We start from the raw sequence: 45,889 nt of genomic DNA, 5'->3' as shown, positions 1-45,889 counted from the left end.
TGGTTGAAAGCACCGGTCTTGAAAACCGGCATACGTTAATAGCGTATCTAGGGTTCAAATCCCTATCTCTCCGCCACTATTAAAGAAGCCCGCTAGTTATCTAGCGGGTTTTTTTCTATTTGTTACACAGAAAAGAGGAAGAACTATAGGAAGGGTTCATTGCAGTAAGGCTAAAAATGTTGGCAGGTAAAGGAGTTTAAGACAGCAGCCGAAGTTCGTGAGTCTGTTAGCCGTTAATCCCTACCTATTCGTGATTATTCCCATCCCAGCATGTTTATCAGTAGTATTGCTGGTAGATAGCTTCGGTTTCCCCACTTTCTTTCATCTGCAGTAAAACTTGCATCATTTTATATGCTAAAGAAGCTTCTTCGAGTTTAGTTGGGAAGTTATTTGGACTGAAGTTACCGTTCTGGTCAAAGTCTAAATTAGGCTGTTCTTTAAAGTGAACTGATTGGCGAGAAAAACCAAGGTAGATAGGCTCAACACCACCGCAACAATTAGGATGCACTTGAATGTCTTCGATGTGATGTGTTTTTAAGTAAAAAAGCAATGATGTACGATTGTAGATATAAAAATCGCCTCGTTTTTTTCTTAGAAAACCAATTGCTTTGGCAATGGACATATCAGGAACCGTGTATATCTTGACGTTTTCCAAGTTTCTTACGAAATCAGGAGAGCCTAAAGCTTGTAAGATAGTATACCCCTCTAGTTGTTTGAGAGCGGTGATCTGAGGAAGGTCTTGGCGAGATATACCGATCTCTCCACCAGGAAACCCATTTTCAATATAAAACGTATAATTGGCTCTGGCTTCATTGAAGTTGAATCCGGGGTAGAAGTCTATATCGCCATCTTGTAGCTGCTTTAAAATACGTTTCTTAGGGCCTCTTATTATGTTTAATTCACACCCTAGCTTTTCAGCAACTAATTGATAGAAATGCTTGTAGAGTCCGTTGTTGTTGGGTGCTGCTGCGATAAGGGGAGCACGATCGCTAGTGCGGTAACCCATTGTTAGCGTACAGCTGTAGGTGTAAAAAGGAACAAGAGAAGATATAAGTAACATACCCCAAAAAACCGCTTTAGCAGGCATTCTCAACTCTCCTAAGAAAATGAGATCTCTTACAGCTTAGTTGATGAAGTACTACTCTGTTTGGTTGATGGCGGTAATAAAAAAGCCGACAACGGTGTGTCGGCTAATCATGGTTGCTAGTGTCGCGTTATTTTCGATTCGCCACTTTTTCTCTTAGAGCTTGTTTTTCGGCTTCAGAAATAAAGGCCAGTTCTAAACCATTTATTTGTGCTTGACGTATTTGAGCTTGAGACAGCCCAGCTTGTGGGGCTGCAACTTCATATTCGAAAGGCAACTCGATTCCTTCTACTGCAGGATCATCCGTATTTAAACAAGCTAAAACACCGTGCTCTAGGAACTGTTTTAATGGATGATTTTCTAAAGACTCTACAGTGCTTGTTTGGAAGTTAGAAGTTAAGCAAGATTCAATACCAATACGGTTTTCTGCCAGATAATCCATTAGCTTTGGATCGTGGATTGCTTTGACGCCATGGCCAATACGTGTTGCACCAAGCTCTTGAATGGCTTGCCACATACTTTCAGCACCAGCGGCTTCACCGGCATGGACGGTAACACTTAGGCCAGCATCCTTGACTTGCTTGAAGTGAGTCACAAAGCGTTCGCCAGGTTGACCGAGTTCGTCACCCGCTAAGTCAACAGCTACAATCTTATCTTTTTGAGTCAGAATTGCATCAAGCTCTTGCTGACAAGCATCTGTACCAAACGTACGGCTCATAATACCGATAAGATTCGCTTTGATACCAAAATCACGCATACCCGCTTGTACGCCATCAACTACGGCTTCTACAACACCTTCGACAGGGAGGTTGTGTTTCATTGCCATGTAATAAGGTGAAAATCGAAGTTCAGCATAATCGATTTGCGCGTTAAGTGCGTCTTCCACGTTTTCATAAGCTACGCGGCGACATGCATCTAAATCTCCAAGAACCGCAACTCCCCAGTCTAATTTAGATAGAAATGCGACCAGCGATGGCTCAGCCTCTACGATTTGAACGTAAGGGGTTAAGGATTCAACATCGTAAGCAGGTAACGAGACACCAAACTTTTGGCCGAGTTCTAAAATAGTTTGAGTTCGAATGTTTCCGTCAAGGTGACGGTGAAGATCCGTTAGTGGCAAGTTTTTGGTTATCATTATAGTAATTCCATTATGTGACTTTCGCTAAGTATAAGAATCATAGACAAGAGTGTCAGTAGGATGAGCACAGAAAAACAGCAATCTATGATGATTTTGAATTCATGTTTACCAAATCTGTTGGCCATTCATCAAAAGGTACTGGACGACTATAAAGAAACCCTTGTCCTTGAGGACAATTGAGTTGTTTAAGCATTTGCGCTTGTTCTATGGTTTCTATACCTTCGGCAACCAGATCAACTTTTAAACTTTTAGTGATATTAATGATCGCGGCAACGATGGATGTATCGAGTGTTGCCTGCTCAAGTTTAGTGACAAATGTCCGATCGATTTTTAAACAGTCAAAAGGAAGTTTATGAAGGTAAGCGAGTGAGCTGTAACCCGTACCAAAATCGTCAATAGCAATATGGACGCCTAAATCTCGAATTAATTGCATATTACGAATGGTGATTTGATCGTTGTCGACGATGCGAGATTCGGTAATTTCAAGCGTTAGGTTTTTAGAGTGTAACCCTGTTTCAGCTAAGGTTTTTTGTAACATAGGAATGAAATCAGGTTGCGATAGCTGGTTTACTGACAGATTGACGTGAAGGTGAAAATCTTCCGACCATTTGCCTTCTCGGATCCCGCGTACGGTATCAAAACATGCTTGATATAGGATCTGCTCACCAATAGCACCAATCAACCCACTCTCTTCCGCGATAGGAATGAATTCTAATGGGGACACCAGCCCCGCATGGGGCGATATCCAGCGTGCTAGCGCTTCAGAACCGATGACTTCACCAGTATGCAGGTTGATTATGGGTTGATAAAACGGAACGAACTCTTTGAGTTCTAATGCGTCTTTAATTTTTGCCTGCATACGAGTGCGTTGGCGTGAAACATCCGCCATTTCTGGTTTGTAAAAACTGATTCCGGCTATATCTCGCTTGGCATTACTCAGTGCAATACTGCCATTGCGCAGCCATAACGTCATATTCGGAGCGCTATCTTCATAGACAATACCAATCGATACGCTCACAACAATGTTTTCTTTCTCCATATTAAATGGCGAAGCAAACATTTGTTTAATACGCCTTGCTGTGCCTGTTACTTCTTCATGAGGGGGGCACTTAGCAAGGTAAATGGCAAACTCATCACCGCCAATCCGTGCGATGTAACATTGGTCATTGAAGAGCTGTTTAAGGCGTTCGGAGATGATGATTAGAAGCTGATCCCCGCGATAGTGACCGAGGCTGTCGTTGATATCACGGAATTTGTTGATCCCGACTAACATGAGGCATCCGTTGAGAGAATCGAGACGATCACAGGTATCGATCATCCCTTCACGACTATATAGTGAGGTAAGGGAATCGTACAAAAGCTGAGAACGTAAAGCTTTAAATGATGCTTTCAGATTGTTGGCCATTTCATTAAAAGCAGACACGAGCATCGAAGTTTCATAGATATGTCCTGGCTTGGGCATATGGCTGTCCCAGTCCCCATTGGCTAAGTGTTTAGCTGCTGTGGCTGTCGAGGTGATCGGCGCAACAATACGGTTAAAAGCCAGTAATCCGATTAAAATTCCGATAAAGCCGGCAAAAGAACCTACGATCCAACTATTTCGCTGGCTTTCGGGAAGGGCTCCTAATAAATCTGCCTCGGAAATTGCCACACCAATATACCAAGTTAGGCCATATTCATCTTGGTATGGTGTGATGTGATGAAAGAAGCGTTCTCCATCGTGTTTTAGATTGAACCGATGAAGGGGGGCGGCTAAATCTAGCTGATTTTGCTCTATATAATATGCACTTTGCTGAATTATAGGGTGGGTACTTTCATTGGCGAGCAGTCGCTCTCCTTTTTGACTATGTGGTGTTCCCCAGGAGACAACGCTTCCATCGGTTGAATGCGCAACGAGACGTTTGTTTTTATCGAATAGATAAATCACAGCATGAGTTTGTTGCTGTTGCTTTCGAAGGAAGGCATTGAAGGTATCAATTTTGACGTCTGTGACGACAACCCCTTGAAACTTATCAGAGTAGAAAACGGGAGTTAGCGCTGAGAGTGTGATTTCCTGACGTTCATCAACGTTGGTGTAGATGGAAGACCACATCGGTTTCAGGCTTTGCGCTACAGGGGCGTACCATGGACGGATTCGTGGGTCATAGCCTTCCACCACCGAACGGATATCCTGACTGACTTCTCTTCCTCGATAGATAACCAACTTATTTTGGGTTCGGTCATCTTGTATCATTAAGGTATAGCCTTTGTTCGCTTCTTTTCTAAAGCCAATGTATTCCGTCCCTTCTCCACCGAAACCGACAACATCAAGCTGTGGGATCGTGCGATAGAGATCATCAAAGCTAGTTAAAAAATACGATTGGATGTCAGAGGTATCCCCCCGCTGATAGAGGCGGTTGAAACCGATACTATGGCTTAAAGCGAGGCTTGCGTTGAAAGGTTTGTCGAGGAAGGTATGCAATTCCAGTTCAACATTGTGGGTAAGGGCGCTGAGTTGTTTGGTACTGATATCTTGTACCATCTCCTCATAGCTGCTTTTTTGTACAGCAACAATAATCCCTATTGTGATCATGAAAATGAACACAAACGGTAAAATAACGGCTGTTCTCAGCGTAATTTTATTGGATGCTGACATGCTGTTTCTTAAAAATACCCACCATTATGGCTGGTCAAAATAGCTGACCAGCGTGAATTCCATTTATATAACTAATGCACGGCGGTTTACATCCGTGTATGAATGGGGGTTAGTAGAGCTCTTTGAGTTTTCTTGTGAGTGTATTTCGACCCCATCCTAGTACTTTAGCGGCATCTTGCTTGTGACCTTTAGTATGTTCTAGTGCCGCTTCCAAAAGTATACGTTCAAATTCAGGAAGTGCATAAGAGAGCAACTCAGAATCTCCTTTTGATAGTGACTGACGTGCCCAGGTTGCTAGTTGTTGTTGCCAGCTATCATCACCGCTTGCGTTCAGCGATGGCTTTTCCTGTAGGAGCTCAGGAGGTAAGTCTGCAGGAAGAACTTCACTGCCGCTTGCCATGACGGTTAGCCATCGACAGGTGTTCTCTAGCTGACGTACATTTCCGGGCCATTCAAGCTGCGTCAATGATTCAATGGTTGAAGGGTGGAGTGTTTTGATATCCACACCAAGCTCTTCTGCCGCTAAAGCTAAGAAGTGCAATGTAAGCTTTTCGATGTCTTGTCGTCTTTCGCGTAATGCTGGAATATGAATGCGTATCACATTGAGGCGATGAAAAAGATCTTCTCGAAAGTCTCCCTTATGGACCAGCTTTTCGAGGTTTTGGTGTGTGGCTGCGACAATTCGCACATCGACCTGAATAGGGGAATGGCCACCCACACGATAAAATTGTCCGTCAGCGAGAACTCTTAGCAGTCGAGTTTGAATATCCAGTGGCATGTCACCAATTTCATCGAGAAACAGCGTGCCACCATTGGCTTGTTCAAAGCGTCCTTGGCGAATACTGTTCGCTCCAGTAAATGCCCCTTTTTCATGACCAAACAGCTCAGATTCAATAAGATCTTTTGGAATTGCAGCCATATTAAGAGCAATAAATGGCTTCTGGGCTCGAGGACTATGACGGTGTAAGGCTTGCGCGACCAATTCTTTACCTGTGCCGGACTCACCATTGATTAATACGGAAATTGATGAGCGCGAAAGGCGGCCAATAGCACGGAAAACTTCTTGCATTGCTGGTGCTTCACCGATGATTTCCGGTGCGGAATAGCCATCGTCTTCGAGCTCATTATGGCTGCGTTTTTGTTCTTGATTATGAGCAATGGCTCGTTCTACTAGAGTAAGCGTCTCATCGACATCAAAAGGCTTAGGTAGGTATTCAAATGCTCCTTGCTGATAAGCATTCACGGCAGCATCCAAGTCTGAATGGGCTGTCATGATGATGACGGGAAGTTCGGGAGAGCGAGCGTGCACCTGACTCAATAATTCAATCCCATCGATACCAGGCATCCGAATATCTGATACCAAGACATCGGGTGTTTCGCGCTCAAGAGCCAACAGTACGCTTTCTGCGTCTGAGAACGTATCACACTTAATATCAGCTGAAGATAAGGTTTTCTCCATTACCCAGCGAATTGAACTGTCATCATCAACGACCCAAACGTATCCTTTGCTCATGACCTTATTTTCCTTCCAACGTTATTTGTTTTTATTTAATCGGGAGATAGATTGTAAATGTGGTTTTTCCCGGCCAGCTTTCCACATCGATTTTCCCCTGATGCTGGTCAATCAAGTTTTGTGCAATGGATAACCCAAGTCCGGTTCCACCTTCACGGCCACTGACCATGGGGTAAAATAGAGTGTCCTGAAGCTCTGTGGGGATACCGGGCCCGTTATCCGTGATCTCTATGCGTGCTGCAAGTTTGCAGCGTTGACCATGAATAACGGCCTGATGCACTGTTCTGGTGCGCACCGTTATTTGTCCTTGTTCTTGCTGTTGTAATATCTGTCCGGCATTGCTGACGATATTCAAAAGGGCTTGTTCAATTTGATCCACATCTATCAATAGCTCAGGCAGGCTAGGGTCGTAATCTCGTTCAATCAAAACGCGATGACCAACTTCCAATTCAACCAATTGACGGACTTTTTCAAGTATAAGGTGCAGGTTTTCTGGTTGCTTCTTACCTGGACGCTGGGGTCCAAGAAGCCGATCTACGAGTGAGCGCAAGCGATCAGCTTGTTCAATAATGATCTGGGTGTATTCGGTAAGGGAAGGGTCAGGTAGCATACGTTCAAGTAATTGCGCTGCGCCACGCAGGCCCCCTAACGGATTTTTGATTTCGTGGGCTAGCCCTCTAACCAGTAATTTTGCCGCTTGTTGCTGAGCGTGTTGATTCAGCTCTTGGGACAGTCGTCTTTGCTGGCCAATTTTTCTCATCTCAACCAACAACATCAGCTCTTTGTTCCATGAAATTGGGCTAACTGTAACTTCAAGCATCAGTGGTTTGCCATCAACCACAAAAGTGACATCACTGTCCGTGATACTTTGGCCGCTTTGTAGCGGCTGTGATAGCAATGCTAAATCCATTGAAGCATGCTGAATGAGGTTCGACAGAGGTTGGTCTACTATGCGTTTGACACTTTGGGAAAACAGCTGCTCTGCGGAAGGGTTGGCGTATTTAACTTGAAGAGGTTCATTCATGATCAGGATCGCAGTGACCTGATTGTCCAATATTATGCTGTTTAGATCGTTGCTCACCATCAGGCATCCCACTCGCTACTTAAATGAATTGCAGTGCACCAAAATGGTGCAAGTACAATTTAAGTATGGCGCATAGACTGAGCAAGCAAAAGCAATTCTTGATGTAAGTTAGCGCTTTTTCAGATAGGTATCGCTATTTCACGCTAGCTCGCTGCAGGTGCACCGTTATTGGAGAGGACGATGCAATAAGCTTGCCGTCTCTAATTACCTGAATAGCAAAGATATGGGTACCTCGATCGACATTTTTGAGCTCCCATGTCGGTTGGTTGATTGGCGCACCATATTTACGACCGTCCATGATCAGTTGAAGTTGTTCTCCGATAGCAAGCTTACGATTAATTTCACCATTAATCATTAGGCGGCCAGCGTTGCTGCGAATCGCACTATCGTGCTCAGGGGAGGCAATAGATACAGAGATTAGCTGAGTAGACTTCTCATTATTAACATGGCTATCTTCTGTACTTGGTTCTTGTACTGGCTCTGAGTGTTCAAACTCAGGTGCCGGTGCTGGGCTATCGTATTTTGGTAAGTTGAGGGCTTTGGCTTTCTGCGCTTGAGGAGAATCACTAAAATGTATCGTCCCGTTATCATCCACCCATGTATAAACCGTTTGAGCTTGAACAGCCGCGGTATAGATCAGCGTTAAGCCTAATAGAAAAGGGGGGAATTTCATTGCTGCAGTCCTCTTAGAAACAATGCCTAGTCTATATTAATCGTAGAGACGAGAGGACGATATATGAAAAAGGCCCGCCTGCGAGGCGAGCCTTATATTTATGTAACGTGTTAAACGTTGTACAACATCGATTCTTATACAGAGTAGTAAAGTTCGAACTCTAGTGGGTGAGTTGTCATGTTTACTTTCTCTACATCTTGAGACTTAAGGTCGATGTAAGAGTCAATGAAGTCATCAGAGAATACGCCACCAGCTGTTAGGAACTCACGGTCAGCGTCTAGGCACTCTAGTGCTTCTTTTAGTGAGTAAGCTACTGTTGGGATTTCTGCTGCTTCTTCTGCAGGTAGGTCGTACAGGTCTTTATCCATCGCCTCGCCAGGGTGGATCTTGTTCTTAATACCGTCAAGACCAGCCATTAGCATTGCTGCGAAACATAGGTATGGGTTCGCTGATGGGTCACCGAAACGTAGCTCGATACGACGTGCTTTCGGGCTTGGTACCACTGGAATACGGATAGAAGCGCTGCGGTTACGTGCAGAGTATGCAAGCATAACAGGCGCTTCGAAACCAGGTACAAGACGCTTGTACGAGTTCGTTGATGCGTTAGCAAATGCGTTGATTGCTTTAGCGTGCTTGATAACACCACCGATGTAGTAAAGTGCCATTTCAGATAGGCCGCCGTACTTGTCACCCGCGAATAGGTTAACACCGTCTTTCGCTAGAGATTGGTGAACGTGCATACCAGAACCGTTGTCGCCAACGAGTGGCTTAGGCATGAATGTCGCTGTTTTACCAAACGCGTGAGCAACGTTGTGTACTACGTATTTGTAAACCTGAATTTCATCCGCTTTAGCTGTTAGCGTGTTGAAACGAGTTGCGATTTCGTTCTGACCCGCAGTCGCTACTTCGTGGTGGTGCGCTTCTACAACTTGGCCCATCTCTTCAAGGATTAGACACATTGCAGAGCGGATGTCTTGAGAAGAGTCAACCGGTGCTACTGGGAAGTAACCGCCTTTAACGCCAGGACGGTGGCCTTTGTTACCACCTTCGTAGTCAGAACCTGTGTTCCAAGCTGCTTCTACGTCATCGATTTTGAAGAAAGAACCTGACATGTCAGTTGCGAACTTAACATCGTCAAATAGGAAGAACTCTGGCTCTGGACCAACAAGAACAGTATCTGCGATACCAGTTGCACGTAGGTAGTCTTCAGCACGTTTAGCGATTGAGCGAGGGTCACGGTCGTAGCCTTGCATTGTTGCAGGCTCAAGAATATCACAACGGATGTTTAGTGTTGCGTCTTCTGTGAATGGGTCAAGAACGGCAGATGCTGCGTCAGGCATCATTACCATGTCAGATTCGTTGATACCCTTCCAGCCAGCAACTGAAGAACCATCGAACATCTTACCTTCTTCAAAGAAGTCTGCGTCCACTTGGTGAGCAGGGATAGATACGTGCTGCTCTTTACCTTTTGTATCTGTAAAACGTAGGTCAACAAACTTAACTTCGTTTTCTTGGATCAGCGATAAAACGTTTTCTACTGACATCTTGGATAACCTCCAGTGTTATTAAAGCGGTTTTGCTTGATTTGATGGAATCTAGCATTGATTAAGTTGATTTCATTGATATTAATCGATGCTAAATTTACTTAAGCCAAAACCATGCCAAAAAATAAAATCCTTATAAATCATCTTGTTGTTTGTTTTTGTCAATAAAAACGATACTAATTTGCACCAAAATGATCTAGCTATGCACTGTTATGGTGCAAATGGCTTTGAGTGCACCATAATGAAACAGAAAGCGTATACCATTCAGCCTTGGATGTGTTGTGTTGTCAATCGCGATTTCTGACAAGTTGATCCGAGTTTGTCGTAAAATATGTTTACGGAAATACGAAAAAAGCACAGAAAAGCTCAGGGATAGATCACATATTTCTAGGTTTTTCGCTAAAATCTGGTACATTATTGGCCGTTTTTTTAATCAAAGTAAGTGTGGCCTTAAGCACTAATGCAGACAGGCGGCACTTCTCCTATCGAGTGAATCAAATCCATGGCTACTCCACAGATTGATAAATTAAGAAATATCGCGATTATCGCGCACGTTGACCACGGTAAAACAACATTGGTTGACAAGCTGCTTCAGCAATCAGGTACGCTTGAGTCTCGCGGTGAAGCGGAAGAGCGAGTCATGGACTCGAACGACATTGAAAAAGAGCGTGGTATTACCATTCTTGCTAAGAACACAGCAATTAACTGGAACGATTACCGCATCAACATCGTAGATACTCCGGGACACGCGGACTTCGGTGGTGAAGTTGAACGTATCATGTCGATGGTAGACTCTGTTCTGCTTATCGTTGACGCGGTTGACGGCCCAATGCCACAAACGCGTTTCGTAACGCAAAAAGCTTTTGCTCACGGCCTAAAGCCAATTGTTGTTATCAACAAGATTGACCGTCCAGGTGCTCGTCCTGACTGGGTTATGGATCAAGTGTTCGATCTATTTGATAACCTAGGTGCAACTGATGAACAGCTAGACTTTAAAGTGGTTTACGCTTCTGCACTAAACGGTTGGGCTTCTTTAGAAGAAGGTGAAACTGGCGAGAACATGGAACCATTGTTCCAGACAATCGTTGACCAAGTTGCAGCTCCTGAAGTTGACCTCGATGGTCCACTACAAATGCAAGTCTCTCAGCTAGACTACAGCTCTTACGTTGGTGTTATCGGTGTCGCTCGTGTGACTCGTGGTAGCGTTAAACCAAACCAACAAGTCACCATCATTGGTGCAGACGGTAAAACACGTAACGGTAAAGTCGGCACAGTGATGGGCTACCTTGGTCTTGAGCGCCACGATGTGGAACAAGCGACTGCTGGCGATATCATCGCGATCACTGGTCTTGGTGAGCTAAAAATCTCTGATACTATCTGTGCACAAAACGCTGTAGAAGCGCTACCTGCACTATCAGTAGATGAACCTACGGTAACAATGACCTTCCAAGTAAATACCTCTCCATTCGCGGGTAAAGAAGGTAAGTTCGTGACTTCACGTAACATCCTTGAGCGTCTAGAGAAAGAGCTGGTACACAACGTTGCCCTACGCGTAGAGCAAACGGACGATCCAGATAAATTCCGCGTATCAGGCCGTGGTGAACTTCACCTATCTATCCTGATCGAAAACATGCGTCGTGAAGGCTTCGAGCTTGCTGTATCTCGTCCAGAAGTAATCATCAAAGAAGAAGATGGTCAGCTAATGGAACCGTTTGAGACAGTAACTATCGACGTGATGGAAGAGCACCAAGGCGGCATCATGGAGAACATCGGTCTGCGTAAAGGTGAGCTGAAAGACATGGCACCAGACGGTAAAGGTCGTGTGCGTATGGACTTCGACATGCCTTCTCGTGGTTTGATCGGTTTCCAAACTGAATTTATGACGCTGACTTCTGGTTCTGGTCTTCTTTACCATACATTTGACCACTACGGCCCACACAAAGGCGGTGAAATTGGTCAACGTAATAACGGCGTTCTGATCTCTAACGGTGCTGGTAAAGCTCTGACAAACGCTCTGTTTAACTTGCAGGAGCGTGGTCGTCTATTCATCGGTCACGGTGTTGAAGTTTATGAAGGTATGGTGATCGGTATTCACAGTCGTGATAACGACCTAACGGTTAACCCGCTTAAAGGTAAGCAGCTAACTAACGTTCGTGCTTCTGGTACGGATGATGCGCAGGTTCTTACTCCGCCAATCATCATGACACTAGAGCAAGCGCTAGAATTCATTGATGACGACGAGCTAGTAGAAGTCACACCTGAAAGCATCCGTATTCGTAAGAAGTTCCTAACAGAGAACGATCGTAAACGTGCTTCACGCGGTAGCAAATAACTCAACTGAGTGAATTAAAAAGGCGAGAGGTCACCCCTCTCGCCTTTTGTTTATCTGGAGAAAAGTGATGCAGCCTGTGATTATTTCTGGTGGACCGGGTGCGGGGAAAACCACTTTGCTTGAAGCCCTTGCTAAACGTGGTTATCCGACATTTTCTGAAGTGCCAAGAATGCTGATTGAGCAGCAATCAAGCATAGAAGGTGGGATTTTACCTTGGCATGATCTGCCGGGTTTTGCTCATCTTTGTCTCGTCGCGATGGAGCAACAAAAGCAGTTAGCCAGTCAGCATACGCTCGCTTTTTTAGATCGGGCCGTACCGGATATCTGTGGTTATTTGTCTTTGGCTCAACATACAATTGATCCCGCTTACCTAGAAGCCAGTAAAGGGTACCATCCCGTGGTGTTCTTCTGTGCTCCAGAGCGAAGCATATATGTACAAGATGAGGTTCGCCCGTACCCTTTTGACCAAGCGATGGCGATCCACCATGCCTTAATACAGACTTACCAACAGCAGGGGTATGAGGTGTGTGAGGTGCCTTTTATGGCTGTAGCGGAGCGAGTGGCGTTTGTACTGTCACAGCTAGATCAAAAAAGCGCCTGATTAACAGGCGCTTTTATCGTGACTAAACCGAATTATTTTTGATTAAGCTTGTTAAGAAACTTATCGGATTCTGCAATCGCAGCGTTCATCTGAGTGATCGCGTGTTGAATATCACGCTCTAGTAGCGAAAACTCGCCTTTTAGCGAACCAATCGCGCTAGCGTTAAGGTTATGCTTTAAGAACAAGGTATTGTCACGCAGTGTATCCAGAACGGGTGTCATTTTCTTTTCTGCACGTTTCATGGCAGCCAGCATATTGTTGTATGACACTTTGGTTTCACGCAATTTTTGCTCGCTTGAACGACGAAGTTTTGCGTTTGAGTACATTTCGAGCTCGTCCTGCCATTCTTCAAACAGCGCTTCAGAGACATCTTCAATTGCAGCAATGCGATCGCGAACATCTTGTGCCGCTTTTTCACTGTCTTTGTATTGGCCATCGATCTTGTTGTAAACCGATTCCAGTTCACCACCTTGGAAGTTAGTCACTGCAGATAGCGCTTCCAAAGCACTTGAGAATTGTTCTTGTGCGTCTTGTTGTGACTCTTTGGCATCCTCTACACGATCAACCATAATGTCACGTTTGTGGTAACCAACTTGTTCCATAGCGGAATAGTAGGCCGACTGACAGCCTGTTAAAGTAAAAATAGATAAGGCAATGGCCAGTAAGTAAGGCATGTTGATTTCCTTTGCATTAATATAGTGCGGTTAGAATGGCTTAGATAATGGGGAGATACAAGTTGAAAAATGCAGCGATAACGAGACAAACCATGCAATTCTTTCGTTATTTATTGACCAGAATGAATCATGACCGCGTAAACGTTAATGCGGGTTATTTAGCCTATATTACGCTGCTTTCCATCGTACCGATGTTGACGGTATTACTGTCGGTACTTTCATCGTTTTCAATCTTTGCTAATGCGGGTGATGTGATCCAAGATTTTGTCATTACGCACTTTGTGCCTGCAGCGGGAGATGCTGTGAAAACTGCATTGGCTGAGTTTGTTGCCAATACAGGCAAAATGACGGCAGTTGGTGGTGGTTTCTTATTTGTTGCGGCGCTGATGCTGATTTCCAATATTGATAAGAACTTAAATTACATCTGGCGAGTTCAGCACAAACGTCGAGCCGTGTTTTCTTTTTCAATGTACTGGATGGTATTGACGCTTGGTCCCATTTTAGTGGGCACCAGTATTGCAGCAACGTCATACGTAACTTCTCTGCAGGTACTAAATAGTGAGGCGATATCTGGAGCGTACAATTTACTGTTGCGCTGGCTACCTTTAATTCTATCGTTGTTTGCATTTATGGGGTTGTACTTATTAGTACCAAACAAAAAGGTTCAGGTTTCGCATGCAGCGATTGGTGCATTGATTGCGGCACTGCTATTTGAGCTAAGTAAAAAAGGGTTTGCGGCTTACATTACTCAGTTCCCTTCATACCAGTTAATCTATGGTGCGTTGGCGGCGATCCCTATCTTGTTTGTTTGGGTATATCTGTGCTGGCTGATCGTTTTGGTTGGTGCGGAAGTCACGGCAGCACTTGGCGAACGTGAACACTGGAGTCCTAAGCCTGAAGTGATACACTCGGTGCCAGAAAGTATTGAAGTCAAAGAGGAAAGTAGTAGTGATAGCTTTGATCCAACGAGTAAGTGAGGCAGCGGTTCGTGTCGATGGTGAAGTGGTTGGCGAGATAGACAAAGGTCTACTTGTTTTACTCGGCGTTGAAAAAGACGATGATGAAGCCAAAGCGAAACGTTTAATGGAGCGCGTGACGACTTATCGAGTCTTTGAAGATGATGAAGGCAAGATGAACCTGAATGTTCAGCAAGTTGATGGGAAAGTGTTGGTTGTTTCTCAGTTCACATTGCCCGCAGACACAAAGAAAGGTACGCGTGCTGGATTCTCTCGTGGTGCGCACCCAGCGGATGCAGAACGTCTTTACAACTACTTTTCAGATCAATGTGAACAGGTGTTACCGACCCAGCGAGGTCAGTTTGCTGCGGATATGAAAGTGTCGTTGGTGAATGATGGCCCTGTGACTTTCTGGTTGCAGGTGTAAGAATTCCTCTAAGCTTATCAAGAGAGAAACATTTAAGGAGAGTCGTTAGCACTCAATGGTGCTGACGGACAGGGAAGAGAGTCATGTTTAAACTGATAACGCCTAAAACGGATAACCAGCTCAACAAGTATTACCACTTTCGATGGCAAATGCTTCGTGAGCCGTGGCGCATGCCTATTGGTTCTGAGCGCGATGAATATGATCCGATGAGCCACCACCGCATGATTGTGGATGGTCGTGGACGGCCGATAGCCATCGGTCGCCTATACATTACTCCTGATTGTGAAGGGCAAATCCGTTATATGGCTGTTAAAGGGACACGCCGTAGTAAAGGAATGGGATCATTAGTGCTGGTGGCACTTGAATCTTTAGCGCGGCAGGAAGGGGCAAAGCGCTTGGTGTGTAATGCACGGGAAGATGCGATCTCTTTTTACGAAAAAAATGGGTTTGATCGCCGTGGTGAGCTAACGGATGAGCGGGGACCGGTTCGTCATCAGCAGATGGTTAAACCATTAGATCCGATGGCGAATGTATTGCGCAACCCTGAGTGGTGTGCTGAGCTTCAGGAGCGGTGGGAGCATCAAATCCCAATCAGTGACAAGATGGGGATTAAAATTAACCAATACACAGGTTACCAGTTTGAATGTGGTGCTCAGCTTAATCCTAACCTGAATCCACACAACACTATGTTTGCTGGTTCAGCCTTTACGTTAGCGACACTAACAGGGTGGGGTATGACGTGGCTACTGATGAAAGAGCGCGGATTGAATGGCGATATTGTACTGGCAGACAGCCAGATCCGTTATCGACATCCAGTGACTCAAAACCCCGTCGCTTCAACCTCTTTAGATGGCATCAGTGGTGACTTAGATCGCTTGGCATCGGGGCGCAAAGCTCGAATTGCCATTCACGTCACTATCTATAGTGGTGATGTCGCAGCGGTTGAATTCATCGGTACGTATATGTTGTTACCCAACTATCAGGAAGTACTGGGAGATCCAGCCTCCGAGTGATCCTCACCTTTAGGAGCGGCTGGCGGATGAGTGGCTGCTTTTGGTGATGGTTTTATGGGAAGCGCCTTAATTATGGGCGCTTCTTTCATTTGAGCCGCGTCGGAGTGTTTCGTGGCTTCAGGAGTAACAATGTGGGTTGGTGGACGTTTTGATTGGCAAAGTGGCACATAATCAGTTTCACCGGTTAAAAGATTTGTGGTGAGCTTTTGACAGCGCCCTCTCGCTTTTATTTCTGCCTGTATCTGCTCTGGTTGGGCAAAATCGCCGTCAACATTAAACCTTACCGATTCGTCGCGATAATTGGGTTGTTTGAGCTCAAAACGTCCTCTGTCTAGCATCAATGCGACGGCATCGACAGCAAATTTTTCTGCAGGGTAGGTTTGATATTGCCACTGGCTATCGCGAAGGCTTAAGCGGGCAGATCCGGAGACTGAGTGAGCGAACATGGAATAATCACCTGCTAGCCCTTTCACATCGAGTTCTAATTCGCTCATGCCATTGAGTTGCAGGTCGGTATCTTTTATCAATTTTGGCAATAATGGTAGGCCATCAGCGTGTAAGGTGAGCTGCCACGGTGCGCTCGTCTTGCTGCGATCCCATTGCCCCGTTGCATCGATATACCCTTCTTGCAAAGGAACAAAGAAACGTTCGAGGGCCCATTTCCCATCATCGGCGTTCATCGTGATGACGGCTTGTGAACTGATCAAATTATCAATGCTGGCACTGTTTGCCGTTAGTTCAAACTGACCATGCCATAAGCCAAGGCGCCCATTTTGTATCATGGTTAAATCTGTACCTTCGGCATTGACGCCGGAGAGTTGCCAATGAGGTTGCTGTTCGAGGTTGATCCACTGACTGTTGTTGATGTCTAGTTTTGTGATTGAGAGTTGCTCAAGAGGTTGAATGGCACGACCTAGTTGATGCAAATCCTTTTCGGTGTTGTCCAACCATTTAATACCTGTCGCGACAAATTGATCGAGCAGCACTGCATTGGGCTTTAGCTTGCCAGCTAACTGAATACTGCCCTGATTAAAATCACTGTTAAACTCTTCAATCTCGATCTGATTCGGTGTTAGGGCTAACTTGCCACTGGCTTCGATCAGTTGCATCTCATGATAGCTGAGCGCATCAGCGTTAAAAGATAAGTAGCCTTGGTTTTGCTGCCACAATGGTTTTGTTAAATCGATATTCTCAAGCGAAAGGTCCATGTTTTCAGCTCGTAAGGCTTGGGTAGACAGATTGCCTCGTAAGACATCTAAGCTATTCACGTGCGTCACAGTAGGTGCATACTGACGCAATTTGTGCCATATCGATAACTGTTCAATCGGCTGAGTTAGGTCGAGTTGGTTTATCGTGACGTTAATCAAAGACCAGTCAGTGCCGAGCTGTTCGCCCTGTCCCGATACTTTCGCTCCTTGCCAAAGAAAAGAGGCACCATAAACCGTACTGTCACTTGCCTGATAATCGGCATCGATCAGAATCTGGTTCAGAGCTTCGCCATATAAGTACAATTGGGTAGCTGAGAACTGAATGTCACCATACGGTAACCACTGCGAGCGAGTTAACCAGACCGGTTTATTGATCTGGAGTTTGGCATTCGTAACTGACCATGACTTTGTCTCAACATTCAGGCGCTCAAAAGCGAGCTGGTGGATCAAGATGGAGTTTGGTGCTTTTAAGCGGAGCTGTTGTTCGCTAAGTGTTGTCCCTTCAATAAGTACAGAGTCTAAACTCAGTTTGTTTTGTTGCAGTGGCCGTTGGCTTACCCAAATCGTCACCCGGGGTAGCGTTATGGACGCTGAGCTCTGTTTAATCGTGACGTTATCTAAGGTGAGCTGCTGTGGGAATTGATAGGTTGCTTTCTCAGCAGAGACATTTGAGTAGCCACTGAATGATAGCGCCTGATTGACTGCTTGAGTCGCATAAGGGCTATGCATGACACCAAACAAGACGAGTATGGTAATGCATAGCAGGGCGAAAAGAAGAATAAGCAGTTGCAGCAGTTTTCTCATGATAAACGCAGTCGTCAGAAGGTGGGTAAATGACAGCAATAATGTTGGATAGAGTGAAACATTTTGCGTGCACTCGCAATAAAAAGCCCCTCAAATGAGGGGCTAAAGGTATTATTTACTAGTGAAGTCACTTAATCGAGCTGTGGACCCGCTGCGATTAACGACTTCCCTTCTGCATTGTCGGTGTACTTATCAAAGTTATTGATGAAGCGTTGCGCCAAGTCTTTCGCCTTACTCTCCCATTGAAGTGGATCAACATAAGTGTCGCGAGGGTCAAGAATGCTTGGGTCGACATCATGTAATGCAGTCGGCACTTCCAAATTAAAAATTGGAATGTGTTTGGTTTCAGCTTGCTCGATGGAACCATCTAGAATCGCATCAATAATCGCTCGCGTATCTTGAATTGAAATACGTTTGCCACTGCCATTCCAACCAGTATTCACCAAGTAAGCTTCTGCACCTGCAGCTTCCATACGTTTGACGAGAACTTCCGCATATTTGGTTGGGTGAAGCGTTAGGAACGCTGCCCCAAAACATGCAGAGAAGGTTGGTGTCGGCTCGGTAATACCACGTTCAGTACCTGCTAATTTTGCTGTGAAGCCGGATAAGAAATGGTATTTGGTTTGTTCAGGTGTCAGTTTAGACACAGGAGGTAAAACGCCAAATGCATCGGCTGATAGGAAGATCACTTTGTTTGCGTGACCACCTTTGGATACAGGTTTCACGATGTTGTCGATATGATGGAGCGGGTAAGACACGCGAGTGTTTTCTGTCTTAGAGCCGTCATCAAAGTCGATAGAACCATCGTTACGAACCGTGACGTTTTCTAGTAGCGCGTCACGACGAATAGCGTTGTAGATGTCAGGCTCTGCTTCTTTCGATAGCTTGATAGTCTTCGCGTAACAGCCGCCTTCGAAGTTGAATACACCATCATCATCCCAACCGTGCTCATCATCACCAATCAGTGCACGTTTAGGATCGGTAGATAGGGTGGTTTTACCTGTGCCAGAAAGGCCAAAGAAGATCGCCACATCACCATCTTTGCCCATGTTGGCACTACAGTGCATGGACGCGATTTCTTTGAGCGGTAGGAAGTAGTTCATCATCGCGAACATGCCTTTTTTCATTTCACCGCCGTACCAAGTACCGCCGATCAATTGCATGCGCTCTGTAAGGTTAAATACCGTGAAGTTTTCAGAGTTTAGGCCATGTTCTTCCCATTTCTGGTTAGTACATTTAGCGCCGTTCATTACCACAAAGTCAGGTTCGAAGGTTGCCAACTCTTCTTCGGTTGGGCGAATGAACATGTTTTTCACGAAATGTGCTTGCCAAGCCACTTCTGTGATCACTCTAATACTCAGGCGAGTGTCTGGGTTGGCACCACAATAACCATCAATCACAAACAAGCGTTTTCCTGAAAGTTGGCCTGTGACTAACTGTTTCAGATCACTCCAAACTTCTTGATTGATGGGTTTGTTATCATTTTTCACTGCATCTGATGTCCACCACATATGCTCTTGAGTCGTGGCATCTTTAACAATGTACTTATCTTTTGGTGAGCGTCCGGTAAAAATACCAGTATCAACAGCGACAGCGCCCAGCTCGGTTACTACGCCTTTTTCATAGCCTTCCAGATCAGCGCGAGTCTCTTCTTCGAACAGCATTTCGTAACTTGGGTTGCGTACAACCTCTTTTACGTTATGAAGCCCGTGTTTGGTAAGATCAATTGTTGCAGCCTTTGTATGTTCCATAACGGTCATAGGTGCTCCTTATAAGGATTTTTGTAGGGATTTTGTAATAATTTGTAATTTTTATCTGCTCACCATGCTAGCAACGGGTCTGAGAGAAAACAGGGATATAGCTCAAAAATTATCCATGATATTCGTGTGGTTTTAGGTAACCCGTCACATATTGGTTTAGTTATTTTATCGTGTGCGCAAAGCTTTGCGCTAGATCAATTGAATTATTAATTTTAAAAAATTAAGTATAGCGTACGGCTGGTTTGATGCCTTATTTCATCAGGCTTTGATCACAAAAAAAGCCAACACAAAGTTGGCTTTTTATTACTATTGATACGCTTGATAAGCTAGACGAATTAATGCAGCGTACTGTTACCAGAACCGGCTTGATTGTACAGCTCGCTCACTTCTGATTCGTCGAACGAATAATTCGTGCCGCAGTAATCACAATGTAAAGAAACGGATCCTTCGGTGCTTAAAATGTCATAAATTTCAGCACGGTCGACGGTTACAATGGCTGCACCACTGCGCTCGCGTGAGCAACCACAGAAAAATTCGACAGGTTGTGGGTCAAACAGTCGAACTTTTTCTTGGTTATATAAGCGGTAAAGTAGTTCGTTTGCTTCTAAGGCGAATAACTCTTCATTTTTTACCGTGTCTGTTAGTTGCTCAAGGTGTTCGAAATCATCTGGGGTACCAGTGCCGTCGGGCATCACTTGGATAAGCATGCCTGCCGCATGAGGTTTACCTTCGACTTCACCAGTACGAATCCATAGGCGAGTTTTCAATTGCTCAGAGTTAGCAAAATAGCTTTCTAGTACCTCAGCCAATGTGTCACCGTCTAAACCCACGACGCCTTGGTAGCGTTCGCCTTTTTGTGGTTGGATGGTGATGACCAAATGACCTTTCCCCATCATGTCATGTAAGCTGGCGCCATCTGCAATGTCGCCTTCCCAACGAGCCACTCCACGGATTTTTTGGTCGTGATCACCATTGATGACAGCAAGGGATACAGGGCCATCACCTTGCAGTTGCATAGTGATAGAGCCTTCAAATTTTAAGGTTGCTGTTAATAAAGTGGTTGAAACGAGTAGCTCACCCAATAGCTTTTGTAGTGCTGCTGGGTATTCCTTGCTGGAAATGATCTGTTGGTACGCTTCATCCAGTTGTACCAGCTCGCCACGAACAGACAGGTCTTCAAATAGGTAGCGATTTAACACATTGTTTGCCATGTTACTCTTTTCCTCGTAAGCAAATGTCTCGTATAAGCCAATACGCTTACTGATGTTTAAATTTAATAATGTCGCGACGCTGTTTTTTATCCGGGCGACGATCTGGGCTCGGGTTATGTGCGTGCAGTTTTCGTTGCAACGAATTCTGTTCACGTTTGGCGACACTTTCAGCGGTCTCGGAGTATAAAGTTTGTGCTTCAGGAGCACCACGTCTTTGGTCAGAAATTTTCTCGATTAATACGGTTTTTTCTTCGTGACCTTGCCTTAATGTAATTATGGCACCGAGTTCGACGATTTTGCTGGGTTTTGAACGTTGCCCATTGTAGTGCACTTTTCCGCCATCAATCATATTGCGAGCGAGCGAACGAGTTTTGTAGAAACGAGCTGCCCACAGCCATTTATCGAGGCGAACGGCGTCAGAATTGGAACCCATACTGGTATTTTTCTCCTAATATACTTGACGTTTTTTGCCACATATTGAACTTACAATGGTGATGAAGGTCGTATTTTTCAAGTTTGTTCTAAAAAGTTATAAAAAACGGTAGTTGATGTTTTATTGTTCGCTTAAAACCTTAAATGTTGGTCTAGTTCGAATAATAATTATTTATAACTGTTATAACCCGACTTATTCTATGAAACACATAGGTTTTTTGAGAGAATTCGACCTTAACGAAACGTACTTTATACCGACGGGTGTATTGATAAAAACCACAAAAATAACTGAAGAAAGAAAGGATCTCCCGTGAGTCGTATGAACTTGGATCTAGCAAAGGGATGGGGCAGTTTCTCTAAACTATTCCAATACCAAAACACCGCCAGTACGGTGTTGATGGTGTTGTTTGCAGTGATGAGCGCCTGGATTGCAGGTAAAGCCGTTTGGATGGTGGCCCAAGAACAACAAATTGCAACTTGGTCTCCATCATCGTCTGTCAACAGTACATCATCCTCTAAGCCGCTTCTTAATCTTTCCAGTCTTCAGCAAAGCCACCTCTTTGGTCAGTATCAAAAAGATGCCGTGGCCGAAAAACCTAAACCCGTTGTTAAAGATGCGCCTAAAAGTCGCCTCAACGTTATTTTGGTGGGCGTGGTTACTACGTCGATTCCTGATAAAGGGCTTGCTGTGATCGCAAACCGTGGCGCACAAGCTACTTATGGCATTAATGAAGTCATTGAAGGTACTCGGGCGAAACTCAAAGCCGTGTTGGCCGATCGTGTGATTATCGACAATCAAGGGCGTGATGAAACAGTGATGTTGCAAGGGATTGAATATAAGAAACAATCTGCGCAAACCAAACCTAAGTCACAATCTCAGAGTGCAACAGGGAATCCGACAAATTTATCTAGGGATAAGGTTGAGCAAGTTCGCGAACGCTTGAGTGAAAATCCACAAGAAATATTTCGTTATGTTCGTATGTCTCAAGTTAAACGCGACAATCAGATCACTGGATACCGCTTAAGTCCGGGGTCAGAGCCTGCTTTATTCGAATCACTAGGGTTAAAAAGTGGTGATGTCGCTACGCATATTAATGGTCAGGATTTGTCTGACCCAAGTGCGATGAACCAGATTTTCAGAACAATATCAGAGTTAAGTGAACTCAACCTGACCGTTGAACGTGATGGTCAGCCATATGAGATTTATATTGAATTTTAAGACTCACGCCGCCTGAGGGCGGGGTCATTTAAGGAGTATGCCGTGAAGGGTTGGCTGAACAAGAGTACATGGTTGTTGGCTGGAAGTTTACTCGCGTCACCAATGGTGATGGCGAATGATTATAGTGCCAGTTTTAAAGGTACAGACATTCAGGAATTCATCAACATTGTTGGACGCAACTTAGAGAAGACGATTATCGTGGACCCTTCTGTTCGCGGTAAAATTGATGTGCGCAGTTACGATATGTTAACGGAAGATCAGTACTACAGCTTCTTCTTGAACGTATTGGAAGTTTATGGTTTTGCTGTCGTTGAAATGGATAACGGGATTTTGAAAGTTATCAAATCGAAAGACGCAAAAACGTCTGCGATCCCTGTTGTGGGTGATGCCAGTGCCAAAGGCGACAGTGTTGTGACTCGAGTTGTGGCTGTTCGCAATGTTTCAGTGCGTGAGTTGTCTCCTTTGCTTCGTCAGTTAAATGATAATGCTGGCGCTGGTAACGTGGTGCACTACGACCCTGCTAACATCATTCTGATCACGGGTCGTGCGGCGGTTGTTAATCGCCTAGCCGATATTATCAAACGTGTCGACCAAGCCGGCGATAAAGAAATTGAAGTGGTGGAATTGGATAACGCTTCTGCTGCTGAAATGGTACGTATTGTTGAAGCATTGAATAAAACCACAGAACAAAAAAATACCCCCGCATTTTTGCAACCTAAATTGGTCGCAGACGATCGTACCAACTCCATTCTTATTTCTGGTGATCCGCAGGTGCGCCAGCGTCTACGTAAATTGATTCAGCAACTAGATATCGAAATGGCGACTAAAGGTAATAACCAAGTGGTTTACCTGAAGAATGCTAAAGCTGAAGATCTGGTTGAAGTGCTTAAAGGTGTGTCAGATAACCTGCAGGCTGAGAAAAATGGTGGTGGTAAAAAAGGTGGAGGAGCTGCGAATCGCGGTGAAGTGATGATTTCTGCTCACCCAGAAACCAATGCTTTGGTACTGACTGCGCCGCCCGACATCATGAATGCATTGCAGGACGTGATTGCCCAGCTTGATATTCGCCGTGCTCAGGTATTGATTGAAGCGTTGATCGTTGAAATGGCGGAAGGTGATGGCATTAACCTTGGGGTTCAATGGGGATCGCTTGAAAGTGGTGCGGTTATCCAATATGGCAACGCTGGTGCTCCTATCGGCCAAGTTATGGTTGGTTTGGAAGAAGCAAAAGATACGGTAGAAAAACAGCCGATCCGTGATAGTGATACCGGTGAAATCAAATATTACGAAGAAACCACTACCAAAGGTGATTTCTCTACGTTGGCAGCGGCACTAGGTGGTGTGAATGGCGCTGCACTTAGTATTGTGATGGGAGATTGGACCGCGCTTATCAGTGCTGTATCAACCGATTCTAACTCCAACATTCTGTCGTCTCCGAGTATTACAGTGATGGATAACGGAGAAGCCTCTTTTATTGTCGGTGAAGAAGTGCCAGTGATCACGGGGTCTACAGCCGGCTCTAATAATGACAATCCATTCCGGACCGTTGATCGTAAAGAGGTCGGGATCAAGCTGAAGGTTACCCCGCAAATTAATGAAGGGGACTCTGTACGATTGGATATCGAACAGGAAGTTTCAAACGTATTGAGTCCAAATGGTGCAGTTGATGTTCGCTTTGCAAAACGTCAGCTCAATACGTCTGTGATGGTTGAAGATGGTCAGATGATTGTCCTAGGTGGCCTTATTGATGAGCAAACAAAAGAAAGTGAATCAAAAGTGCCTTTGTTAGGTGATATTCCTGTTTTAGGTCATCTATTTAAATCAACCAGCACACAGACCAGCAAGAAAAACCTGATGGTCTTTATCAAGCCAACGATTATTCGCGATGGTGTGACGGCAGATGGTATCACTCAGCGTAAATACAACTTTATTCGAGCAGAACAATTGTATAAAGCTGAAGAAGGTCTGAAGCTGATGGATGATGCTCATATTCCTGTATTGCCTAAATTTGGTGAAGATCGACGTCATCCAGTAGAAATCCAAGCATTTATTGAGCAGATGGAAAGCAAGTAATGAGTGATGTGGAGTCTGTAGTGGCGTTCAGTCGCCTGCCGTTTAGTTTCGCCAATCGCTTTAAACTGGTGCTTGAAATGGATCAGGGTGGACTGACTCTGTTTTACGTTGCCCCCTTATCCATGCCGGCCTTAATGGAAGTAAAGCGGGTGACGTCTGCCAATTTTACACTGACTGAAGTGTCACAAGAGCAGTTTGAAAGCCGCTTGACCGTAGCGTATCAGCGTGACTCTTCTGAAGCTCGCCAGTTAATGGAAGATCTCGGTGCGGATAGCGATGATTTCTTCTCTTTGGCGGAAGATTTGCCACAAGATGAAGATTTGCTTGAGTCTGAAGATGATGCGCCAATCATCAAGTTGATCAATGCCATGCTTGGTGAAGCGATAAAAGAAGGTGCATCGGATATCCATATCGAAACCTTTGAAAAGAGCCTTTCCATCCGTTTTCGGGTCGATGGGGTACTGCGCGATGTCCTTTCTCCAAGTCGAAAGCTTGCACCATTGTTGGTATCGCGGGTAAAAGTTATGGCGAAACTGGATATTGCAGAGAAGCGAGTGCCACAAGATGGCCGAATTTCACTGCGTATCGGTGGTCGAGCGGTGGATGTTCGTGTATCGACCATGCCATCTTCTCATGGTGAACGTGTGGTAATGCGTCTGCTGGATAAAAACGCTACTCGTCTCGATCTGCATAGCCTTGGCATGACAGCTCGCAACCATGATAGTTTCCGTAAGATGATTGACCGCCCGCACGGCATTATCTTGGTCACTGGTCCTACAGGCTCTGGTAAATCGACCACGCTCTATGCTGGACTTCAAGAATTAAACAGCAATGAACGCAATATTCTTACCGTCGAAGATCCAATCGAATTTGATATCGATGGCATTGGTCAAACTCAGGTGAACCCAAAAGTCGATATGACTTTTGCTCGCGGTTTACGTGCGATTTTGCGTCAAGACCCAGATGTTGTGATGGTCGGGGAAATTCGAGATTTAGAAACCGCGCAAATTGGCGTGCAGGCCTCATTAACCGGTCACTTGGTGATGTCAACGCTACACACCAACACCGCGGTAGGTGCCATTACTCGTTTACGTGATATGGGGATTGAACCTTTCCTAATTTCTTCTTCGTTACTGGGCGTTTTGGCTCAGCGTCTTGTTCGCACATTATGTAAAGACTGCAAAGAGCCTTTTGAAGCCGACAAAGAGCAGAAAAAACTGTTTGGTCTGAAGAAAAAAGATGAGCTAACCCTTTACCGAGCCTGCGGATGTGAGAAATGTAACTTCAAAGGCTACCGTGGCCGAACAGGGATCCACGAACTGTTAATTGTTGACGAAAGCGTGCAAGAGCTTATTCACAGTGAAGCTGGTGAACAGGCAATCGAAAAAGCCATTCGTGAGCATACGCCAAGCATTCGTAGTGATGGCTTAGAAAAGGTGCTTAATGGTGTGACTTCATTAGAAGAAGTCATGAGGGTAACCAAGGAAGCATAATGGCAGCATTTGAATATAAAGCGCTCAATGCTAAAGGGAAAAATGTCAAAGGTGTTATCGAGGGTGATAACGCCAGACAAGTCCGTGCTCGTTTAAAAGAGCAAGGTTTGATCCCTGTTGATGTGATTGAAACTCGCGCCAAAGCCAGCAAGCAACAAGGAACGGCAAAAAGTGGTTTTAAGCGGGGTATCAGTACCCCAGATCTCGCGCTGATCACGCGTCAGATCTCAACCCTAGTTCAATCAGGGATGCCGTTGGAAGAGTGTCTGAAAGCGGTATCGGAACAATCGGAAAAGCCACGTATTCGTACGATGTTGCTCGCGGTGCGCTCCAAAGTCACGGAAGGTTACACGCTGGCAGACAGTTTGGCCGACTTTCCTCATATTTTTGATGAGCTATTTCGTGCCATGGTGGCTGCGGGTGAAAAGTCAGGCCATCTCGACGCAGTATTGGAACGCTTAGCTGACTACGCAGAGAATCGGCAGAAAATGCGTTCAAAGCTGATGCAAGCCATGATTTATCCGATCGTCTTGGTGGTGTTTGCTGTTGGTATCGTTGCATTTCTGCTGGCGGCTGTCGTACCCAAGATCGTTGGCCAATTTGTGCAAATGGGTCAGGAGCTTCCTCAGTCGACTCAGTTCTTACTTGCCTCCAGTGAATTTGTGCAAAACTGGGGACTGTATATTCTTGCTGCTGTATTGGTTTTGTCTTATCTGATCAAGTTTGCATTGAGTAAACCCAATATACGTCTGAGCTGGGACCGTAAGGTCATTCGAATGCCGATGATTGGCAAAATTTCTCGTGGCCTGAATACCTCTCGATTTGCTCGTACGCTCTCGATTTGTACCTCCAGTGCGATCCCTATTTTGGAAGGAATGAAAGTCGCGGTTGACGTTATGTCTAACCATTACGTTAAACAACAGGTTTTGAGTGCAACGGATAATGTTCGTGAAGGGGCAAGCCTGCGTAAAGCGCTCGATCAAACCAAATTATTCCCACCAATGATGCTACATATGATCGCCAGTGGTGAGCAAAGTGGTGAATTAGAAAGCATGCTAACGCGCGCCGCCGATAACCAAGATGCAAATTTTGAGTCAACAGTGAACATCGCATTGGGTATTTTTACTCCAGCTTTGATAGCGTTGATGGCCGGATTGGTATTGTTCATTGTCATGGCGACGTTAATGCCGATTTTAGAAATGAATAACTTAATGAGTGGGTGACCTAAGCAGGACACAAATACTTGGAGAAAATAATGAAAAACAAAATGAAGAAACAGTCAGGTTTTACCCTGTTAGAAGTGATGGTTGTTGTGGTTATTCTGGGGATTCTGGCGAGCTTCGTCGTACCAAACCTGCTGGGTAACAAAGAGAAAGCGGACCAACAGAAAGCGATCACTGATATTGTTGCGCTAGAAAATGCATTGGACATGTTCAAGCTAGATAACAGCGTCTATCCAACAACCGATCAAGGACTGGATGCGTTGGTAACTAAACCATCAAACCCTGAGCCGCGTAATTACCGTAATGGTGGCTACATCAAGCGTCTACCATCAGATCCATGGGGTAACGAATACCAATACCTAAGCCCTGGTGATAATGGCGCTATCGATATTTTCACTCTTGGCGCAGACGGCCAAGAAGGCGGTGAAGGGGCAAATGCCGACGTTGGTAACTGGAACCTTCAAGATTTTCAATAATGAGTTTTAGGCGGCGTTAAGCCGCCTTAATTAGCATGAATAGCAAACGCGGTTTCACTCTCATCGAAATATTACTGGTTCTTGTGTTGTTGTCGATGGCTGCGGTTGCAGTGATTGCCACCCTCCCAAGCAGTACCGATGACACCTTAAAACAACTAGCCAAATCTTTATCGCTGAGAGTGCAACTTCTAAATGAAGAAGCGCTGCTGAGTGGCAAAGATTACGGCTTGCGTGTGGATGAAAAACAGTCACGCTACGTGCTATTAGAGCTAAAAGAAGATGGCTGGCAACCTTTAGCAATAGACAAGATTCCTTCAGAAACGCAACTGCCGGACGGGGTTGCCATTGAACTTTCATTGGGTGGCGGCGTTTGGCAAAGCGATGATCGCTTGTTTAAACCGGGTAGCCTATTCGATGAAGATATGTTTGCCGACGTTGAGCAAGACAAAGAGAAAAAGCAGCGTCCTCCACAAATTTTTATTGTTTCCAGCGGTGAAGTGACGCCTTTTACCATTTCTTTATACCCTTCACAGGAAAACAGTGAACAAGATGGTTGGCGTATACGTGCAAAAGAGAATGGTGAAATTATCTCTTTAGCGCCAGGAGAAGATGATGCGTCGTGAGCGAGGAATGACCTTACTGGAAGTACTCGTTGCATTGGCGATTTTTGCCACAGCAGCCATCGCGACGATCCGCTCTGTGAGTCAACACATTAATACCTTAAGTTATCTGGAAGAGAAAACTTTTGCGGCCATGGTGGTGGACAATCACATGGCTAAGGTAATGCTTGATGGTAATAAGGTCAAAAAGCAAACAGGCAAAGACGAATTAGCGGGGCGCACTTGGTATTGGAGTGTGACACCAGTATCAACCTCTGGCGATCTGCTACAAGCATTTGATGTCAGTGTTGCTGTGGAAGAAAAAGGCACACCAGTGGTCACGGTGAGAAGTTATGTGCAGAAGTAACCGTCGTCAACATGGTTTTACATTGATTGAAGTGCTGGTGGCGATTGCGATTTTTGCCAGTTTGAGCCTAGGTGCCTATCAGGTCGTCAATCAAGTTCAACGCAGCAACGAGCTCTCTCTGGAAAAAAGTGAACGACTAAAGGCGATTCAACGCACATTGGTATTCATGGATAACGATTTTCGCCAAATGGCATTAAGAAAAACCCGCACTAATGGGGAAGAGCCCGATGCCTTATTGGTTCATTGGAAAGATTATCTGTTGGACTCCGATGGAAAAGGGATCATGTTTGCCCGCACAGGATGGCGTAACCCGCAACAGCAGTTCCCGCGTGGCGAGGTCACTAAAGTAGGCTATCGCATTAAAGAAGAAACGTTAGAGCGTGTGTGGTGGCGTTATCCCGATACGCCAGCAGGGCAAGAAGGGGTTTATACGCCGCTTCTAAAAGAGGTCGAAACCTTAGAAATGCGCTTTTACGATGGTAAGAAGTGGCAGAATCAATGGGAGACCAAAGATACGTTACCTCAAGCGGTTTCTGTTACTTTGACCCTAAAAGATTATGGGGACATTGAGCGTATTTATTTAACTACTGGCGCTCAATTGACTGAGGCGGCAGAAGGGGAGCTGAAACAGTGAAGAGAAGCTCTCAAAAAGGTGTCGCGCTGATCGTCGTGTTGTTATTGCTTGCTATTATGGCAACGATTGCGGCAGGTATGGCTGACCGTTTATTTAGCCAGTTCAAGCGCGCGTCAAACCAGCTCAATTATCAGCAAGCCTATTGGTACAGCGTTGGTGCTGAAAACTTGGCGAAAAAAGCCATTGAACAAAGCTATAAAGACAGTGATACCACGAACCTTTCTCAGCCTTGGGCACTGGAAGAACAGGTTTACCCATTGGATTACGGCACCTTATCTGGACGTATCTATGATCGCCAAGCGTGTTTTAATCTCAATGCATTGGCTGGAGTTACTGCTCAACCAGGAGAGAGCAAAATGCCTTTTCTGGTGGAAATGCTACAAAACCTGTTGGAAGAGCTGGAAGTGGAAAACTACCAAGCTGAAAGCATTGCTCAATCAGCGTGGGAGTTTGTCGACAAGGATAATACCGTGAACTCCGTATCTGGGGTGGAAGACAGCACATACGAAGGCTTTTCACCTGCTTATATGACGGCAAACGCGTTGCTGGCTGACGGTAGTGAGCTTCGAGCTGTTCATCAGGTTACGGGTGATGTGATGGCGAAAGTGGCGCCGTATGTTTGTGCCTTGCCTACCAGTGAAATGGCGCTAAATGTGAATACGATAGACAGTAAGCATGCTGCACTTTTAGCGGCGCTGTTTCATCCGGCACTGAGTACGGATGATGCCAAGTCTATGCTTGAGAGTCGCCCATTTGACGGTTGGCCAAGTGTGGATGATTTTCTTCAGGAGTCAGCACTGTCAGGCATCAATGATGAACAAAAAGAAAAGGTTAAACAGTATCTTGCTGTAGATAGTGTGTATTTTGAATTGGATGTACAACTATTGGTTAACGAATCTCGCGTTCGAGTTCGTAGCCTGTTGTTTAGTGAAAATAGAGAAACTGCAACGGTAGTACGCCGTCGCTTTGGAGGAATCAGTGAGCGAGTTTCTGATCGTTCGTCTGAGCAGAAATAGTAGCCACTCGGTACAGTGGTTAGTTTGGTCTGAAGCTCAGCAGGACGTTATCGCCAGTGGTGAATTAAGTAATCAAGACGATTTAGCTGAGCTAACAACGTATGCCGCCGGTCGTCAGGCGGTGTTATTAATTTCGGCCGCTGACGTGTTATTAGCGGAAGTGGATGTTCCAGCTGGAGCGTCACGCCAGTTTGAGAGCATGTTGCCTTACCTTTTGGAAGATGACATCGCGCAAGACGTTGATGATCTGCATTTTAACGTGCTCGAAAAGCGCGGCGATAAAGCCAAAATTTGCGCGGTGGAAACCCAATGGTTAAGTGAAACCCTCACCGCACTGAAAGATTTAAATGTGGATGTGAAGCGTGTCCTGCCCGATGCTTTGGCATTACCAGAACTGGATGGCATAGCGGCTGTTGAACTAGATGGTCAATGGTTGATGAAAAAAGACGCTTTTTCGGCATTGAGTGTTCATTCTGAGTGGCTGGAAATGGTGGCTCAGTCAGAGTGGGTGAAACAAGATGAAGAGTTTTTAACCTTAACCTCATACTCGCCATTGCCTGAATTGAATTTAGCTGAAGAGCAAACATGGCAAACCAGTGAGCCTAAGCTGGTGATGCAACTGCTGGCAGAGCAAGCCGTCAAAAGTAAGGTCAACTTACTCAGTGGTCGGTTTAAACCCAAATCGTCTTTGCTACGCCATTGGAAAGTTTGGCAGAAAGCAGTGGTTGCAGCAGCCGTATTTGTGGTGATTGCTGGAGGTTATAACCTGTTAAAAATCCAGCAGTATGAAACTCAAGCCAATGCTTATCGTGCGGAAAGTGAACGTATTTTTAGAACAGTATTTCCTGGGAAAAACAAGATCCCGACCGTGAGCTACTTAAAACGTCAGCTCACTGACGAAGCGTCGAAACTGTCTGGTGGTGGTTCAGGCGAAGGGGTTCTGAACTGGATGGTAAAACTGCCACAAGCACTGTCTGGAATAAAAGGGCTGAAGTTGAACAGCTTTAAATACGATCAAAACCGTGGTGAGGTGCGTCTAGAAGCACAGAGCCAAGATTTCCAGAGCTTTGAAAAAGCACGTGAGCAGCTTGCGCAGCATTTTGCGGTAGAGCAAGGCCAGCTTAATCGTTCTGGTAACGCCGTTAATGGCACCTTTGTGCTGAAGAAGAAGTGAGGTGAGTTCAATGCAAAAATACATAGCCTCATTCCAAAGCTGGTGGAGTAGCATCAGCGTGAGAGAACAGCGCATGGTGATTGTCTGTTCACTCTTGTTGGTTGTCGGGATCATTTATTGGGGGATATTGCAGCCAATAAGCTCGCGAGCCGAGCTGGTGCAAAACCGTATTACCAGTGAGAAGCAACTGCTGAGTTGGGTACAAAACAAAGCGGATGAAATTTCTCGATTGCGTGCGCAAGGTGGGCAAGTGGTCTCTAGCCAGCCGCTGAACCAAATCATTTCCTCGTCAGCGAGCCGTTTTAATATTGAACTGATCCGAGTACAACCTCGTGGTGAGATGATCCAAGTTTGGGTCCAACCGCTGCCTTTTACTACATTGATTGACTGGGTTGCTTACCTGAAAGAAGAGCAGGGTGTGAATGTTGCTTTCCTTGATGTCGATAAAGCTGAACGCGCGGGTGTGGTCGAAGTTAAGCGCTTGCAGTTGAGTAAGTAAGAGAGGGTGGCGTGAAGAAAAAAATACTGATAACTCTGCTGGTTGTCATGGCATTCCTTGTCAGCCTTGTGGTTCATATTCCCGCACAGTTTGTGCTTAGCCAATTTCCTTTACCGCCTCAGCTGAGTCTGAATGGCGCCACTGGCACTATTTGGAAGGGGCGTCTAGTGAGTGCACAGTGGGCACAGTATCAACTTGGCGAGGTCAGCTGGAGTATTCAGCCAAGCAAACTGTTGACGGGGAATCTGCAAGCACAAGTACGATTTGGCCGAGGCAGTGATTTAAACGTGAAAGGCCGAGGTATCGTGGGCTATGGTGTCAGCGGTGCGTATGCAGAGAATTTTGTTGCCTCAATGCCCGTTGATACCGCATTAGAATTTGCCCCAAATCTGCCAGTACCATTGGATTTAACTGGTCAGATTGAGCTAAGCATCAAACATTTTGACTATGCTGAGCCCTACTGCCAGTCTGGAGAAGGTGCTCTGGTCTGGAATACCGATACCATTGGTACCCCATTGGCGGAACTGAATGTCGGACCTGTTGTGGCAGATATTAGTTGTCAGGATAGTACGTTAACTATGAAAGGTAACCAGCAAAGTGAACAAGTTGAAAGTGAATTTTCGTTGGTCCTTAAAGCGGATAGTAGCTATGACACCCAAGCTTGGTTTAAGCCGCAACAAGCGTTCCCATCAGCATTACAACAGCAGCTGAAATGGTTACCAGCACCGGAAGACAATGGGCGATATCCATTTTCCTACCAAGGGCGCTTATAATCTTGGTACCCATATCAATAAAAAAGCCAGTCAAACAATGACTGGCTTTTTTGTGGTTAGGCGGTTGGAAAACTGATTTGGACTTTCAGGCCACCCTCACTGCGATTGGTTACTGCGACGGAGCCATGATGCTGGCTGATGATCCGCTTCACAATGGCTAACCCAAGCCCGGTACCTTCGCTGCCTCTGGCGGTATCGCCACGGGTGAAAGGTTCAAATAATTTCGCAACTTGGCTTTCTTCAATACCGGGACCATTGTCTTCAACACATACCCAACATAATTTGTTGTCAGCGGTATTTCCCGTACTGACTTTGACCCAACCATTACCATAGCGTATCGCATTGACCACCAAGTTACTGACGGCACGTTTCATTGCGATGGGGCTGCCGTGCGCTAACTTGAGGTCGGTTTGCAATGCCGTTTCAATTTGAAATTCATAGCCACCTTCAGAAGAGGCAACATCGTTAGCGATGTCATTCAAATCCACCTCAACAAAAGATTGGGTATTAATGGGTTTCAGGTAATCCATAAACTGGCTAATGATTTCATTACACTCTTCGGTGTCGCTGATAATCCCTTCTGCTAAATAGCTGTCTTCGGGTGACATCATTTCTGTCGCGAGTCGGATGCGAGTGAGTGGCGTACGTAAATCATGGCTGATCCCGGCCATTAATAATGCGCGATCTTCTTCCAGCTCTTGAATCCCTTTCGACATGCGATTAAATGCGCGGGTAACCGAGCGAATTTCACTGGCTCCCTTTTCCGGTAACGGCGGGGGGATTTCACCACGGCCGACGCATTTCGCAGCGCTTTCTAATGACGTTAATGGTCGGTTTTGTAAGCGGATAAAGAGCCAGCCCCCCGCGATAATTAAGACAGCCATGATCAAGCTATTGCGAAAAAGTGGGGCAAAATCTTCTTCTTGTAGCTCAGATAAAGGGATCCTAAGGAGTGAGTCAGGCAAGGCATCGGTTTTCATCCAGAGAATGTAACTCTCTTCCCCTAGCATCATTCGCACTTCGGTTGGTGAACCCAGCTCATGACTCATTTCTTCACTCATGAGATCAATACTGACGGCATGCTCGTATTCACGGGCAATCAAACTGTTCTCTGCATGCATGGTGACGCCAAGCTGTTCGAGGACCTGACGGCGTAAAGGTGCATCCATTGCGAGCTCATTCGTTCCGTTCTCGGTGTCGAGTAGCATGAGCTTGATTTCGTGGCTAAGAATTTTATTGAACTGCTGCAAGCTGGGTAATAAGGCGTAATTAAACACCGCGTAATAAGAATAAACCTGACTGGCAATGAGGAGAGTGATAAACAACAGGATCGATTGGGTGAAGGAGCTGCGAATGCGCATATGTAGAACCTATGGCTAGAAAGGTGCTGGTAACGGAAGGAAATACCAGCACCATGTGTGAAGGAGTTAAGCTTCTTTACCGTCCGGTACAAAGACGTAGCCGAGGCCCCAAACAGTTTGGATGTAGCGAGGTTTGCTTGGGTCAACTTCGAGCATACGACGCAGACGGGAAATCTGGACGTCGATTGAACGTTCCATTGCGGAGTATTCACGGCCACGTGCCATATTCATTAACTTATCACGTGACATTGGCTCACGAGCGTTAGTGACTAGCGCTTTTAATACCGCAAACTCACCAGAGGTTAGAGGCATTGCTTCCTCGCCGTGGAACATTTCACGGGTGCCTAAGTTTAGGCGGAACTCACCAAACTCGACAATGGATTCTTCAGAACTTGGTGCACCCGGAAGTTCAATCGTTTGGCGGCGCAGTACGGCTTTAATTCGAGCTAAAAGTTCACGTGGGTTGAATGGCTTCGGTAAATAGTCATCAGCCCCAACTTCCAAACCAACAATACGATCAACCTCATCGCCTTTTGCTGTCAGCATCAAGATAGGTAGCATGTTGTTCGCGTTACGAAGGCGACGACAAATGGACAAGCCATCCTCTCCAGGTAGCATGAGATCAAGCACCATCAGGTGGAAAGTTTCACGTGTTAACAAACGATCCATCTGTTCACTGTTTGCCACACTGCGTACCTGGAATCCTTGCTCAGACAGGTAACGCTCCAGTAATGCACGCAAGCGCGCATCATCATCTACGACCAGAATTTTAAAGTTTTCTTGCATGTAATGATTCCACTTAATAAATACGCTGTCCCGATTTGGGTAATCAAAATGTAACACTGTTCTGACTAATGTGGCGCAAAGAATTGTTAACGTTTATTACCTTTTTAGCTAATGTATACAGTGGTTGCAAACGAATATTGCTAGGAATATGAAAACAAACCTGATTACACGCGAAGGCTACGATAGGCTGAAGAAAGAGTTGGACTTTTTGTGGCGTGAAGAGCGCCCAGAAGTGACGAAGAAAGTAACTTGGGCAGCAAGTTTGGGTGATCGCAGTGAGAATGCCGATTAAGAGTTAGAACCACTTTAAACATACTAAAATGGCTTTAGGCAAGAGCATATAAACAACAAAAAAATAGTACACATACTAGATAACTGTACTATTTGACAACCATTTTTCTAACACATCTAAAACCAGTGCCGCCTGAAAATAGTATTTTAATTTGGCTGGTTATTTCCCATCATCATATGAGTTAAGATAGTCCGCTATGATATCTCCGTGACAAGCTTCTGGCTTACAAAAACATCCCAAGCGCTTACCCGAAAGCTCTAACATATCTGCTTTTGTGATGTTCAGGAACTTATCATAATCGAAGTCATACTGGTATTTTCTCAATACTTCATTTCTATCATCACCATCGACACCAATTGGATACGGATTTCCCCATGGAGAACCACGACCAATGTATTCATAATCTTCAGTATTTTTCTTACTGTTATAAACAGGGTCTTTTTTTATATTCACGACCCGTGTTAGTAAGATTTTTTGAACGCTAGTTTTAACTGAACTATCACGTAGGGCTTTTACTTCATCTATAAACTCTTCACCATCACTGAATATTATTGAGTGAGTATAGTCATCTAAATTGCCAATCATTGACTTAGAATACACGGTATACGAGAGGTTATGTGATAAGGCATATTTGCTCCCAAACTCATGAAAATCATCAACGAAAATTAGCTCAGGTGTTTCCAAGTTCTTTAGAAGGTTACTCAACTTCCGACAAAACTTGGAATAGCATTTAAACAACTCTGGGTAAAGAATAAGAACTCGATTCATAACTAGAACAAATGCTTTATAGTAAGATTTAAACCAGAGTGCTTATTGAGGTATTCAACAACCAATCGTCTATGACACAGATGAGGCTCATGTTCACTGCAAAGCAAACAACCATGCTCTAACATGCTCGGTGTTATTTGCTTTTCAATGTTCCTTATCGCCATTAGATTAAGAAACTTATCTTCGTACTCACTCCATGACATGTCACCTTTCTTATAAGGATTCAACATCTCTTTTGTCGGCGCAAGTTCAGGTAAGTGAACGTACTCTGCATCACAAAGTTCTTTGAGGAAAAACTTCAAATCATCACGTTTAGCAAAACCAGCAAGCTGAGAGACGTTGTTCAAACGGACATCGATCATAGTCTTAACATCGTTCGTTTTCACAAAGTCGAAAAAAGTCTCAGCGCTCTTTTTTGTAAAACCAATAGTAAAAATATTGATATTAGAGTGATCACTAATCATAGTCTTCAATCTCGTCAAAGTAGTTAGGGAAAGTGTAAATTCCATTTACCTGTAACCAGTAACCGTTCCTTCCATCATCAGTTTGAAAGCTTCTGCTTAGGCCGATACGTAAATACAGTTCTTCTTGTAACTCAATAAATTCCATGACTTTATCGAGTTCCCCGTCTTTATAGTGCTTTTGAGCAAAGTCATGGAATCGTCGATCTGTAATTGATAAAAAGCCGAAGTAATTACCCTCATCATCCCAAAAAGATGCCTTGATTTTTCCTGGGTTAAACTTGTCTTCATGAATGGTCAAACTCTTAGGTCTGATCTTTATCGTAATAATTGAGTTATCGGGTGCATCTTTGAGCTCGATATGTTTTTGGTACCTTTCAGCAAAAGTAACATCGAAACCAATGGGCACTGATGGACTAAGCGTTAAATCTAGAACCCTTTTAAATTCTTCTTTCGTACAACGACCTACTGATTTACCATTTTCGAAGCTAGAATCTTCTACATGTGGCTTAGCAGCTCCCTTGATGCGAGTAAAAGCACCACAAAGCTTAGAGCCCGGCTGTAAATTTAGTTTTTTGCATGTTTCGCTTGTAATGTAAGGCATTGGACGAAAAAACTCCCCTGTATCAGGGTCTGTTGCAGCGATGCATACGTTAGGGTTACCTTTTTTAAATCTAGTCAGGTCTGTAATAATTAATTCTTTCATTTTTATAATCCTTACCATCTTTTTTTTAGAATGCCTTAACGTCTTTTACTGTGGAGCTCTTTGTATACTATGTGAGTAATGCTCGTTCGGTTTCTTTAAATCATTTATCAAGCAGCACGAGACACATCAAATCTACGATTAACCTCATTCGTTATACCACGCTTCATCTAAATGATGTTGATATCTAGAATTAATTGAGAACAAACTAACGGGCTGCGAAGATGCTTTAACTCTAGTGTTCTTTGAAACAATCTTACTTCTCGGTTAGTTTGTTGTGCAATCAACATGCTCCAACCGAGGATGTGTGTATAGTCTATTGTCAATAGCCTACTAATACTGACAGAAACAACGTTGTTTTGAGTTTGATTTAAGACTAGCGTTGATGCATTTTAGATATGTCAGAGCTTATCGTTACACATCAAAAAGGCTTCAAAATGAAGCCTTGAGAATATCATTTAACTAAGCTGAGTCTGGCTCGTGCTTTTGGAAGTGTCGCTACATTAGCTTTTTGCAAAGCAACGTTAGGAACAACAGCACATTTAAACAAGAGTCCACTAACTTCATCAACGGGCAGACTTATACTTTTTGCTAAATCCACGATAGAGCAACCGTCTTCACTAAGAGCTGCCAATATTTTATTGATAACATGAGAGGTCTCACGTTGGATACCATCAATTTCTTTGGTCCTTAGCCCCATTTTGCTTGCTTGAATCACTAGATTCTTGTACTGCCATTCAGAAAGCACGCCTGTGTTTTTCATCTGCACAATAAGCGCAAACGCCGAAACCTTCCAGTTATGCTTAAGCTTCAAAATTGACTGGATAGTAATCAGGGAGCCCTTATAAGGTAAAACCGTTACTCTCGGCATTAGTAGCTCTGCCGCAAACCTGTCAGCTTCAGACTCTAAGTCTTTTCCTTGTGGAGAGTTATGTCGATGAAGAATGAGGTGACCTAACTCATGAGCAGCATCAAACCGACTTCTTTCCCCCGATTTCTGCGTGTTTAAAAACACATAAGGGGTAGCCCCTTTCCAAAAAGAAAAAGCGTCGACATTTTGAGTATTTTCCGCCAATGAAAAAACTCTGACACCATTTTTTTCAAGCAAATGGACCATATTACTAATACTTGCAGTACCAAGGTTCCAATCTGCTCTCAACATCTGAGCAGCAACCTCCGGTTCTATATCGCGATAGTCTGGAACATTTACTTCAAGCATATTGTAGCTAAGTTCAAAGAACTCGCTAATCAAAACTCCTATCTGGCCAGCACCAATAGCTGCATGCTCTTGTGCTGCTTTCATGCTCTTCAGAGATCTGAAAGACACCGTTTCTCTAGCTACTTCTTCGATGGAATCGTCATCAAGTAAAAATTCTGCAGGGTAATTCAAGGCGCGAGAAAACGCCTTAACTGTTGCTTCAGGTGGTTCGCTGCTGCAATAGTCTTTTTCATACTCCGATACCATCCTAGGCGTTAGACCAACTTCTTGAGCTAAAGATTTGAAGGTTAACTGCCTTCGCGTTCTAGCTAACTTTAACCTAGATGGATTAAATTTTACTGACATTTCTCTACTACTTACTTCTTAATGGGGTCAAAAAAATCGGTGTCATCAGTAAATGTTGGCTGCATCGGTTTAGTAATTTGACCTTCAAATGGCACTGCTTCAAAGAGAAACCTTTGTGACCATTGCGATATTTTCAGTCTACCTTTCGCACCTGATAGCTGTGTTTCCGTCGGTAACGACAACTCAAATCTGACTTCTGATTTATCTTTATCAATCGCGTATAAAAACACCCAAGTTTGATGACCGTCCGCATTGCTAATTGTTCTATCAATAGTAGCAACGTCTTCAAACAGTGGATAGTTAGCTTCTACAATATTTTTTGTAGCTTGTCCTTTTTGGTTACGAGTTCTGGGCTGAACATCGTTATCAAGGCCAGTGTTAGAATCACCACTGGTAACAACTATCGTCAACTGCTGTTCAGCATTGACTAATTGAGCCATACCATCTCTATGGATAGACTTCCAACCAATGCACTGATCCACAACCATTTGGCGAAAAGATGCAACAATTTCTTCCCAAGCTCTTGAACCGCCAGCTGTTATCGGATGGAATTTGTTGACACTATTGTACTGAGCAATCCCACTTAAGATTGCATCTGTGAACACTTGGGTACTAATACCTAGAACTGATTCTTCTTGTCTGGGGTCATCTTCTTGCGCCCAAACCTTTACTAAACTGGAATTCATAAACAGAAACCTTACCTATTACAATTATATTTAATCGAGTTGCAACGCTCATTTCCTATTTTAACCTACTTTCGTAGGCAAAAACAAGAAATGTATCTGTATGGTTTTAGGAAAAGATAAGTAACGCTACCATTGCTTTTAAAGTAAAATGTAGAAGAGCATCATACTCCTCATGATCTGTGAGTACGCTGCTTGTATAGTAGTTTCCTTGAGAGAACCGCCGAGTTAGTACCTTAAGTAGAGTCCACAATTAAAGTGTAAGAAAGGCTGAGATTACGCGCTGCTTAAAAGTTCCTAGTCGAAGTTCATCTAATGTACTGAGTGAGCCGGTTGAATTGGATGCGATATTGATAGCACTGTTCCAGCTCAAGTTTGGGTTCACTTCACTTTGTTCTTCTAAAAGCCCATTACCAGTTAATTGAGTTCGTTGGGATACCGACTCAAACTGTATTAAACTGTCTATTTTCGCAAACATGCAAGATTCAGGAATGTCTTGTTCAATCCGCTCCGAAAATTCTATTAAGCTTTGCTCTGCAAAAGTAAATAGCCACGCTTGCTGGTTGGTTTCCTCATTTACTCGAAGAATTCGACCGAGTACTTGTCTAAAGTAAAGCTCAGTTTTTACAGAACTCATATGACAACATACTTGAAGTCTAGGAATATCAGTGCCCTCACTAATCATCCCAACGCTAACTATCCACTGAGTACCCCCCTGACGATAGCGTTCAATCTCAGACAAAGGCTCCTCGTGACGATAAGTCACTAAGGAGACGGTTTGTCGATACTTTTCCAAAAGTATCTTTTTAATCTCTTGGGCATGTTGAACAGAAGAAGCAACGACTAACCCTCCTGCATTCTGATTTTGAGTACGTATGTCAGCAAGCTTTCGACAACCGAGTCCAAGCAGGTATTCCATAGCCTCTTGGTTATGTATTACGCTCTGATAAGAAGCTTTAGTTTGCTTTAACATTTCAAGAATCGACGAAAACGATTCTGCTTTTCCGTCGCTAGTCACCGACAAATGTTCATTGTCTACGAGTACAATTCTTGGGGCTCTACAAACATGGTCGGCAACGGCTTCTTTGAGAGTGTACTGATAGTCAACCAAGAGCTCCCCATCAGGGTCGCTATACTGTGCCATTACTATCGGCAATGCATCTGAACGCCAAGGTGTACCAGAAAGCGCTAAGGTGTAAGTAGCCAGCCCCTGAATCTTAGTAAGGATCTGTTGCCCCCAAACATTCGCGTTTTGATACTCGGAACCTGAGCAATGGTGTATCTCATCAAACACTACAAACACTCTATAGTTACGTAGCGTCTGCCAAAACTCTTCGCTTAGAAACTGAATGGACTGGTAGGTTAGCGACTGTCCAATTGAGCCTAAACCACCATTAAAAGTGCAATTGAGAACTTTTGAAAAGGTTCTTTTTATCCCATCTGATACCGTTAACGACGGTGAAAAACACAAAACAAGGTCAACCATATCATTCCCCAACAACCTGGAAGCAATAGTTGCCGCCAATACCGTTTTCCCTGCCCCTGGAGTCGCTTGGCAAAAAAAGTGGTGCTGGCTGTTTTTGTAGTTTTGTACCGCTCTTTCAGAGCACTCTTGTTGCCATTTTCTCAACATTCGGTGACATCCGAAGATATGGAGTTAATCACGTTGGTGAGTACGTTCACTTTACCAAATAGATGTGCAGAGCGATCTCTCGCTTGTTGCAACATAGGGTTGAGCCTTGGTTCCAGTTCGGGGAAACGACGATTGATTGATTGGTATTCGTCGATCTCACCCAGAACAATCTCTAACTCAGCTTTGTACTGGTTTCGCTCATGGCGCAATACCGAGTAATCTGGAGAGGTTTTCAATGGAGAGGTGGCATTCTCTCGTCCTACTTTGGGTTTCACATTAAGAGAGCGAAACAGTTCCGTTTGAAAGTATCTTTTATCTCGTCCCTCCCCCTCACATTCAAGCCAACCGTTTCTCACAAAACGAAGGATCTGTCTGTAGAGTCTTTTTCTTGCCTCATCAGGATTTTTCCTAAGATCACTTATAGAAAGAGAGGCGTCGCGTAGTTCAATAACCGAAAAGCCATCCATACCTTTTTCAATCAATAACTTGTGTATAATCGCACTGATTTTCGTCGAACGTTTCATTTACAACTCATGCAGAACCAAAAACTAAGGATTGCTTAGTATACAAAAATCGACAAAACTAAGAAAATCTTAGTTACTGTAGGTTTTCACACATGAACCGAAAATGTCATTTACTAACCCAATCCCGTCGCGACTTAAAGAAGCACGCAAAAAAGCCAAACTCTCCCAGAAAGCCTTGGGGGTGCAAATAGGTATGGATGAAGGCTCGGCAAGTGCCAGAATGAATCAGTATGAGAAAGGCAAACACACTCCTGATATACAGACTCTAAAGCTCATTGCTGACGAGCTAGGTGTTCCTTTGAACTATTTCTTTTGTGAGGAAGAAAGCTCCGCCAAGTTAGCTTGCTTGATTGCAAGATTGAGCGAAGAGGAAAGGCAAGAGCTTATAAATACGTTGAGCGGTTCCGAGGATAGTTAGGTTTTTTTGTAGCTAATCGAGTTAACGAACCATTCTTTGTCACCTTCAGGTGTGCGAACCGTCACTTCGTCATCCACTTCCTTCTTCAACAATGCTCTCGCCATTGGCGAATCAATCGAGATGTAGTCTTTTGCGTCCCCATAGATTTCTTCAGGACCGACAATTCTGAATGTCTTAACATCACCGGCTTCATTCTCAATCTCAACCCAAGCGCCGAAGAAGACCTTTCCTTCTTGTTGAGGAGAATAATCTACGATGCTCACCTCAGGGAGAAACTTGCGGAGGAAGCGCACACGACGGTCTATTTGACGAAGTAAGCGCTTATTGAAGGTGTAATCGGCATTTTCAGAGCGATCGCCAAGGCTTGCTGCCCATGTGACGATTTTGGTGATCTCTGGACGCTTCTCATTCCACAGATGGTCGTGTTCCGCTTTGAGTTTGTTATAACCTTCTCTGGTGATTAGTTTTGTTTTCACTTCTACAGTCCAAGTTATCTATAAGTTTTGTAGCGCCTTTTTAATTGCGTCCAAAGTCGCAACAGGGAAAAAAGACTTTTGAGTGTCACTCGAGACTATACTGCCATTTTTTCCAAGCTCCAATTGATGTCTACGTAAAAACTCACTAGAAATGAGGTACTCCAATGCGCTTCGCTCCAACTCAGTGAGCTTAATCGACGCCACAGAGACATCGACGTTATCGAACACTTCAATGACCTGATTGATAGGCACTACTTCATTAAGTAATCGTTCCGCTTCCTTTTTCTGAGCATAGAGAATGTTGGCTTGAAGCTTGACTACTGGATCTTCTAGTTCATCTATCCAAGCGTGCATCTTACCTTTTGAGGTCTTTCGAGCAGGCTTTGGTTGGTCTTTTGTTGAAGAGTTGAAGCTAGCAATTAAAGTTCGGTAGGATTCACCGGTTTTGTTTCGGATGCTTTGTGCAGCAGGAACACCTCGCCCTTTTCCAAGACGAGCTATCGTTGAATAACTAAAGTCGTTCAATCCGCGCTCTTGTTGTTCCTTGCATATGGTAAACACGGCTTCTAACGAGTTCTGTACCCGAGATGATGCTTTCTTTTTTAGCTGACTCAGTACTTTCTCAGGAGTAATTTCTGACATGCTGACCAATCCTTTCTAGTGGTTTCGACTTCTCAAACAATTCACGAATCGTCTTTTCGTCGAACTGGTTATCTATCGATAAGTCCTTTAGGGTCAAGCTCCCATCCATAAGGCGGTCGACGTTTTCCCAGCCTTTCAAACGTGTCAGCATTAGCTCTGTTAACTGGTTCCCCACTGCAAGCTGTTCTTCTTCTGACAGTAAGAAGAATTGCGGCTGAATACCATTTTCAACCATCATTTTGTCGATCATTTGAGAGCGTCTAGTAACCGCTAAATCGTCGCTACAGCTATGGTACAGTTCTGCGTTCGAACATACCTCTGATAGCTGATGAAAGCTACTTACTTCAACTAGTTCAACATCCAGTGTGAATTCATGCGGAACAATGAGCTGATACTGATTCTCCGTGTTTTCTTTAGGGTTACGCATAAGAGTTTGACAATTATGGATATGTCGGTGAATCGCGTTCATGTCTGAGAGGTACAAATCTAGCTTCTTCGCTCGTGTTTCAATTTCTGAGTTTAAGTGCACGCGCTCTCCAATTAACTCACGTCTCCCAGACTCCAAAGCTGACTTCTCTGTGCTATCCATTTTTATTTTGTAAAGTCGGTGCTCAATTACATCAATCTTTTCTGCAATGTCATCAAGCTTTAGCTCAAGCGAAGAGTAACGCATAGACTGAGTGTTCACCGCTAGGCTTATTTCATTGAACATAGCGGCAAGTCCAACCAAAAAAGCAGGGCCGGTAATAAAGAATCGACATTGAAAACAGTTCTGCTCACCCAAATAACCTGCTGGTACGCGGTGATATATGTTGGCTTTCGTGGCTACAGGACAGCCCCCTTCCGAGCAAAAAGCACCTCCCACAGGGCAGATACCAAAGTCTTTCCAAAGATAGCTTGAGGCTGGCCGGGCATTGTCTAGTGAATTTAGTAAATCTCTAGACGAACATACCAACTGTGATTTCACCTCTTCAATTCGTTGCTGCTCCACAAAGGATTTGAGTGTCTGAGTTGCTTTGCTCATCGCTTCTTTTTCTCCCAACTCCATTTTCTCTCGTAAGTTGGCGCCTGTTTTATCACTCTTGGTATAGTAGATAGTCATTATGATGCTGGAGTGGCCTACCAGTTTCATTATGACTTCCAAAGGAATGCCGAACTCATACGCGTATGCGTTAATCAGACTAACGCGCATTGAGTGTGGAGTGTAAGGGGATTTGAAGTGTGAAAGCGGTATAATTTCGCTGCTCTCTAAATCTTTGATGACCTTAGCGTATTTTAACCCACGGTATGTGGCCGTTGTGACGTCCTTTTTTGCACTGAAAAACAGTGCAGCTGCCAATCTATCAGTTAGGCGTCCGCTGAAGTATCCCGGCTCTATCTGTTTAAATTCCCTAAATAAAAAGCAATTAATACCTTTGTATTTGCGCTGAACTTCATTCAAGTTGGTACGAGTACAGTCCAACCACTTTGTTGGCTCCTTAAGTGGATTGTATTTCTGTTGCCACTTTCTGAGCTTTACCAACCAATACGCAAGCTCTATGGGCATGAAGGGAATCGTGTAGCCCGAACCATCAAACTTAGTTTTGTTCGACGTGTAATGGACACCAAACTCTCCTTGCCCTGACTTACTCACCATACTCTGCCGATTAGTTAGGCCTGCCAGCTTAGTCCTATTTTTCTTCCAAACGACTTTACCATTCTTAAAGTGGGCGAGTTCTTTGTCGGCCTCTCCAGAGTCACTGTATACGATTTGCATTCCTCTTGCAGGAAGTTGCATCAATGAATATGTATAGGTCCAGTATGCTGGAAACCAAAGATAAGTTTTGCCATTTTGAACTTTGAAAACGCAGTCAGGGTCATTATGATCGAGAATAGTATTGTCATTGATCTCTACCCAATCGGATGAAAATCGATGTAAATGGCTCAAATCCCGATAACTCAGTTTTTTCTCGATTGAGTCTGGGGGAAATATCCACTCTCGGCCTGCCTTTACATATTGATAAGGCAGGCTCATCTTGAGTGTCTCATTGACAATATTTGGTGCTGCCTCGCCATTAAAGCTAATGTGGCTAAAAGGGTTTTTAGCGCCCTTGATATGGGTAATTTCTCCCGTCTCTGAATCTTCCAAAATAAGATAACTCGAGATAATCCAATCTAAGAACTCATTGATTGAGAACGCCCATTTTTTTCTTCGCGTCACTGGAACTTGTTCAAACAGATTCAGCATTGGTTGAATATTTGTCGAACCACGTGTGAGAAACTCCAACGGAGATGTTTCAAAACCATTTGGCTCAACGTATTCACGAACAAATTCACATAGGTCTTTCGCTTTGGTATCTCCCCCACGTGCAGACTTGAGAAACTCTTTTATCGTCTCCGCCCACAACGACCATTCATCAGTAAAGTATTTCACTTGATATGGTCGTTTAACTCCCCAGAAGTCATAGGTGTTAGTCCAACCCTTTCCCTGGTAATGTTCTTCTGGCTTAGCTGGCATTCTAGGGTCGTTGGATTCAGCTCGAAGCTTCGCGTATTCTGCGAGACTGGAAACGCCTTTGCTTCGAACCAAAGCCACTAGTTCGTCATATTCATAAGGTCTTGGTATATCGAGAGCATCATACCAATTGCTCCAGTCAGGTATTCTTTTTTCAGGTTTGGAGGGTAATTGAGAATAGTGCTTCTGCGTAACTCTGTATTGAGATGAATCTTTGATTTTTAGAATCGCACATGCTGTTTTGAACTGTTTCAGATTAGATATATATCTGGGCAATAAGAATTGAATCCAGTTGGTCCAATCATGGGCATAAACCTGATTTGGACGCGAGGGAAGACGCTCATCTTCTTTGTAACGCTGCGAATACTCATTCTGCGATTGAATGCCCAATCCTATCGCCGCTTTGTTGGCCTCTGCATATGTCGAATACCAAGGCCGCTTTTCTTTAT

Annotated in this window: 42 protein-coding genes and 1 pseudogene; 19 read left to right on the top strand and 24 right to left on the bottom strand. The window is 44.4% G+C overall.

What is annotated here, in order from left to right; genetic code table 11:
* Positions 1 to 277: 277 nt before the first annotated feature.
* The 7 genes from ACQEXU_RS19950 to glnA form a co-directional block, all read right to left on the bottom strand.
* Positions 278 to 1,087, bottom strand: coding sequence for a substrate-binding periplasmic protein (locus tag ACQEXU_RS19950; RefSeq protein ID WP_427012039.1), 810 nt, complete (start codon positions 1,085 to 1,087; stop codon positions 278 to 280).
* A 127-nt stretch (positions 1,088 to 1,214) separates the two neighbouring features.
* A complete protein-coding gene (gene add / locus ACQEXU_RS19945; RefSeq protein WP_427012038.1) occupies positions 1,215 to 2,219 on the bottom strand; it encodes an adenosine deaminase in 1,005 nt (334 codons plus the stop codon).
* 85 nt (positions 2,220 to 2,304) lie between these two features.
* Positions 2,305 to 4,857, bottom strand: a complete 2,553-nt coding sequence (locus ACQEXU_RS19940; RefSeq protein ID WP_427012037.1) for an EAL domain-containing protein — start codon at positions 4,855 to 4,857, stop codon at positions 2,305 to 2,307.
* Between the two features lie 109 nt (positions 4,858 to 4,966).
* A complete protein-coding gene (glnG, locus tag ACQEXU_RS19935; RefSeq protein WP_367987753.1) occupies positions 4,967 to 6,370 on the bottom strand; it encodes a nitrogen regulation protein NR(I) in 1,404 nt (467 codons plus the stop codon).
* Between the two features lie 31 nt (positions 6,371 to 6,401).
* The gene (gene glnL / locus ACQEXU_RS19930) at positions 6,402 to 7,454 is read right to left on the bottom strand and encodes a nitrogen regulation protein NR(II) (RefSeq protein ID WP_427012036.1); all 1,053 of its coding nucleotides are present in this window, start codon (positions 7,452 to 7,454) and stop codon (positions 6,402 to 6,404) included.
* 133 nt (positions 7,455 to 7,587) lie between these two features.
* On the bottom strand, positions 7,588 to 8,127 hold the full coding sequence (locus tag ACQEXU_RS19925; RefSeq protein WP_427012035.1) for a DUF4124 domain-containing protein: 540 nt from the start codon (positions 8,125 to 8,127) through the stop codon (positions 7,588 to 7,590).
* Positions 8,128 to 8,261: 134 nt separating this feature from the next.
* Entirely contained in the window at positions 8,262 to 9,671 is a 1,410-nt protein-coding gene (glnA, locus tag ACQEXU_RS19920) for a glutamate--ammonia ligase (RefSeq protein ID WP_005472535.1), read from the bottom strand.
* Positions 9,672 to 10,173: 502 nt separating this feature from the next.
* Here glnA and typA point away from each other — a divergent pair.
* Both typA and ACQEXU_RS19910 read left to right on the top strand, forming a co-directional pair.
* Positions 10,174 to 12,003 (top strand): translational GTPase TypA, encoded by a 1,830-nt coding sequence (gene typA / locus ACQEXU_RS19915; protein WP_367987757.1) that lies wholly within the window; start codon positions 10,174 to 10,176, stop codon positions 12,001 to 12,003.
* Between the two features lie 67 nt (positions 12,004 to 12,070).
* Positions 12,071 to 12,604: an AAA family ATPase gene (locus tag ACQEXU_RS19910; RefSeq protein ID WP_427012034.1), complete on the top strand. Its 534-nt coding sequence runs from the start codon at positions 12,071 to 12,073 to the stop codon at positions 12,602 to 12,604.
* A gap of 32 nt (positions 12,605 to 12,636) precedes the next feature.
* On the opposite strand, the gene ACQEXU_RS19905 is transcribed toward ACQEXU_RS19910, so the two are convergent.
* Positions 12,637 to 13,278, bottom strand: coding sequence for a DUF2959 domain-containing protein (locus ACQEXU_RS19905; protein WP_427012033.1), 642 nt, complete (start codon positions 13,276 to 13,278; stop codon positions 12,637 to 12,639).
* A 47-nt stretch (positions 13,279 to 13,325) separates the two neighbouring features.
* Here ACQEXU_RS19905 and ACQEXU_RS19900 point away from each other — a divergent pair, with 47 nt between their 5' ends.
* The 3 genes from ACQEXU_RS19900 (at position 13,326) to ACQEXU_RS19890 (ending at position 15,674) form a co-directional block, all read left to right on the top strand.
* Positions 13,326 to 14,255 (top strand): virulence factor BrkB family protein, encoded by a 930-nt coding sequence (locus ACQEXU_RS19900; RefSeq protein WP_367987760.1) that lies wholly within the window; start codon positions 13,326 to 13,328, stop codon positions 14,253 to 14,255.
* Positions 14,227 to 14,661, top strand: coding sequence for a D-aminoacyl-tRNA deacylase (gene dtd, locus ACQEXU_RS19895; RefSeq protein ID WP_367987761.1), 435 nt, complete (start codon positions 14,227 to 14,229; stop codon positions 14,659 to 14,661). The genes ACQEXU_RS19900 and dtd overlap by 29 nt, the downstream gene beginning before the upstream one ends.
* 83 nt (positions 14,662 to 14,744) lie before the next feature.
* Entirely contained in the window at positions 14,745 to 15,674 is a 930-nt protein-coding gene (locus ACQEXU_RS19890; protein WP_367987762.1) for a YiiD C-terminal domain-containing protein, read from the top strand.
* Here ACQEXU_RS19890 and ACQEXU_RS19885 read toward each other — a convergent pair.
* The 4 genes from ACQEXU_RS19885 to hslR all read right to left on the bottom strand — a co-directional run bounded on the left by ACQEXU_RS19885 (position 15,641) and on the right by hslR (position 21,090).
* Positions 15,641 to 17,686 (bottom strand): AsmA family protein, encoded by a 2,046-nt coding sequence (locus tag ACQEXU_RS19885; RefSeq protein WP_427012032.1) that lies wholly within the window; start codon positions 17,684 to 17,686, stop codon positions 15,641 to 15,643. The two genes, ACQEXU_RS19890 and ACQEXU_RS19885, sit on opposite strands and share 34 nt — an antisense overlap.
* Positions 17,687 to 17,817: 131 nt before the next feature.
* A complete protein-coding gene (pckA, locus tag ACQEXU_RS19880) occupies positions 17,818 to 19,446 on the bottom strand; it encodes a phosphoenolpyruvate carboxykinase (ATP) (RefSeq protein WP_367987764.1) in 1,629 nt (542 codons plus the stop codon).
* A 335-nt stretch (positions 19,447 to 19,781) separates the two neighbouring features.
* Positions 19,782 to 20,657: an Hsp33 family molecular chaperone HslO gene (hslO, locus tag ACQEXU_RS19875; RefSeq protein ID WP_427012031.1), complete on the bottom strand. Its 876-nt coding sequence runs from the start codon at positions 20,655 to 20,657 to the stop codon at positions 19,782 to 19,784.
* Positions 20,658 to 20,703: 46 nt separating this feature from the next.
* Entirely contained in the window at positions 20,704 to 21,090 is a 387-nt protein-coding gene (gene hslR, locus ACQEXU_RS19870; protein WP_427012030.1) for a ribosome-associated heat shock protein Hsp15, read from the bottom strand.
* 318 nt (positions 21,091 to 21,408) lie between these two features.
* Between hslR and gspC the strand changes: the two genes are divergently transcribed.
* The 12 genes from gspC to ACQEXU_RS19810 are packed head-to-tail and all read left to right on the top strand — an operon-like array spanning position 21,409 to position 32,635.
* On the top strand, positions 21,409 to 22,308 hold the full coding sequence (gene gspC, locus ACQEXU_RS19865) for a type II secretion system protein GspC (protein WP_427012040.1): 900 nt from the start codon (positions 21,409 to 21,411) through the stop codon (positions 22,306 to 22,308).
* Positions 22,309 to 22,350: 42 nt separating this feature from the next.
* On the top strand, positions 22,351 to 24,381 hold the full coding sequence (gene gspD, locus ACQEXU_RS19860; RefSeq protein WP_427012029.1) for a type II secretion system secretin GspD: 2,031 nt from the start codon (positions 22,351 to 22,353) through the stop codon (positions 24,379 to 24,381).
* Positions 24,381 to 25,874, top strand: a complete 1,494-nt coding sequence (gene gspE / locus ACQEXU_RS19855; protein WP_427012028.1) for a type II secretion system ATPase GspE — start codon at positions 24,381 to 24,383, stop codon at positions 25,872 to 25,874. The genes gspD and gspE overlap by 1 nt, the downstream gene beginning before the upstream one ends.
* Positions 25,874 to 27,097 (top strand): type II secretion system inner membrane protein GspF, encoded by a 1,224-nt coding sequence (gene gspF, locus ACQEXU_RS19850; RefSeq protein WP_427012027.1) that lies wholly within the window; start codon positions 25,874 to 25,876, stop codon positions 27,095 to 27,097. The genes gspE and gspF overlap by 1 nt, the downstream gene beginning before the upstream one ends.
* 32 nt (positions 27,098 to 27,129) lie before the next feature.
* On the top strand, positions 27,130 to 27,573 hold the full coding sequence (gene gspG, locus ACQEXU_RS19845) for a type II secretion system major pseudopilin GspG (protein WP_427012026.1): 444 nt from the start codon (positions 27,130 to 27,132) through the stop codon (positions 27,571 to 27,573).
* A gap of 35 nt (positions 27,574 to 27,608) precedes the next feature.
* A complete protein-coding gene (gene gspH, locus ACQEXU_RS19840) occupies positions 27,609 to 28,196 on the top strand; it encodes a type II secretion system minor pseudopilin GspH (protein WP_367987776.1) in 588 nt (195 codons plus the stop codon).
* A complete protein-coding gene (gene gspI, locus ACQEXU_RS19835) occupies positions 28,183 to 28,539 on the top strand; it encodes a type II secretion system minor pseudopilin GspI (protein ID WP_367987777.1) in 357 nt (118 codons plus the stop codon). The genes gspH and gspI overlap by 14 nt, the downstream gene beginning before the upstream one ends.
* Entirely contained in the window at positions 28,526 to 29,173 is a 648-nt protein-coding gene (gene gspJ / locus ACQEXU_RS19830) for a type II secretion system minor pseudopilin GspJ (protein ID WP_427012025.1), read from the top strand. The genes gspI and gspJ overlap by 14 nt, the downstream gene beginning before the upstream one ends.
* Entirely contained in the window at positions 29,170 to 30,189 is a 1,020-nt protein-coding gene (gene gspK, locus ACQEXU_RS19825; RefSeq protein ID WP_427012024.1) for a type II secretion system minor pseudopilin GspK, read from the top strand. Before gspJ ends, gspK begins: the two co-directional genes overlap by 4 nt.
* On the top strand, positions 30,152 to 31,363 hold the full coding sequence (gene gspL, locus ACQEXU_RS19820; RefSeq protein WP_427012023.1) for a type II secretion system protein GspL: 1,212 nt from the start codon (positions 30,152 to 30,154) through the stop codon (positions 31,361 to 31,363). The genes gspK and gspL overlap by 38 nt, the downstream gene beginning before the upstream one ends.
* Before the next feature lie 10 nt (positions 31,364 to 31,373).
* Positions 31,374 to 31,862 (top strand): type II secretion system protein M, encoded by a 489-nt coding sequence (locus ACQEXU_RS19815; protein WP_427012022.1) that lies wholly within the window; start codon positions 31,374 to 31,376, stop codon positions 31,860 to 31,862.
* Between the two features lie 11 nt (positions 31,863 to 31,873).
* Entirely contained in the window at positions 31,874 to 32,635 is a 762-nt protein-coding gene (locus ACQEXU_RS19810; protein WP_427012021.1) for a type II secretion system protein N, read from the top strand.
* A 56-nt stretch (positions 32,636 to 32,691) separates the two neighbouring features.
* On the opposite strand, the gene envZ is transcribed toward ACQEXU_RS19810, so the two are convergent.
* Complete coding sequence (envZ, locus tag ACQEXU_RS19805; RefSeq protein ID WP_367987782.1) at positions 32,692 to 33,996, bottom strand: two-component system sensor histidine kinase EnvZ; 1,305 nt, start codon at positions 33,994 to 33,996, stop codon at positions 32,692 to 32,694.
* 66 nt (positions 33,997 to 34,062) lie between these two features.
* Positions 34,063 to 34,782 carry a two-component system response regulator OmpR gene (ompR, locus tag ACQEXU_RS19800; RefSeq protein ID WP_367987783.1) on the bottom strand — a complete coding sequence of 240 codons (720 nt, stop codon included), beginning with the start codon at positions 34,780 to 34,782 and terminating at the stop codon, positions 34,063 to 34,065.
* A gap of 148 nt (positions 34,783 to 34,930) precedes the next feature.
* Between ompR and ACQEXU_RS19795 the strand changes: the two are divergent.
* Positions 34,931 to 35,071, top strand: a pseudogene (locus tag ACQEXU_RS19795) (transcription elongation factor GreB); the annotation flags it as partial.
* A gap of 162 nt (positions 35,072 to 35,233) precedes the next feature.
* Here the strand turns inward: ACQEXU_RS19795 and ACQEXU_RS19790 are convergent.
* The 7 genes from ACQEXU_RS19790 to ACQEXU_RS19760 form a co-directional block, all read right to left on the bottom strand.
* The gene (locus tag ACQEXU_RS19790) at positions 35,234 to 35,842 is read right to left on the bottom strand and encodes a DUF4326 domain-containing protein (RefSeq protein ID WP_427012020.1); all 609 of its coding nucleotides are present in this window, start codon (positions 35,840 to 35,842) and stop codon (positions 35,234 to 35,236) included.
* Between the two features lie 2 nt (positions 35,843 to 35,844).
* Positions 35,845 to 36,306: a DUF488 family protein gene (locus ACQEXU_RS19785; protein WP_427012019.1), complete on the bottom strand. Its 462-nt coding sequence runs from the start codon at positions 36,304 to 36,306 to the stop codon at positions 35,845 to 35,847.
* On the bottom strand, positions 36,299 to 37,009 hold the full coding sequence (locus ACQEXU_RS19780) for a dual OB domain-containing protein (protein ID WP_427012018.1): 711 nt from the start codon (positions 37,007 to 37,009) through the stop codon (positions 36,299 to 36,301). The genes ACQEXU_RS19785 and ACQEXU_RS19780 overlap by 8 nt, the downstream gene beginning before the upstream one ends.
* A 451-nt stretch (positions 37,010 to 37,460) precedes the next feature.
* Positions 37,461 to 38,570 carry a helix-turn-helix domain-containing protein gene (locus ACQEXU_RS19775; protein WP_427012017.1) on the bottom strand — a complete coding sequence of 370 codons (1,110 nt, stop codon included), beginning with the start codon at positions 38,568 to 38,570 and terminating at the stop codon, positions 37,461 to 37,463.
* Positions 38,571 to 38,581: 11 nt separating this feature from the next.
* Entirely contained in the window at positions 38,582 to 39,256 is a 675-nt protein-coding gene (locus ACQEXU_RS19770; protein WP_427012016.1) for a hypothetical protein, read from the bottom strand.
* Positions 39,257 to 39,506: 250 nt separating this feature from the next.
* The gene (locus tag ACQEXU_RS19765; protein ID WP_427012015.1) at positions 39,507 to 40,886 is read right to left on the bottom strand and encodes a DEAD/DEAH box helicase; all 1,380 of its coding nucleotides are present in this window, start codon (positions 40,884 to 40,886) and stop codon (positions 39,507 to 39,509) included.
* Positions 40,880 to 41,410, bottom strand: a complete 531-nt coding sequence (locus ACQEXU_RS19760) for a hypothetical protein (protein WP_427012014.1) — start codon at positions 41,408 to 41,410, stop codon at positions 40,880 to 40,882. The genes ACQEXU_RS19765 and ACQEXU_RS19760 overlap by 7 nt, the downstream gene beginning before the upstream one ends.
* 103 nt (positions 41,411 to 41,513) lie before the next feature.
* Between ACQEXU_RS19760 and ACQEXU_RS19755 the strand changes: the two genes are divergently transcribed.
* Positions 41,514 to 41,828 carry a helix-turn-helix domain-containing protein gene (locus tag ACQEXU_RS19755; RefSeq protein ID WP_427012013.1) on the top strand — a complete coding sequence of 105 codons (315 nt, stop codon included), beginning with the start codon at positions 41,514 to 41,516 and terminating at the stop codon, positions 41,826 to 41,828.
* Here ACQEXU_RS19755 and greB read toward each other — a convergent pair.
* From greB to gmtZ, 3 genes are all read right to left on the bottom strand, one after another.
* A complete protein-coding gene (greB, locus tag ACQEXU_RS19750) occupies positions 41,825 to 42,304 on the bottom strand; it encodes a transcription elongation factor GreB (protein ID WP_427012012.1) in 480 nt (159 codons plus the stop codon). The genes ACQEXU_RS19755 and greB overlap by 4 nt on opposite strands.
* Positions 42,305 to 42,322: 18 nt before the next feature.
* A complete protein-coding gene (gmtX, locus tag ACQEXU_RS19745; protein WP_427012011.1) occupies positions 42,323 to 42,946 on the bottom strand; it encodes a gamma-mobile-trio protein GmtX in 624 nt (207 codons plus the stop codon).
* On the bottom strand, positions 42,927 to 45,889 hold a 2,963-nt coding region (gene gmtZ, locus ACQEXU_RS19740; RefSeq protein WP_427012010.1), incomplete at its 5' end, for a gamma-mobile-trio integrase GmtZ. The genes gmtX and gmtZ, both read right to left, overlap by 20 nt.

Source organism: Vibrio sp. TRT 21S02 (assembly GCF_050113675.1).
In the GTDB taxonomy this organism is placed as follows: Bacteria; Pseudomonadota; Gammaproteobacteria; order Enterobacterales; family Vibrionaceae; genus Vibrio.
Note: the sequence above shows the minus strand (reverse complement) of the source record. Positions and strands in the feature narration are given on the sequence as shown.

Coding starts and splice junctions, on each gene's coding strand:
- gspF (WP_427012027.1), top strand. CDS start 25,874: ATGGCAGCATTTGAATATAAAGCGCTCAATGCTAAAGGGAAAAATGTC.
- ACQEXU_RS19815 (WP_427012022.1), top strand. CDS start 31,374: ATGCAAAAATACATAGCCTCATTCCAAAGCTGGTGGAGTAGCATCAGC.
- gmtX (WP_427012011.1), bottom strand. CDS start 42,946: ATGTCAGAAATTACTCCTGAGAAAGTACTGAGTCAGCTAAAAAAGAAA.
- gspH (WP_367987776.1), top strand. CDS start 27,609: ATGAATAGCAAACGCGGTTTCACTCTCATCGAAATATTACTGGTTCTT.
- ACQEXU_RS19890 (WP_367987762.1), top strand. CDS start 14,745: ATGTTTAAACTGATAACGCCTAAAACGGATAACCAGCTCAACAAGTAT.
- gspG (WP_427012026.1), top strand. CDS start 27,130: ATGAAAAACAAAATGAAGAAACAGTCAGGTTTTACCCTGTTAGAAGTG.
- envZ (WP_367987782.1), bottom strand. CDS start 33,996: ATGCGCATTCGCAGCTCCTTCACCCAATCGATCCTGTTGTTTATCACT.
- gspJ (WP_427012025.1), top strand. CDS start 28,526: ATGTGCAGAAGTAACCGTCGTCAACATGGTTTTACATTGATTGAAGTG.
- ACQEXU_RS19905 (WP_427012033.1), bottom strand. CDS start 13,278: ATGCCTTACTTACTGGCCATTGCCTTATCTATTTTTACTTTAACAGGC.
- ACQEXU_RS19790 (WP_427012020.1), bottom strand. CDS start 35,842: ATGAATCGAGTTCTTATTCTTTACCCAGAGTTGTTTAAATGCTATTCC.
- ACQEXU_RS19775 (WP_427012017.1), bottom strand. CDS start 38,570: ATGTCAGTAAAATTTAATCCATCTAGGTTAAAGTTAGCTAGAACGCGA.
- pckA (WP_367987764.1), bottom strand. CDS start 19,446: ATGACCGTTATGGAACATACAAAGGCTGCAACAATTGATCTTACCAAA.
- gspI (WP_367987777.1), top strand. CDS start 28,183: ATGATGCGTCGTGAGCGAGGAATGACCTTACTGGAAGTACTCGTTGCA.
- ACQEXU_RS19940 (WP_427012037.1), bottom strand. CDS start 4,857: ATGTCAGCATCCAATAAAATTACGCTGAGAACAGCCGTTATTTTACCG.
- glnL (WP_427012036.1), bottom strand. CDS start 7,454: ATGGTGAGCAACGATCTAAACAGCATAATATTGGACAATCAGGTCACT.
- hslO (WP_427012031.1), bottom strand. CDS start 20,657: ATGGCAAACAATGTGTTAAATCGCTACCTATTTGAAGACCTGTCTGTT.
- ACQEXU_RS19950 (WP_427012039.1), bottom strand. CDS start 1,087: ATGCCTGCTAAAGCGGTTTTTTGGGGTATGTTACTTATATCTTCTCTT.
- ompR (WP_367987783.1), bottom strand. CDS start 34,782: ATGCAAGAAAACTTTAAAATTCTGGTCGTAGATGATGATGCGCGCTTG.
- ACQEXU_RS19770 (WP_427012016.1), bottom strand. CDS start 39,256: ATGAATTCCAGTTTAGTAAAGGTTTGGGCGCAAGAAGATGACCCCAGA.
- hslR (WP_427012030.1), bottom strand. CDS start 21,090: ATGGGTTCCAATTCTGACGCCGTTCGCCTCGATAAATGGCTGTGGGCA.
- ACQEXU_RS19765 (WP_427012015.1), bottom strand. CDS start 40,886: ATGTTGAGAAAATGGCAACAAGAGTGCTCTGAAAGAGCGGTACAAAAC.
- ACQEXU_RS19785 (WP_427012019.1), bottom strand. CDS start 36,306: ATGATTAGTGATCACTCTAATATCAATATTTTTACTATTGGTTTTACA.
- ACQEXU_RS19780 (WP_427012018.1), bottom strand. CDS start 37,009: ATGAAAGAATTAATTATTACAGACCTGACTAGATTTAAAAAAGGTAAC.
- ACQEXU_RS19900 (WP_367987760.1), top strand. CDS start 13,326: ATGGGGAGATACAAGTTGAAAAATGCAGCGATAACGAGACAAACCATG.
- ACQEXU_RS19910 (WP_427012034.1), top strand. CDS start 12,071: ATGCAGCCTGTGATTATTTCTGGTGGACCGGGTGCGGGGAAAACCACT.
- add (WP_427012038.1), bottom strand. CDS start 2,219: ATGATAACCAAAAACTTGCCACTAACGGATCTTCACCGTCACCTTGAC.
- ACQEXU_RS19755 (WP_427012013.1), top strand. CDS start 41,514: ATGTCATTTACTAACCCAATCCCGTCGCGACTTAAAGAAGCACGCAAA.
- ACQEXU_RS19760 (WP_427012014.1), bottom strand. CDS start 41,410: ATGAAACGTTCGACGAAAATCAGTGCGATTATACACAAGTTATTGATT.
- gspE (WP_427012028.1), top strand. CDS start 24,381: ATGAGTGATGTGGAGTCTGTAGTGGCGTTCAGTCGCCTGCCGTTTAGT.
- typA (WP_367987757.1), top strand. CDS start 10,174: ATGGCTACTCCACAGATTGATAAATTAAGAAATATCGCGATTATCGCG.
- glnG (WP_367987753.1), bottom strand. CDS start 6,370: ATGAGCAAAGGATACGTTTGGGTCGTTGATGATGACAGTTCAATTCGC.
- glnA (WP_005472535.1), bottom strand. CDS start 9,671: ATGTCAGTAGAAAACGTTTTATCGCTGATCCAAGAAAACGAAGTTAAG.
- ACQEXU_RS19885 (WP_427012032.1), bottom strand. CDS start 17,686: ATGAGAAAACTGCTGCAACTGCTTATTCTTCTTTTCGCCCTGCTATGC.
- gspC (WP_427012040.1), top strand. CDS start 21,409: ATGAACTTGGATCTAGCAAAGGGATGGGGCAGTTTCTCTAAACTATTC.
- ACQEXU_RS19925 (WP_427012035.1), bottom strand. CDS start 8,127: ATGAAATTCCCCCCTTTTCTATTAGGCTTAACGCTGATCTATACCGCG.